The organism is Streptomyces sp. NPDC002870 (genome assembly GCF_042888505.1).
In the GTDB taxonomy this organism is placed as follows: domain Bacteria; phylum Actinomycetota; class Actinomycetes; order Streptomycetales; family Streptomycetaceae; genus Streptomyces.
In genome coordinates, this window is sequence record NZ_JBIAPW010000029.1 from 1 (window position 1) to 57,671 (window position 57,671).

Below are 57,671 nucleotides of genomic sequence, written 5' to 3' on the forward strand. Positions count from 1 at the left end.
CACGAACCACCACCGCCCTGATGCAGCGTCAGCCCACTAGACTCGAAACAGGCACGCTGACCAGGACAAATGGAGAAACGCAACTGGAGTACTAGTACGCCCGAGGAGCGGCCGTCAGCCGCAGTTGGGTGTCACCCCAGTCCGCGTGGTCGAAGTTGATGCCGTCGCCTCCGTCCGTCGCCCGCAGCGTGAGCCGCTGTACGCCCACGATGTCGACATCGATCGGGTGTGCCGCGTCCGCGCGCGTGAGCACCCCGGTCGTGGCCAGTACCCGCCCGTCGCCGATCACTTCGAAGACGACGCTGCCTTCGCCGGTCACCTCGTCGTCGATGCCCACCTTGGTGGTGAACCGGTCGTAGGCGCCTGCGATGTCGACGGAGACCTCGCCCGAGGCGTGCATGCCGAGGCCCTTGTCGTACACCATGCCGCGGATGCGCAGCGGACCGCCGTCACCGGCGCTGTTCTCGCCGTTGGACATGTCGCGCTCCACCGGTCCCCAGCCGTTGCGTTCGGCGGCGAACGGCAGGTCGCTGACAAAGTCGACCCCGGGGGGCGAGAGGAAGACCCGCACCGTCCTGTCTGAACGCAGGACAGCGCTCCTCCCTGGCACGCGGTAGCCGGCGGCGACTATCACATCGCTGTAGCCGTACGCGGCATCTGCCGGGACACGAACCGTCCAGCGGGCGTCGAGGGGCTTGCCCGTGGGCAGTTGGCCGGTCTCGGCACCTGGGCCCTCGACGGTCCAGCCCTTCGGGCCGGTCGCCGTGAGGGTGACGTCCGTGGCGGGCCCGAACTCCTCGACGAGGAACCGGCCGTCGACCTGGACACTTGCTCCCGGCTCGGCCTGGATGTTCTGCGGCCCGGCTGTCAGTGTCGTCAACGGCATCCGGTCCACGGGCCGGTCGCAGGTGGTGCGGCCGGGCTCGTCCCGGCAGATCAGCGCGGCGAAGCCGCCGTTCTGCACGGTCGCCACCGGCAGCGTGTCCCGGCGGTCGACCACGTGCGATTCGCGGACCAGCCCGCCCTGTCCGTCGCGTACGACGTCCACCCGCCAGCGTCCCCCGCCGAGGAAGTCCAGGGGCACCCGCTGTGTCGCCGCCGCCCCCGCCGTGACGCTGCCGAGGAACCAGCGGTTGCCGTGCCGCCGCGCGAAGGTCGCCCCGTCGCCCGGTTGGCCGGACAGCAGCCGTGACTCGTCCCAGACGGTCGGCACCTGATCGAGGAAGCGCTCCGCCTGCGGGCGGTCGCGGTAGGCCTTCACCGAACCGGCGAAGTTCTGGAAGCCCGACTCGTAGACGACGGAGAGCGCGAGCTCGGCGGCCTCCGACGTGTTGCGCGTGCCGAACTGGAAGCCCATCGGCGTGTAGTCCATGGACCCCACGACGTTCCGGGTGAACGGCAGGGTGGCGACGTCACGGATGGAGACATTGCCCTGCTCGGCGCCGTACACCGCCTCCATCGTCATCACGTGCGGCCAGGTGCGCTGGATGCCGTGCGGGAGGGTCGAGCCGTGGAAGTTGACGAGCAGCTTCTGCTGCGCCGTGGCCTGGAGTATGTCGTCGTACCAGCGCAAACGCGCCTGCGAGTCAGAATCCATGAAGTCGATCTTCAAGCCGGCCGCGCCCCATCCCTTCACCTTCGGCAGGATCTCCTCGCGTTCGGCCGCGGTGTCCAGATCGCTCCAGTGCATCCACAACAGCACCTTCACACCGCGCTGTTGGGCATAGGTGATCAGCTGGGGCATCCAGTCGGTGGTCTTCCATCCGTCGTCGACCAGCGTGTACTCCCAGCCGTGCGCGGCGCTGTAGTCGACGAACCGCTGCTGCGTCTCCAGACTGCGCTGCGCCGCTCCGAACCCGGCGAGCCAGGACCATGCGACCTTGCCGGGCCGTATCCAGGAGGTGTCCTTGATACGGGACGCGGGCGCCAGGTCGTCCACGAGGGTGGACCCGGTGACGGCGGCGAGGTCGCCGATGACGGCCGTACGCCAGGGGGTGGCCAGCGGTCCGGGCGAGGTGATCCGCTCGTCGGCGAGCTCCACCGTGTACCGGCCGGTTCCCGACTCATGGACCAGATGACTGCCGGCGTACCGCCCGTCGACGTCCGACTCGGTCAGCAGCACGTACTTGCCGCCGACCTGGAAGAGCGAGGGGTAGCCGAAGTCCCCGGCGGGCGCTGCCGCGGCGGTCGTCTCGGTGTGCGGACGCTCATAGTTGGGGGTGTACGGCATCAGCCAGGCGGGCGAGGCGGCCGGCAGCTGGAACGCGGACGCCTCCCTGAGCACTGTCACGTCGCCCGGCTCCGGCAGCACATAGCGGTAGGCGACGCCGTCGTCGGAGACCCGGACGAGCAGATCGAGCCGTGCGCCGTTCTCGCCCGTGAAGGAGAAGCGCGTCTGTGTCATCCGTGTGCTGCGCCGGCGCTCCTTGCCGGTCGTGGTCTCGTACCGCTCGGTGATCTCCTGGGTCTGCCGACCCTGCAGGCGCAGGCCGGAGGTGAGGTCTGCGGCCGTGGTGACGATGCCCAGGGGAGCGCTCTCCAACACGGTCGTCCCGCCGCTGCGCACGCTCAACGACAGCGCCCCCCGGGGATCGTCCAGCCGTATGTCCGCCGTCAGAGGGTCCTGCTTCGCTCCGGCCCGCTGGGTGACGGTCCAGGTTCCGTCCTTCCGTTCGGTGGCGTCGGCCGGGGCCGCTAGGGCGCCGATGCCGAGCGCGGCGCTCAGCACGACGGCGAGCCATGTCAGAAGTCTGCTGCGTGATCCGGGTGACCCTGTGAGCACCGAAAGCCTCCGCTCGCCTGCCTGGCAACGTTGTCAGTCCCGCTCCGCACGCCCAGTTCGATGGTGACGAACCCTCAACTGCGAACAAGCTCAAACGAAATCGGACGGCGCAACCTCAGTGACTACAGGTTTCTCCCCAAGCTGTAAACCCCCCGCGTCACAACGGGTGGCCCGCAGCCGCCCTGCCAGCCATCGCAGTTGAATCGCCCGCTGATGCGGACGGCCGCCTTCGTGGCCGTTGAAGTCGTAGACCTCGATCTCCTTGTGCGGGCCGGCATAGGCGTTGAAGGCCGCGAACACCGTCGACGGCGGGCACGCACGGCGGGCCGCAGACCCTCTTGCGCGATCTCTCTCGCCCCGCTTGGGTGACCCCAGTCACATCCTGGGACGAGCGGGAAGGCGGCCGAGCTCATGGCAGGCACCACAGAAAGCAATACCGACGAGTCCATCTCGCTTCCACGCAAGTCGAGTTGGAAATACATCGGTCCCGGAATCGTCGTCGCGGCGACCGGCGTCGGAGCGGGTGACCTCGTCGCCACGCTCATCGCCGGCAGCAACTTCGGCTACACGCTCCTTTGGGCCGCCGTGATCGGCTGTGTCGTCAAGATCTCCCTGGCCGAGGCGGCCGGCCGCTGGCATCTGTCCACCGGGCGCACGCTCTTCGACGGCTGGGCCAGCCTCGGCCGCTGGACCACCTGGTTCTTCGTCGTCTATGTCGTCGTCTGGGGCTTCGTGTACGGAGCGGCGGCCATGTCGTCCAGCGGCCTGCCCCTCCAGGCGCTGTTCCCCGACGTCATGGGCCTGAAGTGGTGGGCGATGCTGACCGGGGTCGTCGGCCTGGTCTTCGTCTGGTTCAACAAGTACGAAGTCTTCGAGAAAGTCATGACGGTGCTGGTCGGCGTGATGTTCGTGGTCACCGTCTATCTGGCGATCCGGGTCACGCCGAACCTCGGCGACGCCTTCGCCGGACTGCTCCCGGTCCTCCCCGACGAGAAGGACTCGATCCTCAACACCCTCGGCCTGATCGGCGGCGTCGGCGGCACCATCACCCTTGCCGCGTACGGATACTGGGTCAACGCCAAGGGCTGGACCAACGCCGGCTGGATGAAGGTGATGCGCTTCGACAACCGCGTCGCGTACCTCACCACCGGCGTCTTCGTCATCGCGATGCTGTTCGTCGGTGCAGAGCTGCTGCACTCCGCGGACGTCGCCATCGCAAGCGGCGACAAGGGCCTGATCCAGCTCGGCGACATCCTGGAGAAGGAGTACGGCGCCGGAACGGCCAAGCTGTTCCTCATCGGCTTCTTCGCCACGTCCTTCACCTCGCTGATCGGCGTATGGCACGGCGTGAGCCTGATGTTCGCGGACTTCGTCGAGCGCTACCGCAAGGACCGCCTGGGCGCGGGCGAGCAGGCCGTCACCGGCGAGGAGGTGGCCTCGGGCGCCCGTGAGAAGTCGGTGCCGTTCCGGGCGTATCTGCTGTGGCTGACGTTCCCGCCGATGATCCTGCTCTTCCAGGGCCAGCCGTTCCGACTGGTGATCATCTACGGAGTGCTGGGCGCCGCCTTCATGCCGTTCCTGGCGCTGACGCTGGTCTGGCTGCTCAACTCCGGGCGTACGCCCAGGGAATGGCGCAACGGCATGCTCAGCAACGCGATGCTGGTCATCGCGGGGCTGCTGTTCCTGGTTCTGTGTGTGAAGCAGATCGCCGACCAGCCGTGGGCCGATTTCTTCTGACCGTCCTCAGGGGCGTACGGCCCGGACACCCTCGGCGTCCGGGCCGTACGGCATTGCGTGGAGGAGTTACGGCAGAGCGTGCACGTGCGGTCCCACCGCGTTCGACCAGGCGTTGCCCGACTTCGCGTCCCAGTTCGTGGACCAGGTCATCGCACCGCGCAGCGACGGGTACGTCTTGGACGGCTTGAACGATCCGCAGTTCGTGCCCCGGGCCAGGCAGTCGAGGGCGTTGTTCACGATCGTGGGGGAGACGTAGCCGCTGCCCGCGCCGCTGGTCGAGGCCGGCAGGCCGAGCCCCACCTGGGACGGCGCGAGACCGCCCTCCAGCTGGATGCAGGCGAGCGCGGTGAGGAAGTCCACCGAGCCCTGCGAGTAGACCTTGCCGTCGCAGCCGAGCATCGAACCGCTGTTGTAGTACTGCATGTTGACGACGGTCAGGATGTCCTTGATGTTGAGCGCCGTCTTGAAGTACTCGTTCGACGTCGACTGCATGTCGATGGTCTGCGGCGCCATCGTGATGACGAGACCCGAGCCCGCCTTCTGGGAGAGCGAGCGCAGTGCCTGCGTCATGTAGGTGGAGTTGAGCCCGTTCTCCAGGTCGATGTCGACGCCGTTGAAGCCGTACTCCTGCATCAGTGCGTAAACGGAGTTGGCGAAGTTCGTGGCGGAGGTGGAGTCGTTGACCGTGATGGTGCCCTTCTCGCCGCCGATCGAGATGATGACGGACTTTCCGGCCGCCTTCTTGGCTGCCACGTCCGCCTTGAACTGGGCGACCGTGTAGCCGCCGAGCCCGGCCGAGTCGAGATTGAAGGTCACCGCACCAGGCGTCCCGGTGGCGTCCGCGAAGGAGACGGCGATGATGTCGTACTGCGCCTGCACGTCGCTGATCTTCTGGACGGTGGCGCCGTTGTTGAAGTTCTGCCAGTAGCCGGTCACCGCGTGCTTGGGCACGGTGCCGCCCCCGCCGCCGGAGCTCGAGGTGGTACCGGTCACCGCCGCGGACTTCGCGGACTCACCGGCCGCGTTCGTCGCGGTCACCTGGAACTGGTACGAGGTGGAGGCGCTCAGTCCGGTCGCGGTGGCCGAGGCCCCGGTCACCGACTGCACCTTGGCGCCGTTCTGGTAGAGGTTGTAGCCCGTCGCTCCCGACACCGGGTTCCAGGACAGGGCCACGGACGACGAGGTCACAGCCCCGGCGCTGAGCCCGGCGGGCGTGGAGGGCACCACCGGGTCGGGGTCACCGCCGCCGCCACCGTCCGGGCCGAAGACGCTCACATCGTCGGCGTAGTACGCGGCCTGGCCGTACCAGCCGTGCGTGTACACGGTGACGGAGGTGGTGCTCGCACCGGTGGTGAAGCTGGTGGTCAGCTGCTTCCAGCCGGAGGAGTCCGGCGTCCAGGTGGAGACGTCGGTGGTGCCGGTGCCGGTCGCGCCGAGGTAGGTGTAGCCGCCCTGCACCCAGGCGCTGAGCGTGTACCTCGAGTTGGGCTTGACGGCCACGGTCTGCGTGCACTTGGCGTTGTCCTGCCCGGCGGGGGTCGCCTTGAGGGCGGAGGCGCCGCCGTGCACGGGGGAGGAGGCGGTGGCGCCGCTGCCGCCGGAACAGGTCCAGTTGGCGAGACCGGACTCGAAGCCGGCGTTCTTGGCGACATTGACGTCGGCGGCCTGCGCGGTCCCGGTGGTGCCCAAGAGCGTGAGACCGGTCCCGACGGCGAGCGCCAGCGCTCCGCCGAGCCATCTCCGTGAGCGTGTGGTGCGGTCCACTTGCTGCCTCCAGTGGGGGAGTTGGGGGGTGTGGAGGGTATGGGAACGGTGGCCACCGCTGGGCGTACAAACTGGTCCAGACCAATAGGGTTGTCAAGACCTCTGGCGATGATTCGTATACGGAAGGCCGCGCCGGTCCGCGGACAGGGGCAGGGGGTCGAGGCCGAATCGAGTGCCGCCGGATTCACTGTGGAGTAACACGAGTTAACAAATGACCGCTTCAGCCGATTTTGCCTGTGCGCAGCGTGTGCACGTTGCAGCTCTCGGTTCTGAAAGGTGTTCTCTGCCTCCTTGTACGTGGCTAAAGTGCAGGAGCAGGAGCACGGAGCAGTAGGGATCTGCGGGCGTCGGGACTCCGGCGGCCGGGGCGAACGGGGAACCAGCGTGCCGACCGCGATAGCTGTCACCAGCGCAGATCTCGTGCTGCCGCCGACCGATCAGCAGACGCCCACCGCGGCGCTGCTGCAGTCGCCCGAAGCCCAGCCCCTGGACGCCGCCCTCGCCGACATGACCGTCCTGCTGGAGCAGCACGGGTATGTGATCGCCCTCTATCCCGCATCCATCCCCGCGGTCCACGAGCGCCGGCTGCATACGGTCCGTTCCGTGCTGGAGAGTGACCGCATCGCGCTCCTCAAGCTCGATCTGCCACCGCTGGGCGTCGCCGTGCTGGTCCGTCAGATGCGGCAGCTGTCGATCTGTGACTTCAGCGCGGGAGTCGTCGCCTCCGCGGCCCGGCTGCTCTCCCACTATGTCTACGCGGGTGCGCTGCTCAGCTCGGTCACGAAGCTCGACCGGGTCCCCGTGAGCCTCAAGTCCCATGCCAAGTCCTGGGTCCCGGGCTCACAGTTCGGCGTACTGGCCAATCCCCATCCACAGCTCGTGAAGATCGGCAGCGGCGATCTGGCGGGTCCTCAATTCGGTACGCAACTGATCGTGGCGAGAGGCCAGTTACAGTCGGACTGGGTGACGGGGACTCTCGCGCCCTCCTGGCGGGTTCAGCATGTGCAGGAATCCATGCTGCCCGCCGAATCTCCCCGCTGGTGGGGAACGGCCAGGTTGATCGAATTCGCCGCCTTTCTTCCGGACATCTCTGTTCTTTATCAATTGGTTTCGTCCGTACGGCGAGAGGTGTGCTCCTGGTGCGGCATTCAACTGATCGGTGATCGCTGCGGGTTCTGCCTGTCCCCCCTCTCGTCCATCGAGAACCAAACTCGCGCGCCCGGTGTCCTGAACCAAGGAACGCCTACGCCCCAAGGGTCGTGAGCCGTCGGCCAGGCGGCCCCGCACGGACCGCGGCGGCCGGTCGAAGGCGTGCACCAAACCGCTCCGCTCTCCCTGTCCGCTCCGTCAGTCCACGTCTGAGAACGAGGTTGTCCCGCCCATGAATTCACGGCAGCGCCGCGGCGTCATACTTCTGCTTCTCTCGGTTCTGTGCGCCTTCGGCGCGTTCGCCGGTGTGCTTTCGGTGATCAGCGATGTGAATTCAAAAGTCGGGCCCGAGGTTGCCGCCTACCGGGTCAGGACAGATATCGCGCCCTATACGCCCCTGGCGCCGGGCCAGTTCGAGAAGATCACCATGCCGCGGCGATGGCTCTCCGAGAGCGCGGTGACCGATCTCGACGTGATCAACGGAAAGATCGCCGTCACCCAGCTCCGCAGAGGATCCCTGCTCCAGGACGACATGATCGTGAAGCGTCCGAGCCTGGAGAGCGGCCAGCAGGAGATCGCGATCATGATCGATGCGGCGACCGGAGTCGCGGGCAAGATCAGGCCCGGCAAGCTGGTCAACATCTTCGCCACCTTCGCCGCGCAGAACGACTCCGAGGTGGACCAGTCGCGGATCATCGTCGCCAACGCCAAGGTGCTGGACGTCGGCGAACTCACCCCGCTCGACCCGAAGAAGGGCGACCGCGACAGCGGCCCCACCGAGGCCGTGCCGATCACCTTCGCCCTCAACACCACGGACGCCCAGCGCGTCGCCTACGCCGAGTCCTTCGCCGAGCACGTACGCCTCGCCCTGGTTCCCGACGGCAGCCCCACCACGCTGCGCCCGGGCGACGGCAGCTACGACCTCTCAGAAGACAGGAACAAGTGAGGGCCGGATGACGACACGCATTCTCCCGGCCGTCGGTGACGCCGACGCCTCCCGAGCCATCACCACCCTCCTCAGCCAGTTACCGGACGCCGAACCTGCCTCGCCGGTCGGTGACTCGACCTCACTGCTCGACCTGCTGGCCCGGCTGGCGGGCGAATCGCTCGATGAACTGCCCGAGGTCGTGCTGGTCCACGAGCGGATCGGGCCCGTCCCGGCCCTCGAACTGATCCGGGAGGTGGCGCTGCGCTTTCCGGCCGTCGGAGTCGTCCTGGTCACCGCCGACGCAAGCCCCGGCCTCTACTCGGCGGCGATGGATTCCGGTGCCCGCGGCCTGGTGGGACTGCCGCTGTCGTACGAGGAGTTGGCGCAGCGCGTCCAGGCGGCGGCCGGCTGGTCCGTCGGTGTACGCCGCCACCTGGGCCAGGGAGCCGATGTCTTCACGGGGCCCGGCGGCACCGTCGTCACCGTCAGCGGCGCGAAGGGCGGGGTCGGCACCACGGTGACCGCGATCCAGCTCGCGCTCGCAGCCCAGGCCTCCGGCCACACCGTCGCGCTCGTCGACCTGGACCTGCAGGGCGGCGATGTGGCCTCGTACCTGGATGTGCAGTTCCGCCGGTCCATCGTGGACCTGACCGCGATCCAGGACATCTCACCCCGCGTGCTGCAGGACGCGCTGTTCAGCCATGACACCGGCCTCGGGCTGCTGCTCGCGCCGGCCGAGGGCGAGCGGGGCGAGGAGGTCAGCGACCGGCTGGTCCGCCAGATCGTCAGCGCGCTGCGCCACCGCTACGAGATCGTCGTCATCGACTGCGGCACGCATATGAACACGGCCAACGCCGCCGCCATCGAGATGGCGGACACCACACTGCTGCTGACCACCCCGGACGTGGTGACCGTCCGGGCCACCAAGCGCATGGTCCGGCTCTGGGACCGGCTCCAGATCCGCAAGGCGGAGGAGACCGTCACCGTCGTCAACCGTCATACGCGCAATACGGAGATCCAGCCGGCGCTGGTCGAGAAGATCACTTCCACCCGGGTGGCCAGAGTGTCGGTCCCGGCCGGCTTCAAGGAACTTCAAGCGGTCGTCGATGCGGGCCGTATGCAGGATTTGGAGTCCAAGTCCACGGTGAAACAAGCACTGTGGGCACTGGCGGGGGAGTTGGGGCTGGTGAGGAACGCCACCGCCGAGAAGCAGAGCAGGTTCCGCCAGGACCGCGGTTCGCTCGGCGGCGGCCGCCGCCAGGGGCGTACGAAGTGACCAGGGCGTACGAAGTGAACAGATACAAGGCTGAGGGCTGAGGGGGAACGTTGAGCCATGACGGGACCAGGAGTACGCGCGCTGTACCGAGACCCGCGCCTGCGCGGTGACCGCGGCCAGTCCGTCATCGAATTCACGGGCATGGTCCCGATCATTCTGGTGACGATGGTCCTGCTGTGGCAGGCCGCGCTGGTCGGCTACACCTTCGTACTCGCGGGGAACGCGGCGGACAAGGCCGTGAGCGCGGGCACGGCGACCGAGGGGGACCGCGACGCGGCGTGCAAACGAGCCGGGCAGGAAGACCTGCCCGGCAGCTGGTCGTACCAGATCTCCTGCGGGCAGGACGGCGATCTCGTCAAGGCCAGGGCCGACCTCGAAGTGCCGCTGCTCTTCCCGGGGGCCTTCAACCTCCCGATCACTGTTCCCGGCCGCGCCGCCGCCGCGACGGAGAGGAACTGAGCCATGCGGAAGCAGGCAATCCGGCGGGACAGGGGCCAAGCGGTCATCGAGTACGGAGGCTGGCTCGTCCTGCTTCTCCTGGTGGCGCTGATCGCGGTCCAGGTCGGTCTTGCCGTGTACGCCGCGCAGCAGGCGGGCACGGCGGCGCGGGCCGCGGCCCGGGTGGCCTCGCAGGACCAGGCCCGGATCGGCTACGAGGAGGCGGGCCGGGCGTCGATGAGTGACTGGCTCGACGCCGACTTCGACAAGACCGAGGCGGGCGACGAGATCAAGGTCACCGCCACAGTCGGCATTCCCTTCCTCGTACCGGGCTTCGACTTCAGCACCACCAAGAGCGCCACCATGCCCCGTGACTGACCGACAGCACCAGGCAAGCCGTACGAGGGAGTTGAACCCATGAGCCTGCGGGCGCGCATCAACAACCCCGAGCCGACGACCGGGCACAGCGAGGAGAGCCGGCTCGTCGGGGTCTACCGCGCCAAGCTGCTCGAGGAGATCGACCTCGCCGAGATGTCGGCCCTCGCCGCGGCCGAGCGCCGCGCCCGCCTCGAGCGCGTCCTCAGCCACATCATCAGCCGCGAGGGCCCGGTGCTGTCCACCGTCGAGCGCTCCCAGCTCATCCGCAGGGTCGTCGACGAGGCGCTCGGCCTCGGCATCCTGGAACCGCTGCTCGAAGACGCCTCCATCAGCGAAATCATGGTGAACGGACCGGATCAGGTCTTCGTCGAGCGCAGCGGACGGCTGGAGCTGCTCCCGATGCGCTTCTCCTCCAACGAGCAGCTGATGCAGACCATCGAGCGCATCGTCTCCACCGTCAACCGGCGGGTGGACGAGGCGAATCCGATGGTCGACGCCCGTCTCCCCAGCGGCGAGCGTGTCAACGTCATCATTCCGCCGCTCTCGCTGAGCGGGCCGATCCTCACCATCCGGCGCTTCCCCAGAGCCTTCACCCTCCAGGAGATGATCGGCCTGGGCTCGCTCGACGAGCAGATTCTGATGCTGCTGGTCGGCCTGGTCCGCGCGAAGTTCAATGTCATCGTCTCCGGCGCCACCGGCACGGGAAAGACGACCCTGCTCAACGCCCTGTCGGGACTGATCCCGGGCGGCGAACGCATCGTCACCATCGAGGACTCGGCCGAGCTCCAGCTCCAGCAGTCGCATGTGATCACGCTGGAGAGCCGGCCGGCCAACGTCGAGGGCAAGGGCCAGATCACCATTCGTGACCTGGTGCGCAACTCCCTGCGTATGCGGCCGGACCGCATCATCGTCGGTGAGGTCCGCGGCGGCGAGACGCTCGACATGCTCCAGGCGATGTCGACCGGTCACGACGGCTCGCTCGCCACCGTCCACGCCAACAGCGCCGAGGACGCCCTGATGCGTCTGCAGACCCTCAGCTCCATGTCCGAGGTCGAGATCCCCTTCGTGGCGATCCACGACCAGATCAACAGCGCGGTCGACGTCATCGTGCAGCTCACAAGGCACGCCGACGGCGCCCGCAAGATCACCGAAATCGCCATCGTCGACTCCTACGGCCGCGAGGACTACCGGATCGTCACGGTCTGCCGTTTCGACGCCCGGCCGATGGCCGCGGACGGCCGCATCCACGGGAAGTTCGTGTACTTCCCGCTGCCCCGCCGGATCGCGGACCGCCTCTACATGGCGGGCGAGTCGCTACCCCCGGCCTTCGGCGTCGCCAGTACGGAGGAGCAGCTTGCCTCGCGCACGTCGACGGCCTGACCGGCTCGCCGTCCCCACCCGCCCCCGTCCGCCCGCTCACCGAGAAGGCCCCGCCCGACATGGATAACCTCCCGCTCCTGACGATGGGTGTCACCCTGCTCGGCTGTGTGCTCGCCGTCGTCGGGGTGCATGTCTACTCCTCGGGCCAGGCCCAGCGACAAGCCCTGCTGGAGCGGATGACGCAGACAGGACAGCTCGCGATCGAGGGCGGCCGGCGTCGTCGTTTCAGCGCTGTGGACCGTCGGCTGCGCAGAACGCGCCTCGGGAAGCGGATCGAGCGCCAGATCTCGGCGACCGGGCTCGATCTGACCCCGGGCGAGTACTTCGTCTACGTGGTCGGCGCGCTGCTCGCCCTGTACTTCATCGCCGGCTCGGTCTTCGCGCCCTTCTTCGGGATCATCGCTGCCGTCATCGGAGTCTGGGGAGCCAACGGCTTTCTCAACTGGCAGCGCCAAAAGCGCACCGAGGCGTTCATCAACCAGCTGCCCGAACTCACCCGCGTACTCGCCAACGCGACTCAGGCCGGTCTCGCGCTGCGGACCGCCATCAGCATGGCCGTGGACGAGCTGGACGATCCGGCCAGGGAGGAGCTGCGGCGGGTTGCGGATCAGCTGACCATGGGCCGCTCTCTGGACGACGCGCTGAACGATCTCGTCGAGCGGCTGCCCTCCCGTGAGCTGACCGTCCTGGTATCGACCCTCATCCTCTCCAACCGGGCGGGCGGCACCATCGTCTCCTCGCTGCGCAACCTCACCCAGACCCTGGAGGAGCGCAAGGAGACCCGCCGCGAGGTCACGACCCTGCTCTCCCAGGTCAAGGTGACCGCGGTGGCCGTTCCCGTGCTCGGTGTGGGCTTCTTGCTGCTCATCGACGGAATGCGGTCCGGCGCCCTCGACGACATGACAAGCGCGCTGGTCGGCAGGCTCGCCGTGATCGTCTCTGCGGCTCTCTACGCGCTCGGCTTCTTTTTCATCAACCGCCTCACCCGCGTCCGTATCTGATCCACACCTCTGACCCACACAGAAGGGAGGGAACACACCATGGGACTGCTGCTCGCGGCCGTCTTCGGGCTCGCCGTCTACGGAGCCTTCCAGGGCGTACGCATGTATCGCGCCGACGCCAAGCTTCCCGGCGACCTCGCCGTCGCCCTGGAGGTCGGCGCCAGCCGCACCAGCGCAACGGGCTCCGCCATCGACCGCATCGGCATGCGCTACGCGCCGTATGTGCTGCGGATGATGGGACCCAAGCGCGTCGACGCCGTCCGCCGGAAGCTGGACATGGCCGGCAACCCCGGTGGTCTGACCCTCGACCGCTACGCCGCCCGCCGCGCCGTATACGGGGTCCTCGGTTCCCTCGTGGCCCTGGGCATGCTGATGAACGGCCAGATCGTGTTCGCCGTGCTCTTCCTCCTCTACGGCCTCTTCTGGACCGACGTCCTCATCCGCGCTGCCATCAGCAGGCGCAGGGACGACATCGAGCGGACCCTTCCCGACTTCCTCGACGTCCTGGCCGTGGTCGTCTCCGCCGGACTCGGCTTCCGCCAGGCGCTGGAGCGCGTCGCCGAGAAGTACGAAGGTCCCTGGGCCGACGAACTGCGCATCACCCTGCGTCAGATGGACATGGGCGTGGGCAGGCGCGAAGCCTTCGAGCAGCTGCGCAAGCGCAACGAGTCCGACCAGGTGTCGATGTTCGTGTCCGCGCTGCAGCAGGGTGAGGAGCTCGGCGCCCCGATCGTCGACACCCTCATCCAGATCGCCAACGACATGCGCAGGACCGACGCCCAGAACGCGCGCCGCAAGGCCGCCAAGGCCGTCCCGAAGGCCACGCTCATCGTCACCAGCTTCATGCTCCCCGGGACGATGATCCTGATCGTGGTCGGCTTCTACTACGCCTCCAATGTCAACTTCAACGACATCTTCGGGGGCTGAGCCATGAGGGCTGCATTAGCCAGGGCCGGGCTGACCAGGGCGGGGCTGACCAGGGCCGGGCTGAGAAGGACCGCACTGACCGGTGGCTCAGAGGCGGGCGCTCCCGAGAGTGCCCCGGGACATGTGCCCTCGCTGCCCATCCAGGTCAACGCCCTGCAGGCGCTGTGCCGGCAGCTGTTCGGCTTCCGCCTCGCCATGACCGCGCTCGCCGCCCCGTTCGCACTCTCGGGTGTCGACCGGGGCCTCGGCGGCTGGCTCGTGGGCGCGGCCGTCCTCGTCACCGTCATGGTGTCCTATGTGCTGCTGCGCGACTGGGAGCGGTTCGGCCCTGTGCTGCTGCGCCATCCCTCGCTGCTCGCCGTGGACATGCTGTTCGGGGCGCTGCTGCTGTTCTCGGCCTCGCCCGGTTCCACGCTCACGTACGTCACCTTCTGCACCCCGCTGCTCGCCGGACTCGTGTACGGGTGGCGTGGCGCCGCGATCTTCGCACCGCTTCAGACGCTGCTCCTCGCCGCCTCCTACGCGATCAACGAGAAGATCGAGGCAGACGCCTCGGCGCTGCTGATGGTGGGCCTGTGCGTGATGGCGGGAGCCGTCGGCAGCGCGCTCCGCAGCCTCCTGCTCGGATTCGGCGCCGCATCCCAGGCGCTGACCGAGACCCGCGCACGCCTCGCGGTCAGCAGCGCGGTGGAGGAGGAACGCGCCCGGCTCGCCCGCGAGATGCACGACTCCGTCGCCAAGACGCTCCACGGACTGGCACTCGCAGCCGACGGCCTGGCCGGGACGGCCGACCGGATGGACCCGCTGACCGTCAAGCACCAGGCCGAGCTGGTGGCGCGCTCGGCCCGCCGCGCCGCGACCGAGTCCCGCGAGCTGCTCTCCGATCTGCGACGCGAGTCCGGCCTGGACGGCGGCGTCGACATCATGGCCGAACTCCGCGCCAGAACCGATGACTTCGCTCGGCGTTACGGCGTGCGGGCCACGTTCCGCGGGCTCGGCGACATTCCCGTACCGACGGCGCCGCACGCCGTCGCCCGCCAGGCGCTCACCATCGCCACCGAGGCCATGGAGAACGCCCACCGCCACGGTCACCCCAGCTACCTCGACGTCTCGGCGGGTGTCGTCGGCGACGTACTGAGGATCAGCGTGTACGACGACGGGCGGGGACTTCCGCCCGGCATCACCCTCGACGACCTCAGAAGGGCAGGCCACTTCGGCCTGGTCGGCATGGTCGAGCGGGCCGCTTCCATCGGGGCCCGCATCCGTATCGGCAGGGGCCGGGCGGCGAAAGGCACCGAGGTCCGCCTGGAACTGCCGGCCGCCGCACTCAGGCTCATCCCCGGCATCCCCCCTCAACCCACGCGGCACCGAACGCCGCTGCTCCACTGACCGGCTCACCGCTCACCAACCACAACCAACCAACCGTCCCCACCTTCCGAGAGGAGGCTGCAGCATGCCGGACGACGTCTCCCACGGCTCGGGGCAGAACTGGACCCAGCAGTCCCATGTCTCGCAGCACACGTCCTCGCACGCCACGCCGCTCAGCTCCGACCACACCACGGGTGTCCCCCTGGCCTCCGCGCCGCCCGTGACCACCGGCGAATACCCCGCTCTGCCCGGACCGGCCGCGATGCCGGCCGCCCCACCTCTGCGGGTGGTCGTCGCCGACGACAACCCGGTAGTACGCGCCGGGCTGACCGTTCTGCTGCAGGGCCGCGACGACCTGGAAGTCGTCGCGGAGGCGGCCGACGGCCGCCAGGCCTACGACGCGACAGTCCAGCACCGCCCGGACGTCGTTCTGCTGGACGTTCGCATGCCGGGCGTGGACGGCATCTCGGCGCTGCCGCACCTGGTGCGGCTGGCGCCGGTGCTGATGATGACGTACAGCAGGGAGAGCGAGATCGTGCACGAGGCGCTGCGCCTGGGCGCGGGCGGCTATCTCGTTCACGGCGAATTCACCGCCGACCAACTCGTCGCCGCGGTACGGGACATCAAGACGGGACGGGCCCACTTCACGCACTCCGCCTCCAGCGCGCTGCTGGCGAGGGTGCGGGGTGACGGCCCCGGCGACGGGGGCGGTCAGCCGCTTCCCGACGAGCTGGGCACGGCGTTCACGCGACACCAGCCGGCCTCTCCGCAGCAATTTGCTCAAGCGCCTTCGCTTACGCAAGCAAATGTGGCACATTCGTCTCGGAGCCCCGGTGTAGTCGACGGACTGCGCGGAGTGATCACCGAGCTGAGTCAGCGGGAGGTGGAGGTGATGGAGCTGATTGCGTCCGGCATGACCAACCAGCAGATCGCCGCGTCCTGCTTCATCAGTCAGAAGACCGTCAAGAACCACATCAACCGCATCTTCGCCAAGTTGAACGCGGGCAGCCGCGGTGAAGCCATCGCCGTCTGGCACAGCATGGCGACGCGAGGGGGGTCGGCGCGGCATGGATGAGCGTGTGCGGAGTTCCCGCTCGCACGTGGCCCGCAGGGCCCACCCCATGAATGGGGATTGGGCCCGGAGTTGGGCCCTGAGGCCCATGCCCGGGGATGTGGCCCCGCCGTACGTTTCTCCCGTCGGAAGCGAGACCGGCCAGGAGGAAGCCGGAAGCGTGGACGGCAACGAGGAGTCGTACGTGCCGGCCCGGCGACGGCCGGCCGGAACCGGAGGGGAGCGTCATGACGGACATCGGTCTGAAAGCGGCGACACGGGCCAGGGTTTATGTGACCGACTGGAGGGACTCGGTCCTCGAGGGCGTCAAGAGCCGCAAGGACAAGGGGCAGGGGGCGATCGAGTACGTCGGCATCACCATCCTGGTGGTGGCCATCGTCGCCCTGCTGCTGCAGACCAACCTCGGCGGCGAGATCGCAGGCAAGTTCTCGGAGAAGATCCGTTCGGTCCTCAATGGCGGGGGCGGCGGCGGTGGCGGCCAGTAAGTCCACCGGTTGAGTCAGACGCAGGGCAGGCCACACCGCTGTACATCACAGCGGTGGTTGGCCTGCTCTTCTTTGCGCTCGTGTACTTTGCGTTCGGTCAGGCCGACATCACCCGGAACGGTACGCAGACAGCCGCGGACGCGGCAGCCCTGGCAGCCGCACAGGATTCCCGGGACCAGCTGAAGCTGGAGGACTTCCTGGACGACCTCGGGGGCCTCTTCGACGGGAAGCCGGCCAAGACTGCCGACGGCTGTGCGGAGGCCGCCCGCTTCGCCGCCAGGAACGACGCCGACAACCTCCACTGTGACGCGCTGACGGACGGACGGTGGGGCTTCAGGGTGGAGTCCCGGTCCCGCAGGCCGATGGGCGACAGCATCATCGACGGTACGGAGAATCAGCACGCGCAAGCGACAGCCACAGCTGTGGTGGAGCCTCGCTGCACCTTCGCGCCCGATGAGTCGGCTGCTCCCCCGGAGGGCGGGGACGACCGGGATCCCGGCAAGGGCAATGACAAGAAGCCGTCTCCGGGCAAGCTCGTCTGCGACACCAAGGACTGGATCATCGATCCGGAAAAGCCGGATCTGCTTCCCGATATGACGGACCTCTTCACCGTCCGACTGGCCGAGGACTGACCTCGAACGAGCGTTAAGGAACAGGATTGATGACGATGCGACACGTGAGGACCGTGCGCCGGGCCGGGGCGGCAGCCTTGCTGTCGGCGGCCCTGACCTTCTCGCTGGCCGCCTGCGGTGGCGACGGCGGCGGTTCGGAATCCAAGGAGCCGGCTTCGACGGCGCCCCAGCCGACCAAGGGAGGCGACAAGGGGACCACTGCCCCTGACTCCGTGGCCAGTGAGCCGATCGCGACAGTCAAGGGCGACGGCGGGCTGGAGCTGTCCGTATTCGCGGCGAAGCGTGACGACGGCGGCTTCCTCACCGTGGACGGTGAGTTCAAGAACACCGGCTCCGCGGGATTCTCCGTTCCCGTCAGCTGGTACGGGCTGGAGCAGGACGTGGCTGCCACAGGCCATTCATTCGCGGGAATGACGCTGGTGGACTCCCAGGGCAGGAAGCGCTACTACGTGCTGCGCGACACCGACAATCGCCCGCTGACGACATACGCGTACGACGGGTACATCAAGCCCGGCCAGAGCCTCACCTTCTTCGCCCAGTTCCCGGCGCCCCCGCAGACGACCACCAAGGTCGCCCTCCAGTTCCCGGGGTTCCCCAGCACGTCGATCGAGCTCTCCTGATGAGCGCCACCATCACCCGCACCGGACGTGTCCGCGCGCGCACGGCCGCGACCGTCCTCGCCGGAGCCCTGTCGTTCGGTCTCATGAGTGCGGCCGGCGCCCTGGCCGATGAAGATCCTTATCCCACCCCTTCGGCGGCGGCCCCCGTCAAGATCGACCCAGGCGACTCCGATCTCAAGCTCCCAGAAGGGGCGACCCTCGCCCAGCCCAAGGTCATCGACATCAAGTCGGTCGTCGAGGAGATCGGCGGCGAGGAACGCCGTGAGGAGACCAACTCCGACATCAAGTTCGCGCTTCAGGCCGAGGTGCTCTTCGGCAAGGACAGCGCGAAGCTCTCCAGCGCGGCCAATGCCCGTATCGCCGCCATCGCCGCGGAGATCAAGAACCAGGACGCGAAGAAGGTCCGCGTCTTCGGCTTCACCGACGACCTGGGTACCTCCGAGCACGGCGACGTGCTGTCCCGGCAGCGCGCGGACGCGGTGCACAGGGTGCTGTCGCAGCAGCTGAGCGCCCTGGGCATCACATACGAGATCCGTGGGTACGGCGAGCAGTACCCCATCGCCAACAACGCGACAGAAGAAGGACGCAAGAAGAACCGCCGCGTCGAGGTCTCCTTCCCCAGGGGAGCGGGCAACTGACCGCGGACGTGATGGGCTGAATCGCGGGGGAGCCGGCCTGCAGCGTGCTGCGGGCCGGCTCTCGCCTGTGTCGAGGGACTGGTGCGGTGCGGAGGAGCGGAGCAATGACGACAGGCAGAGCCGGAACGGTCAGCACGCTGGCCCTGTGCCTGCTGATGCTGGGTGTGCATCCGGTGGCGGCACTGAACACCGCGGGTTCCGACGGGGGCGCCCCCTACCGGACTGCCCCGGACGCCGAAGCCGTGCGCGGCTCCGCGACCAGTGCCGGCGGCCCTTCGCTGAAGCCGGGGACGTACACCGACACCATCTCCGCGGGCGAGAAGAAGCACTACCAAATCGTGCTGGACGACACGTCCAATGCCTTCGTCTCGACGGTTCTGGCCCCGCCGCCGGGGACCGAGGTCGGCGTGCTCAGCGGAATCCGCGTCTCTCTGGCGAGCCCGAAGGGCGAGCGGTGCAGCAACGGCAGCGACGTCACATTCAAGGGCACGACCGCCCGCCCGATCGCCGGTTACGCCACTCGTCGCATCGAGCCCAACCGTGCGTGTCAGGACGCGGGCAGCTATCTCTACACCGTGGAATGGATCGGCTCCGACACCGGTCCGGGCTCCGCCGGCTGGCCCATCGAGCTGAAGTTCATGTCGGAGCCGGGGCTGGGGGCGGATGCGCAGGCACCCCCGGCCCCTGTCACCTGGAGCTCGCAGGCTCCGCCCGCGCAGACGGGGACGGAGAAGAGCCTGACGGGCGGCACCGGATTCAATGACGCACCGGCGGTCGGCGAAGGCGTCTGGCGGGACGAACTGAGCCCGGGCGAAAGCCGCTTCTACAAGGTGCCGGTCGACTGGGGCCAGCAGCTCTTCCTCGACGCCGCGGTCGCGAACTCCCCGACGGGCCAGGCGCCCGCTGTCGTCGACGGCCTGCAGATGGCCCTGTACAACACCGCGCGCGGGCTCGTCGACGGAGGCGGCGCCAGCTACCTCGGCAAGCAGGCGGCGGTGTCACTCGGCACGGCACCGGTCGCCTTCTCGCACCGGTACCGGCCCCAGGTGGACGCCATCAGCGCGATGCGCTTCTCCGGCTGGTACTACGTGCGGGTCACCCTGGACCAACGGATCGGCAGCACCCTCCCCATGGTCCTGCGTGTGGGCGTCGAGGGCGAACCACAGCCGGGCCCGGCATACGACGGGGACGCGACGGCGGCGGGCTTCGGGATCACGGACGAGGACCGGGCGACGGCTCAGGGAGGCCGCCTCGGGGACGGCAGCCCTCAGAGCCCTGTGCTGAAAGCCGTCGGCATCACCGGAATCAGCCTGGGGACGGTGCTGCTGCTCGGGCTCGCCGCGTGGACGGCGATCGAGCGTGGCCGCGGAACCGGGCGCCACGCCAAGGTGGCGGATACGGCCACTCTGCCCCGGGAGCCCTGATCCGGCCGCCGTGCAGTCCGTCCGGCAACAGGTCTGGTCCCACGCGGAGTTGAGCCCTTCTTTGGGCCCGAGGGCCCACGACCTCCTGCCCATGGCGCATTAGCGTCGCGTTCATGTCGCCACAGGGGGTTGTGCGTCGGATTCGCCGTCAGGTGCGTAGGACTCTGCCACGCACACACGCACGGCTGCTGGGCCTGCGTAAGAGGCGACCGGGCCAGTCGGGCCAGTCGGCGATCGAGTACGTGGGTCTGGTCGCGGTGGTCGTGGCGATCGTCGGGGCGCTGCTGGCGACGGGTCTCGGACCTGCCATCGCACAGGAGTTCAGCACGCAGGTGTGCAAGATCACCGGCGGCGAGAACTGCGGTGGCGGCGGTGACTCCGAGGCCCAGGACGACCGCGGCCGAGGCGATCCGGGCGACGGTCGCCCCGCCTCCGACGACGACGGTCCCGGCGACGGCAACAAGACGCAGACGCAGCTCGACTACGAGAAGGCCCTGAAAGAGCTTCAGGACGCCCAGGCCGCCGAGAAGTCCGATCGCGACAAGGCCATCGAGGCCGCAAAGGAACTCGCGAAGATCCTCGCCGAGGAGCTCGGGATCACCGACGCCCTCGACTGCATCACCAAGGGCGACATGGGCGCCTGCACCGAGACGCTCGTCAATGTGCTCCTCAGCCTCGTCGGAGGCGCGGTGGGGAAGCTCGCCGCGAAATACGGCGCGCCGTGGAAGTGGAAGAAAGCCGTCGAGCTCGTCAGAAAGCTCAAGAAGCACGGCGGGGATCTGTACGACGGGCTGACCGGGCTCATCAAGAACCGCAAGCGGGTCGCGGACGCGGAGAAGAAGCTCGCCGACGCGAAAAGGAAACTCGACGCGGACAAGAAGAAACCCAAGGACGGCGAGAAGAAGCCGGACGACAAACCGGCGGCCTGCCCCCGGCACAGCTTCCCTCCGGGAACGCCGGTGCTGCTCGCCGACGGGCGTCGGATTCCCATCGAGAAGGTGCGGATCGGCGACCGGGTCAAAGCCACGGACCCGTACAGCGGGAAAACCTGGACGCGGCCGGTCACGAACACCATCACCACGCACGACGACAAGGACTTCACCCGGCTCACGGTGCGTACGAGATCCGGTACGGCCATGGTCGACGCGACCGACACCCACCCCTTCTGGCTCACCGGCCAGGGACGCTGGGCCGACGCCGGCGAGATCGAGGCCGGAGACCGGCTGCGTGCGCTCGACGGGACCGGGCTGAAAGTGCTCACCGCGCGGCACTACACGGGGCGGCAGACGACCCATGACCTCACCGTCGCGCAGACGCACACCTATTACGTGCTGGCCGGGCGGACTCCCGTACTCGTACACAACGAGGACCCGACCGGCTGCGGTCCGCTCGACGGTGAGCGTGAGTACGATGTGTACGATCCGAAGACCGGAAACAGGATTACCGATATCGACCACATCGACGGCGGAGTCCTGTGGGAAGAGAAGAGCGCGCTGTTCGGCGACGAGACATGGCTGACCAAGCAGGTGGACGGAAAGCTTGCGAAGTATCTTGAAGCCCGTAAGCAGATGAAGGGCTACGAACAGGCCCCCATCGGATTCCGCTTCACCAACGCCAATGTCGATCCGCGTTTCCGTACCGCACTCGAGCAGCGTATTCAGAAGCTCAGGGACGAGAATCCCGGGCTGGACATCAGGCTGGAGTTCACGGGATGAGTTGCTACAGGCGATGAGCTACTACTTCGAGGTCTCCGGTGAAACCGTCTGGGATCCGGCCCTGCGCATCGCGAAGTGGTACATCGCGCTCGCCGAGAGCACGGCGGAGCTGATGCGGCTGCCGACCGGTCTCACACCGTCCGAGCAGGACACCTGCGAGATCGACCCCAAGCTCTTCCGGGGGTTCGTCGAGGGTCTGTACGAGGTCTACTTCTCGACCCGCCACCCGGTGCAACACGGCCTGATCAAGGGGTTGTTGCTCAGCTCTCTGGTGGTTCTGGAGCGTACGGGAACGGTCATCCACCCGAAGTCCGAGAAAGAGAAACCGCTGTGGGAGGAGAAGCAGGTGCTTGCGCGGTCGATGTAGGCGGCGTACCGCACCGGTGGTGCCGGCCGCGGGCCGTAGGCGTCGTGATTGGGTCCCTGGGCCCATGCGCGGGCGCGAACACGGTTGTTAGCGTGCGGCGACGGGACGGCTTCTCAGCAGCAAGGCGTGGGACGGGGCAGGGATGAGGCAGCGTACGGCAGCGGTGGCAGCGGTGGCAGCGGCCCTGGCCCTCGCGATCGGGCTCACCGCCGGCTGCGGCGGGGAGGGCGGCGACGGCGGCACCGCCGACAAGCCCCGGCAGAAGAAGCCCGCTACCGCGACGACCGCCACCGAGACGCCCGCTACCGCGACGCCCGCCCCTGCGACGCCCACGCCCGCCGATCCCGCGCGGCCTGCCGCCACGCCCCCGAAGTCCCTCCCTCAAGCGCAGTTGGACAAGGCCATCCTGGCCAAGGGCGATGTCCCCGGCTTCAATGTCGCGCCCATGGACGCCCCACCGCCCCAGGGCGAGAGTGCCGACAGGGCCGAGTGCGCCCCGCTCACCGCCGTCATCAACGGCAAGCCCGAGCCCGTCGCCCAGGCTTCCGCGTACCGCCAGCTCACCGGTGCCAAGAACAACCGTCCAGCGGTCTCGGAATTCCTCACCACCCACGGCGTGCGGGGCGCCACGACCGCGCTCAGCCGACTGCGCGCCGCCGTCCAGGCGTGCGAGCGGGGCTTCAAGGCGAGCGGCGGCGAAGGGCCGTCGACGTACCGGGGCACCAAGGCGCTGCCGGTCGCCGCGCAGGTGGGGGACGACGCGTTCGCCTACCAGGTCACCGGCGACTACGAGGGCGAGCCGGTGCCTCTCGTCTTCCACGTCGTACGCTCCGGCGGCACGCTGGCCACCTTCTACACCGCCAACCTCGAAGGGCCGCGGACGCCACAGATCCCGCCCGCCCTGCTCACCGCCCAGGCGGACAAGCTCACCAGGCTCGAGTAGCGGTCGCAATACTCAGCTGTACGCCCGGGCGCACGCCCCAGCCCGCCATCGCCCCGGCCTCCGCCTCCAGCACATGCCGTGCCCGCAGCCGCGGCCTGCCGAGCCGGCCCGGCTTCATCGTCTGGACGTCGACGACCCTCAACTCCCGGTCCAGATACGCCACATCGATGGTGAAGCGCATCCGGAAGGTGTGCACGCTGTTGCACGGGGTGAGCAGGATCGCGCCCTCGATCCCGTCCCGCCCCAGCAGCCCGCGGCGCCGAGGCCCGTACGTAGCCGCGATCTCCACCTGCAATGACCCTTCAGCCAACGAGGCGTCAGCCAACGTCATGTCAGTCGGCGTCGCGTCAGTCAGCGCCGCGTCGGCGATCCGCAACGTCCCTGTGCCGTTGTGCCATTGACGCCGTCGACCCATGGCCGTAGACGGTAGCGTCCGGCCCACGCCCGTGGGCCCCGGATCACCAGGATTGGGCCCCAGGGCCCATGACCGCCCCCGCGGTCCCCCTTACGCTCGCTGCCGTGTACGCCACGCTGATCGCCGTCGCCGCCCTCTGGGGTTCCGCCACGGGGCTGCTCGTCCCGCGCGCCGCGTACCGCCTCTCCGTCGAGCCGGAGGAGGCGTGGCGCGAGAGCTGCCGCGCCGGGCACGCGTTCACGGGGCCCGCGCAGGGCTGGCTCGGCGGCGCGTGTGCGGACTGCGCCACGGCCGTTCCGGCCCGGAAGGCAGCAGGGCCCGCGGCGACCCGGGACACCGAAGCACCCGCACCGCGTCTCGTCCCCCTCGTCACCGCCATCGGCTGCGCCGCCCTCGCCGCCGCCACCGGGCCGCGCCCCGAGCTCGCCGTCTGGCTGCTGCTCACGCCCTTCGCCGTACTGCTCGCCCTCGTGGACCGCAACGTTCACCGCCTGCCGGACCAGCTGACCCTGCCCCTCGCCGCCGCGGCCGCCGCACTCCTCGGGCTCGCCGCGCTGCTCCCCGGCACCGCGGGCTCCTGGCCCGCGGCGCTGCTCGGCGGACTCGCCCTCGGCGCCGCCTACTTCGTGCTCTTCCTCATCCACCCGAACGGCATGGGCTTCGGCGACGTCAAACTCGCCCTCTCGCTGGGCGTCGTCCTCGGTTGGTACGGCTGGGCGGTGCTCTTCGCCGGTGCCTTCGCCGGCTTTCTGCTCGGCTCGGTGTACGGACTCGGGCTCATCGTCCTGCGTCGTGCCGGCCGCAAGACCGCGATCCCGTTCGGGCCTTTCATGATCGCGGGGGCGCTTGCGGGACTGCTGCTCGGCGGCCTTGTAGCGTCTCGCTTCTGATACCCCTTCCATGCGTTGTGGCCGCTGTCTGGCCCAGGGGACAGGGAAGTTGGACGTGCGGGTGTGCTGGGCGTTCCCCTGTTCTCCAACCACCCGCCGCGTCAACCTTCGCAGCATGTGGGGACAAGGCCGCGGCTCACGCTTCTGCCCGGGCTGCGTCGCCAACACCCAGTGACGATGGCAGATCCGGGGGTGACTGGCCGTCAGCTTCAGCGTTCGGGGGCGTCGGCCCTGGCTGTCACCTTGATCACGAGCTTCTTCGCCCTATGCGGAACTGTAATGTGCCGCGCCACAACCCCTCCCGCCCCCCGCGTGTCAGTTCTGTGCGCGGATAACGGAATCCGCGCCTCAGGTCTCGTGGGGGGACCCTTTGGAAACGCAGGACACACAGGCGCTGGAGCCCGCGCAGGAGCTCGCGGCGTTGCCGGTGCCGACAGCGGTCCCGGTCCCGGTCCCGGCCCCGGAGCCGGAAGCGGAGGGCGAGCCCGTGAGCCGACCCGCCCGTCGCCGTGGCCGCACCGCGCTGATCGTCGCCGCTGCCGCCGTCATCGGCCTCGTCGGCGGTACGGCCGTCGGCTACGGAGTGCAGGCCGACCGCGAGCCCACGCCGTTGCCCGCGCTGAGCCAGTCGGATCTGGCGTACCCGGCGAAGCCGCTCCCGGAGAACAAGCGCCCGGCGCCGCTGTCCGCCGGCGAGGACCGCAAGGTCAAGACGGACGGCGATCTGCGCAGGCTGTTGCTCGCCAAGCCGTCGGATGCCCGCAAGACCGACATGTGGTCGGGAGACGCCGGCTGGGTGGACACGGCGAGCTACGTCCTCCACTTCGAGAGCGAGGCCTACATGTTCGAGACTCTCGTGGAGTCGGACATCCGCCGGGTCGCTGCGGTCGCCTGGCAGCAGGGAGAGTTCAAGAAGACGAACATCAGGTTCGTCCAGTTCCGCTCGCGCGAGGGCGCCAGGGACCACTCGGAGGGCCAGCACGACTACATGCCGGAGGTCGAGGACGGCGCGGGCAACGAGGGCGACGCGCTGAAGGGCAGCGGGAACGGGCGGTACTACCTCTACAAGGTCCAGGAGAAGGCGGGTTATCTGCCGCTTTACCGGGCCCGTGCCATCTTCCAGCGCGGCGACATCATGGTCGACATCAACATCTTCGACACCAAGCGCATCAGCAAAAGCGACATCCGCACCCTGGCCGAGCGACAGCTGGAGCGCCTGTGAACGAGGACCGGACACCCCAAGACCAGCTCGCCGAGCCGGTCGCTGAGCCCGAGGCCCAGTCCGTGCCGGAGCCCCAGGCCCAGCCGGTCGCGGCAGCTGACGCCCGGCCGGTCGCGGAAGCCGACGTCCCGCAGCCCGTGCCGGAGCCGGAGGCCCAGCCCGTCGCGGAGCCCGAGGTCGCGCCCGTACGCAAGGCCGCCCGCGTGCGCCGCCTCCTCGCCACCGTGCTTCCCTCCGTGCTCGTCCTCGGCGCCGTCGCCGGCGGACTCACCTACACCGGGCTCACCGTCGACCGTGCCGACCGCACCGCCCCGACCACCACATGGGGCCCGTCCGATGACGACCCGGCCGAGGACCCGGCGAGCAACGCCGGGCGCGGCCGGGCAGCGACGCCGCTCAGCAAGCTGCTGCTGCCGGTACCGCTCGGCTACCGCCTCGGCCCGGACATCGCGTCGTACGGAAACGACGGCGAGATCGGGGACAAGGAGGCCGTCGCCCTCATCAAGGAGGGAGGCCGTGGTCTGTCCGGCAAGAAGCGCCGCGACTTGGAGAAGCGGATCGACAAGCTGGGCGTCAAGGGCATCGCCCTGCGTTCGTTCGCCTCGGACGCGAACGACCTCGTCGTCGAGGTGCAGATCACGCAGATGAAGGACAAGAAGCGGATCCACGATCTGTTCGAGCTCAGGACGGAGCTGGCCGAGCTGCTCGAGTTCCGCAAGGGCCCGAAAATCAAGGATCACAAGAAGTCCGCCTGCTTCCTCTTGCCTCAGGGCAACGCGGACGGGGAGGACAAGGGCAAGCCCGACCTGGAGTCGATGGCCTGCTCGGCATTCGACTCCGAGCTGTTCGTGAGCGTCACCGCGTACGGCAGCAAGCCGTTCGACAAGTCCACCGTCGCCGAGCTGGTGAAGAAGCAGCTCGACCACATCGCGTCACCTGGGGAGTACGTATGACCGAGCCGACCACGGAAACGGCACCCGTGCTCCCGATGTCGGAGGCGCCACCCGCCGTTCCCGCCGTTCCCGCCGAGCCCGCCGAGCCCGCCGGCCCGGAAGCCCCCGCTGCCCTCGTCCCCGCCCCCGTACGCGATCGCCCGGTCCTGCGGGCCGTGGCCCGCTGGACCGTCGCGGTGCTCGTCTGCGGCGGCCTCGGCGCAGGGACCGCCATGGGCATCACGTCGATGGAGCGCACGGACGTCCCGGGACTCACCACCGAGAGCGACGGCCGCTGGGACTATCCGAAGCTGTCGCTGCTCGCGCTCCCGAAGGACACCCCGCGCCCCTTCACCGAAGGGAACAGGGAAGAGATCCATTACGCCGACGAGCGGAAACTCCTGCTGCCCGCGCCGGCGACGGCGACCGTCGACAAGAAGCTCAACGGCGGTTGGGTGACGTCGAAGCAGTTCACCGCCGAGTACGAGGAGGGGAAGCGGGCCGAGCTTGAGCTCGCGCTCAAGGACTACGCGGTGCGGCACATCGCGGCCCGCGGCTGGACCATGCCCGACGGCACGGCTTCCCGGGTGTATCTACTCCAGTTCGACTCGGCCGCCTCCGCGGACTCGTTCAATGACGACGAGATCCGTACCGGCGCGAAGCCCGGAGCCGCGCTGGCCGGCACGGCCGGGTTCAAGCTCGACCCCGCCTGGGACACCTCGGGCAACGTCCTGCCGACCGCGACGTACGTCTACCTGGAGAACGCGCCCGCAGGCGCGGAAGAGACCCGCCAGGCCTATGTCGTCGCGGGCGACACCCTCGCCCTGATCGTCCAGTCCCGAAAGGGCAAGGCCCACGCGGTCCCCTTCCACCAGACCGTCGTGCTGCAGAACCAACTGCTGAGCTGACCTCGCAGAGAGGGCCGGGCCACCGCCCACCAAGCTCAGGTCCGGCCCGTTCTGCCACCACTGCGCGTCTTGATCTTCAGCCCTGCCCGCCTTCAACACCGCGGGCGGCTACGCACATGGCGGTCTCCTCGCCGAGGGGGCGCACAGCTCCCTGCTCAGCACCATTGCCTTCGCCCCGCTCGACGCACTGCGCCCCGACATCAAAGCCATGACCGTGATCCTGGTCTTCGCCCCGTCCGCGCTGTTCGCCCTGCGCTCGCCGCTCGCGCTCCTCGCCCTGCCCACGCTCGCCTGGCGCATGGTGTCGCAGAACGGTTTCCACTGGGGCACCTCCTTCCACTACAGCGCCGTACTACCTGTCCTCATTGTCACTCCCGTAAGATGGTGTACTGGCGAAAAGGTAAGTGTTGGACGCGCACACCTGAGGAGTTGTCTGGTGGACAAGGTCAAGCCTTCCTACACCTGCGGTCTCGACGCCGCCGTGGACGTCGTCGGCGGGAAGTGGAAGGCGCTCATTCTCTGGGCGCTGCACGACGGGACGTACCGCTTCGGGGAACTGAAGCGCCACGTGAGCGGCGTCAGCGAGAAGATGCTCATCCAGCAGCTGCGAGAGCTGGAGGCGGACGGCATCGTGCACCGCGAGGTGTACCGGGAGGTCCCGCCGCGCGTCGAGTACTCCCTCACCGAGCTCGGGCAGGCGCTCAATGCCGCCCTGCTGCCGCTCGGCGAGTGGGGCGACACCTTCATGGAGCGGATCGTCGCCAACAAGACGAAGGAACCGGTGGCCTGACGAGGTGCCGGAAGGGCCCTGGACGTCAATCCGGCGCACGCCCCCGGGGGTCACCCTTGGGGGGTACGGCTCCGGGCAGCCGCGAGGCCGGTACCAGGCGTTTTCCGCTCCGGGCCACCGGCCACCCCGCCGTCTGCCGCATTCGGAGCGTAGTTACGGCATGGCGTGGCACTCCGCACCACTTACGAAGGGTTATGGTGGAAACCCCCCCTCGGGCCGGTCCGTATCCCCCCCACGGACCGGCCCGTTTTCTCTTCACCGGCCTTGCATCAGCTCCGCCCGGCCCAGATGTTGGTGCCCTCGGTGTCCACGGCGAAGGCGTCGATCTCGTTCAACTCGTCCGCGCTCAGCGGCTGTCCGGCCAGCGTCGCGACGTTCTCCTCGAGCTGCTGCACGCTTGAGGCGCCGATCAGCGCGGAGGTCATCCGCGGGTCCCGCAGCACCCAGGCGATCGCCAGCTGGGCGAGCGACTGGCCGCGCCGGGCGGCGATGTCGTTCAGCCCGTTCAGCCGCCGTACGACCTCCTCGGAGAGCAGGCCCGGGTCCAGGGACTTGCCCTGTGTGGCCCGCGAGCCCTCCGGGATGCCCTTGAGGTACTTGCCGGTGAGCAGGCCCTGTGCGAGCGGCACGAAGGAGATGCAGCCCATGCCGGCGCTCTCCAGCGTGTCGAGCAGTCCGTCGTCCTCGATCCAGCGGTTGATCATCGAGTACGAGGGCTGGTGGATGAGGGCCGGGACGCCCATCTCCTTCAGCAGCCGGGCCGCCTCTGCGGTCTGCTCCGCGTTGTACGACGACACGCCCACGTACAGCGCCTTGCCCTGCCGCACGGCGGAGGCCAGCGCGCCCATCGTCTCCTCGAGCGGAGTGTCCGGGTCGAAGCGGTGGGAGTAGAAGATGTCGACGTAGTCGAGCCCCATCCGCTTCAGGGACGCGTCGAGCGAGGACAGCAGGTACTTCCGCGAGCTCCACTCGCCGTAGGGGCCGGGGTGCATGAGATAGCCCGCTTTGGTCGAAATGACCAGTTCATCGCGGTACGGGGTGAAGTCCTGTGCGAAGATCTTGCCGAAATTGAGCTCGGCCGAACCGGGCGGCGGTCCGTAGTTGTTCGCCAGGTCGAAGTGCGTCACGCCCAGATCGAAGGCGCGGCGCAGGATCGCGCGCTGGGAGTCGAGCGTGCGGTCGTCGCCGAAGTTGTGCCAGAGGCCGAGCGAGAGTGCGGGGAGCTTGAGCCCGGAGTGGCCGGTACGCCGGTACTCCATCGACTCGTAGCGGCCCTCTGCGGCTCGGTAGGAGGAGGAATCAGTCACGCATCCCTCCCTATCACGGACTTGTGACAGGCCGGGTTGGGCCGCCGTGGCCCGTGCGCAGTACTGTGGCGGCTTCGGGGACTGCCGCACGGAGGGTATGGAGAACAGTGAACGTGCGCGACCTGGTGTACGGGCTCTACGCACGCCGGGTGGAAGGCCGACTCGACCACGCCCAGGTGCCCAAGCACATCGGCGTGATCCTCGACGGCAACCGGCGCTGGGCCAAGGCGTCGGGCGGCACGACCGAGCAGGGCCACAAGGCCGGCGCGAGCAAGATCCAGGAGCTCCTCGGCTGGTGCGCCGAGACCGATGTCGAGGTCGTCACCCTCTGGCTGCTGTCCACGGACAATCTGGACCGCCCCGAGGAGGAGCTCATCCCGCTCCTCGGCATCATCGAGAACGCGGTCCGCGACCTCGCCGCCGACGGCCGCTGGCGTGTGCACCACGTCGGCACGCTGGACCTGCTGCCCGCCCGCACCCAGTCCGTACTGAAGGAAGCCGAGCAGGCGACCGTGGGACGGGACGGCATACTCGTGAACGTCGCCGTGGGCTACGGGGGCCGCCAGGAGATCGCGGCAGCCGTGCGCTCCCTTCTCCTGGAGCACGCCGACAAGGGCACGAGCTTCGAGGAGCTCGCCGAGATCGTCGACGTCGAGCACATCTCCGAGCACCTCTACACCCGCGGCCAGCCCGACCCGGACCTGGTCATCCGCACCAGCGGCGAGCAGCGTCTGTCCGGATTCATGCTCTGGCAGAGCGCCCACTCGGAGTACTACTTCTGCGAAGTTTTCTGGCCGGCCTTCCGCAAGGTCGACTTCCTCCGCGCGCTGCGCGACTACGCCGCTCGCCACCGCCGCTACGGCAATTGAGGCACCCCGGCCCCACCCTTCCGTAGCCCTCAGCAGAGGCAATCACCCTCTGTTCATCTACGCGTCGTCATATGCCATGGCATGGCTGCGCATGTTCGAGGGAATATCCCTTGCAGGTCGACGTCCGATCCACGAACGTCGTATCTCAGTGAGCGGCCCAGTCCGTTCACCCGGGAGGCCCTTTGCACACGAAGGACCGCACCCCTTGTGCGGACTACGGGGAGGGCCGGAGCTCGGCCCCTGCATCGTGGCCAGAGCCCGGTCCCATCGCCCGCGACGCCGTCGCACCCCGACCTCATTCGAGGGGGTACGTCCTTCCGTGGTGAACAGCACAAAGCGCCGCATGCCCGACAGGCGCACCTACGTTCTCGACACCAGCGTCCTGCTGGCCGATCCGAATGCCCTGACCCGCTTCGACGAGCACGAAGTCGTGCTCCCGATCGTGGTGATCACGGAGCTGGAGGCCAAGAGGCACCACCCGGAGCTCGGTTACTTCGCCCGGCAGGCGCTGCGCCTGCTGGACGACTTCCGGATCCGCTACGGACGCCTCGACGCCCCCATCCCCATGGGCGACCTCGGCGGCACGCTCCGTGTCGAGCTCAACCACTCCGATCCCGGCGTCCTTCCGGCCGGCTTCCGATTGGGGGACAACGACTCACGGATTTTGGCGGTAGCGCGCAATCTGCAGGCCGAGGGGTACGACGTCACGGTCGTCTCCAAGGATCTGCCCCTTCGTATCAAGGCCTCGTCCGTCGGCCTGCTGGCCGAGGAGTACCGGGCCGAGCTGGCCATCACCGACTCCGGCTGGACCGGTATGGCCGAACTGCCCCTCTCCGCCGAACAGGTGGATCTGCTGTACGGAGAGGAGACGCTCTACGTCCCCGAGGCGACCGACCTTCCCGTCCATACGGGTCTCGTCCTGCAGTCCGAGCGGGGCAAGGCGCTGGGCAGGATCACGGCCGAGGGCAATGTCCAGCTGGTGCGCGGCGACCGGGAGGCCTTCGGCATCCACGGCCGCAGCGCCGAGCAGCGCATCGCCCTCGATCTGCTCCTCGACCCGGACGTCGGCATCGTCTCGCTGGGCGGCCGGGCCGGCACCGGAAAGTCGGCGCTGGCACTGTGCGCCGGCCTCGAGGCGGTCCTGGAGCGCAGGCAGCATCAGAAGGTGATGGTCTTCCGGCCGCTGTACGCGGTGGGCGGGCAGGAGCTCGGCTATCTGCCCGGCACCGAGGCCGAGAAGATGAGCCCCTGGGCACAGGCGGTCTTCGACACCCTCTCGGCCGTGGCGGGCCGTGAAGTCATCGAGGAGGTGCTGGGGCGCGGCATGCTCGAGGTCCTGCCGCTCACCCACATCCGTGGACGCTCGCTGCACGACGCGTTCGTCATCGTCGACGAGGCCCAGTCCCTGGAGCGGAACGTCCTGTTGACCGTTCTGTCCCGAATCGGGGCGAATTCCCGGGTCGTTCTGACTCATGACGTGGCACAGCGGGACAATCTGCGCGTAGGTCGATATGACGGAGTCGTCGCCGTTGTCGAGAAGTTGAAGGGGCATCCGCTTTTCGCGCACGTCACCCTCACCCGCTCCGAGCGCTCGCAGATCGCCGCGCTCGTGACCGAAATGCTGGAGGAAGGCCACATCTAGTACGGAATAAGGCAGTTGACGCCGCCCGGCGGGGGCGCAAGAGCGTAGCCGGGCGGCGTCTTGCTGTCCGCCAGTTTCCGTAAAACTCCTGGCCCAAACGGGGTGTGAGCTTTCACACGCAACGAAGAATTGCCTTGCGGCGTCGGCTTCCGGCAGAGTCTTGCTTCCGTCAGGCCCCGCATACGGCACACCAGCACCACCCGGTGCACAGCACCACACAACTCAAGAACTGCCGTCGTATGCCGCCCGCGAGCATCATGGGCTGCTCCCGCAAGGGAGTTGCCCACCGGGCCCGCGCCTCCCGTGACCCAGACAATGGAGGCCAGCGCCAGGGGCAAGATTGCGCTCGCGAGGTCACCTATGCGGGCGATGCTGGAAGGACACCGTGTGAGCCGGATCTCGGTCCGGGGATTCGCAGTGGCATCTGCCACCGCGGTCACCACCGTCGGCGCCGTAGTGGGCGTTGCGTCGGGCAATGCCCAGCCCTCGGGGGACAACCTCGAGGCAACGGCAGCCGATGCGACACTCCTCGCAGACATACCCGTGGGCCAGCAGGCCCAGGTTCAGGTCTCGTCCCTGACGCAGCAGGCCGACGCACAGGCCGCCGCGGCCGACGCGGCCGCGAAGAAGTCTGCCGAGGAAGCCGCCCGCATCCAGGCCGCCAAGACCGCCAAGGCGAAGAAGGAAGCCGCCGAGGACGAGGCCGAGCGCGAGCGGGAGGCCGCGGAGGCACGCGCCAACCGCGACTCCGCGCGCGACGCGACGAGCTTCGCCACGCAGAGCTCCTACACCGTCGCCGAGGTCAAGGCGATCGCACGACAGATGGTCCCCGCCGACCAGTTCCAGTGCTTCAGCAACATCGTGGACCACGAGTCCACCTGGAACTACCGTGCGCAGAACCCGTCTTCCGGCGCCTACGGTCTCGTCCAGGCACTGCCGGGCTCGAAGATGGCCTCGGCCGGCGACGACTGGCAGACCAACCCGGCCACCCAGATCAAGTGGGGCCTCAACTACATGAACAGCCGCTACGACAGCCCCTGTGGCGCGTGGTCGTTCTGGCAGGCCAACCACTGGTACTAGGATCTGCCGGCACTCAACTTCACGGAGCCCCCCACCGTCCTACGGTGGGGGGCTCCGTGCGTGTACGGTCGGTCCCGGACAACTCCCGGGGGAGCGGTAGGGGGAAGAGGAAACACCATGTCGACACTGCCAGGATGGCTCGCCGGGCTGGGCGCCGGTCTGACCCGGATCTCGGAGCGCCTGGACGAGCGCCGTGAGGCCGCGGCGGACGACGTGTCCGATGTGCCCGACGCCGCCGTGCCCTCCCCGGACACCGTCCCGCCGCCGCCCGCGTACGCGCCCTCGATCGCGGCCAGGCCCGACCCGGTCGCCGCGATCCCCTGGGGCATCCGGGTGGCTGCCGAGGCCGGCTGGCGGCTGCTCGTACTGGCAGGCACGCTCTGGGTGTTGATGCGCGTCATCAGCGCCGTGCAGCTGGTGGTCCTCGCCTTCGTCGCCGCGCTGCTCGTCACCGCGATGCTCCAGCCCACCGTGGCCAGGCTGAAGAGGCTCGGCCTGCCGCGCGGGCTCGCCACCGCGGTCACCGCGATCGCCGGCTTCGTCATCATGGGCCTGGTCGGCTGGTTCGTGGTCTGGCAGGTCATGGACAACCTCGACAATCTCTCCGACCGGGTCAGGGACGGTATCGAGGAGCTCAAGCGCTGGCTGCTTGACAGCCCCTTCCATGTCACCGAGTCCCAGATCAACGACATAGCGAAGAACCTCAGCGACACCATCGGGACCAACACCGAGGAGATCACCTCGGCCGGTCTGCAGGGTGTGACGGTGATGGTCGAGATACTCACCGGCATTCTGCTGGCGATGTTCTCCACGCTCTTCCTGCTGTACGACGGGAAGCGCATCTGGCACTGGGTGCTCAAGCTGGTTCCCGAGCAGGCGCGTGAGGGAGTCGCCGGAGCCGGGCCGCGTGCCTGGCGCACGCTGACGGCCTATGTGCGCGGCACGGTGATAGTGGCCCTCATCGACGCCATCTTCATCGGCCTCGGCATCTACTTCCTCGACGTCCCGATGGCTGTGCCGCTCGCCGTCTTCATCTTCCTGTTCGCCTTCATCCCGCTGGTCGGCGCGGTCGTCTCTGGCGCGCTCGCGGTCGTCGTCGCGCTGGTCACCCAGGGCGTGTTCACCGCGCTGATGGTGCTGATCGTCGTCCTCGCCGTACAGCAGCTCGAGGGCCATGTGCTGCAGCCCTTCATCCTGGGCCGCGCGGTGCGGGTGCATCCGCTCGCCGTCGTCCTCGCCGTCGCGGCGGGCGGGCTGACCGCCGGGATCGGCGGCGCGGTGGTGGCGGTGCCGCTGGTGGCGGTGACCAACACGGTCGTCGGCTATCTGCGGGCGTACGGCAAGGAACAGGCCGCCCTGCGGAGCACCCCGCCGCCCGCCGCGCCCGCGGTCGAGGCGGCGCCTGCTCCGACGTCCGTCCCGGCGCCCGCGACCGCCCCGGTCGCGGAGGACGGCGTGTGATCTCCGAACCGGAGCTGGTCGGCGAAGAACGGCCGTTCGGCGACGCGGAGCTTCCCGGGCCGCGGGAGGGTGAGCCGGCCGCGGCCGAGACGGTCTCGGACGGTGACGGTGTCCCCGCCCGGCGTCCGCGCCCGGCGTGGCAGTGGGCGCTCGGCAGCGCGCTGGTCGCCTCCGTGGTGTGGGCGGGCGGACTGTACGCGTACGAGACGCGGGACCCGGACCTCGGCGGGTACCGGACAAGCCGCAACCTGTGCACGGAGACCGGGCTCAAGGCGCTGTCCACCGCGATCGGCAAGGTGGAGTCCCGGACGCCTGCGGGGCGGGAGCACAAGGCCCTCTCCATGGCGAGCTGCTATGTCAGCCTGCAGCCTGCGAAGGCGCCGGAGCCGGCCAAGGACGGTGGCTACGAGGTCTCGCCCCCGGGTGTCTCCCTCAGCTACATGCTGCACAAGAGGACCGACCCGGGGCCGGAGTTCGAGGCGGTCCTCGGGGTGTGGACGGTGTACGGCGACGATGAGATCAAGCTGGAGCCGGTCGACGGACTCGGTGAGCGTGCCTACTTCGTCGTGGGCGAGGCGAACGACGATGTGCCGTCCCTCCATGTGCTGGACGGCCAAGCCGTGTTCACCCTCGAAGTCTCGCCCGGCGGGCCGAGCGGTCCTGACGACGAGACCCCTCCGCCGGATCTGTCGGGGATCAGGCCTTTCATGATCGAGGACATGAAGGCGCTGATGGCCAAGGTGCAGAGCTGAACTCTCGCGGACGGCTCGATGAAAGTCGTCCGATCCGGTTCGAAAAAGAGCGGATGCTGGCTAGCGTCCGCTCTTATGAAACACATACGCACAGCGGCCGGGCTCTGTCTCGCGCTGCTGTTCCTTGTGCTGGGCATCGGCGCCCAGCCCGCTCTGGCGCATGTCTCGCCGGAACACGCCGAACTCGTCGTGGCCACCGGTGACAACGTCACCAGTGGCCGTCTCATCGTGCACCGCGACGTGGTGTCCCCCGAGACAGCCGGCGCCTGGGCGTCCGGGCTGCTGTCGGCGGGCTGCCCGGCCACCGGTTCGGGCGTGCCCGGCGACGCCGGCGGTGTCCCCGGCGGTGTCGTGATCGAACTGGCGTGGAGCTGCCACATCGACGCGCTCGACCTGAGCACGCTCCTCGAGAAGGGCGGACTGACCCAGGTCGTCGTCGAGTTCGACGGCACCACGGTCGACGCCTCCGCGGCCACGCCCCTCGTCGACGCCGAGGGCGCGCACGCCCGGCCGGCGTTCCCCTGGCTCACCGTCGCGCTCGTAGCGGCGGCCGCAGTCGTGCTCGTGCTCGCCGCCCGGCGACTGCCGTCCCTGGTACGAGGGCTGCGCACAAGCCGTCGCTTCCAGCTTGCCACCGCAGGAGCCGTAGCCCTGTCCTGCCTCGCGCCCCAGGCCGCGTTCGCCGACGACGCGGCACCGGCCACCGTCACCGTCGAGGGCACCGTCTTCAAGGACCGCAACGGCAACGGCAAGCGGGACAAGGGCGAGCGGGCCATGCCCGGCGTCGACGTCACCGACGGCGCCGCGTGGACGACGACCCGCGCGGACGGCACGTACACCTTGGACATCGACCCCGCCCGGCGCGAGACCGACCTCGTCAGCATCGTCTCGCCCGACGGATACACCCCCGCCCTGCGCAAGGACTACATCCCCGAGTTCTTCCACAAGGTCCCAGAGACCGGTGGCAGCGGGATCGACTTCGCGCTCGTGCCGGACCGCAACGCCTCGGATCCCACCGAGAAGTGGGTCATGAACTCCGACTCCGAGGTCGGCAACCGCACGGACGCCGAAGCCCGTACGGCCCTGCCGCAGTGGACCGGCCAGGTCGAGGCGATGTCCGAGGTCGACGGCGCGACGATGCAGATCGCGACCGGGGACCTTACCGTCACGGACTACGCGGAAGAGCCGCGCCGCCAGGGCGGGTACGACCTCTTCAGCAAGGGCCTGGAGCAGGGGCGGCTCGGCCACCCCTTCTACCCCGTGATGGGCAACCACGACTTCGGCGGCACGGCCACCTCCAAGGGCTACGCAGGCAGCCTGGAGTACTACCGCCGCAACCTCGCACCCGAGTGGTACAGCTTCGACCGCAACGGCCGCCACATCGTCGTACTCGAGGACAACTACGACGCGAGCGGGCTCAAGCCGCAGCTGGAGTGGCTGCGCAGGGACCTGGCCCAGCACGCGGTCGGCAAGCAGGTGTTCGTCTTCGCGCACCGCTCGCTGTTCACCCAGTGGGGCCCGGGCGCGGGCATGCAGCCGACCATCGACGAGCTGGCCAAGTACGACGTACGGATGGTCGCCGCAGGCCACAACCAGCAGGCCGAGTTCCGGCGCGGTGCCTTCAAGCGTTCCGTGGAGATCAACAACCAGGGCACGTACGGCATCGACGGCGCCCGCCCCGACTACAAGGTCCTCGACTTCAGCAACATCACCGACGATCCCCGCACGAGCCGTGACGAGGACACCGGCCATGTGACCGGCATCCACCGGCAGTTCGACATCGACGACGATTCCGCGCTGGTCAGCCCCGCGCAGGGCAGCGTGCACGGCGCCAGGGCCGGAGTCCCGGTCGAGGTGTACGCCGAGGACGACGGCCGTACGCCCGCGAAGGCCACGCTGACCGTACGGGACGGCCGAGGCCATGTCGTGAAGCGCGACAGCGTGCGATTCGGCAAGGGCGCCGCCAGGACCGGCATCGAGAACTGCTACACCCCGTCAGGCGGCACGCCCGAACCCTGTCCCGACGCGCGCGGCGCCTGGACCCGGGCGAGCGGGGCGCTGCAGGGGCTGCGGCCCGGCACGTACACCGCCGAGACGACCGCGTACGACACCCGGGGCAAGAAGTTCCCGGTGGTCAGGAACTCCTTCGAGGTCGTACGCGACGCCGAGCTCGCCCAGCCGGAGACCGGACAGGACTGGCTGCGGCAGGGCGGTGACGAGGCCGGACGGTCCGCGAGCGGCGACGAGCCGGGTGCTCGGCTGGATCTCGCATGGGCACGGCACACCGGCGAACAGTTCAATCTGAACGGCTCGGTGGTCGCGGACGGGAAACTGATCGTCTCGTCCCGGGCCTTCGACTCGCCGTACAGCATGATGCTCGCGTATGACATCGCATCCGGCCGCGAGGTCTGGCGCACCTACCTGGACGGCGACGCCGAATCGGCGCCGACGCTCCATGGCGGCAAGGTCTATCTGACGACCGGCGTCGGACGGATCTACGCGCTCGACGCGGCCAGTGGCCGTATCGCCTGGCAGTCGATCGACCGCGAGGAGGCCCACGGGGACACCGTGCGCCGTTACGGTCGCGCGGGCGGACCGGTCAGCGTCTTCGGCCTCTCCGGCCAGGACCGCACGGTCGCCGTCTACCAGGACGCGAACACGATCCGCTGCCGGGACGCCGCGACCGGCGGGCTGCTCCCCGGCGGATTCGGGGCCGCGTTCTCCTGGGGGCAGGCCCACAGCACGGCCATCCGCGAGCCCGGCTCCAACACCGCTTATCTGCACTCCATGTCGAGCAACACCGTCATCGCGATGGACCTCGCGAGCTGCAAGCAGCTGTGGGTCAAGGACACCGCCGGCGGCATCGACAGCCACTCGTCCCCGGTGCTGACACAGCCGGCCGCGGGGCCGGCGAAGCTGGTCACTTTCACGGCGTACGGCACCCGCGGTCACGACCCGAAAACGGGCGCTGTGACCTGGGAGTCCAAGCTGGGCGGCGGCAGCACCTGCGAGCCGGGGCGCGCGCCGCTCACCAGCCCGGCGGTGAGGGGAGACATCGCGTATGTCGCGGGCCGCGACGGTGTCGTACGCGCCTACGACACCAGCGCGGCCGATCCGTCGAAGCCGGTGTGGGAGACCAAGGCCGGACATCTGCCGGGCGAGAGCCCGCTGGACGACCCGTGGCGGGTCGCAATGGGCTGCACGGCGGGCGACGGTTCGCCGACGATGCATCCGCTGGTCACAAAGTCTCTTGTGTACGTGGGCACTTGGGACGGGCGCGTGCTGGTCCTGGACCGGGCGAACGGCCGGCAACTCGCCTCGTACAACCTCGGCGCGGGCGTCGCTTCGGCGCTCTCGGTCAGCGGTGACTATGTCTTCGCCCTGACGGACGACGGCACGGTCCACGCGCTGGCCGCGCGCCGGGACTGAGGCGCACGCTGTGCGATCACTCCGTACCGGGGTGCTGTTCTTCCTGGTGGCCGTCCCCGCGCTGCTCTTCGGCGGCGCGGGGACGGCCGAGGCGCACCCCTTCGGCACACCGCCGGTCGTCAAGGTCGAGGCCGCGGGTGCGGCGGTCGACGCGACCTGGTCCGCGCAGGACGACGATGTCGCCGTCCTGACGAAGGAGTCCGGCGGTGACGTCGCCGGCTATCTGCGCACGCACATCGCCGTACGTCAGGGCGGGGCCGCGTGCCGGGTCGACCGGGCGGACGGCATGAAGCTCCGCTTCGTCTGCCCGCGGCCGGTGGACCGGATCAGCCTGACGGTCACGGCGCTGACCGACATCGACGCCGCGTACCGCACGCTTTCTGTGACGGACACGGGCAGCGGCGGCCTTCACACGGCGAAGTCCCCTACGCGTACGGTGGCGTTGCTCTCGGGCGGAACGGCTGACGCGCCCTCACCGGGCGCCGCCTGGACCACCGACCTCCCCTCCCTCCTGGGCGACGGCCCGGCGCTCCCGCTGGCGCTCCTGGTCTCGGCGGCCGTGGGCGCGCTGCACGCGTGCGCCCCCGGCCACGGCAAGTCGCTGGCCGCCGGGTATCTCGTGGGCGGCCGTGGCAGACCTCGGGACGCGGTCTGGCTCGGCGGCATCGTGGCCGTGATGCACACGCTCTCGGTCGCGGTCCTGGCCGTCGGCTGGTGGCTGGCGGCGAAGAGCACGCCGGACATGGCGGCGCTGACGGGGTGGCTGCAGCTTGTCGCGGCGCTGGTGGTGGCGGGCGTGGGCGTGAGCCTGTTGCGGAGGCATCTGCGCCACCGCAAGCACGCATCGGCACATGACCACGGGCACAGCCACGACCACGATCACGCGCATGACCACGGACACGCGCATGACCACGGACACGCGCATGACCACGGGCACAGCCATCACATTCCGGACGCCCCGTCCCTGCTCACCTGGCGAGGCCTGGTGCTCCTCGGCGCGTCGGGCGGACTGCTGCCCTCGCCGTCCGCATTCCTGGTGCTGCTGACCGGGCTGCTCACCGGCGAGGTCGGCATCGCCCTTGCGATGGTGGCCTCCTTCGGCGCCGGTATGGCCCTGACGCTCGCCGGCGTCGGCCTGATCGTGCTGCGCGGCCGTGACGCGCTGCTGGACCGCGTCTCCCGCTCCCCGGCCCTGCGCATGTGGACCCTGAGGGTCCCGCTGTTCGCGGCCTCGGCGGTGGTGGCCGGAGGCGCGGTGGCCTCGGCGCTGGCGGCGGGCCAACTCCTTGCACCGTAGAGCCCGTCCACGACAAGGCGCCCCGTCCGGCTCGCAGCCGGGCGGGGCGCCCTTGTCATACCGCGGGACTCAGTCCGCGAGCACCGCTTCCGCGTCCAGCGTCGTGCCCACGGCCTGGATCACCGCGGCGATCTTGAAGGCCTCCTGGATCGTCTCGCGGTCCACGCCGGCCTTCCGGAGCACCTGCTCGTGCGAGTCGAGGCACTGGCCACAGCCGTTGATGGCGGAGACGGCGAGCGACCACAGCTCGAAGTCGACCTTCTCCACGCCCGGGTTGCCGATGACGTTCATCCGCAGACCGGCGCGCAGCGTCCCGTACTCCGGGTCCGACAGCAGATGCCGGGTCCGGTAGAAGACGTTGTTCATCGCCATGACCGCGGCGGCGGACTTGGCGGCGGTGTACGCCTCCGGGGAGAGGGCGGCCTTGGCCTCGGGCTCCAGCTCGCGCAGCACCTTCGGCGAGCGCGAGGCGATCGCGCAGGCCAGGACGGTGCCCCAGAGCTGCTGCTGCGGCAGCTCGCTGTTGCCGATCACCGAACCGAGGTTCAGCTTCAGGTCCTTGGCGTAGTCCGGTACCGAAGCCTTGAGTTCATCGAGAGACATATCGGATCACTCGCCCGACAGCAGCGCGACCGGGTCAAGGGTGTTCTCGCCCTTGGTCCAGTTGCACGGGCACAGCTCGTCGGTCTGCAGGGCGTCGAGCACCCGCAGGACCTCCTTGGGGTTACGGCCGACGGAGCCGGCGGTCACCATGGTGAACTGGATCTCGTTGTTCGGGTCGACGATGAAGACGGCGCGCTGCGCGAAGCCGTCCTCGCCCTCGATTCCGAGGTCGCGCATCAGCTCGTGCTTGGAGTCGGCCATCATCGGGAAGGGCAGGTCGCGCAGGTCGGCGTGGGCCTTGCGCCAAGCGTGGTGGACGAACTCGGAGTCGCCCGAGAAGCCGAGGATCTGGGCGTCACGGTCGGCGAACTCGTCGTTCAGCTTGCCGAAGGCCGCTATCTCGGTGGGGCAGACGAAGGTGAAGTCCTTGGGCCACGCGAAGACGACCTTCCACTTGCCCTCGTAGGACTTGTGGGTGATCTCCGCGAACTCCTTGCCACTCTCCATCGAGACGCAGGCAGTCAGTTCGAACGTGGGGAACTGGTCACCGACAGTGAGCACGCGCTCTCCTTGCATTTAGGAAGTCCTTTTTGAGGTCTTCCAGGGGTTGGACGGATCTTGATACTGGCACAGAGTGCATTGATCACGGAAATAGCTAGACTCGGTCATCGTGATCGGAGGTACCTATCAGTGTCACAGGCAAACAGGGGTAAACAGCCCAGCCTCGCCCAGTTGCGCGCCTTCACCGCCGTCGCCGAGCATCTGCACTTCCGGGACGCGGCAACAGCAATCGGGATGAGTCAGCCGGCGCTCTCCGGTGCCGTATCGGCGCTGGAGGAGGCACTCGGTGTCCAGCTCCTGGAGCGTACGACCCGCAAGGTGCTGCTCTCCCCGGCCGGAGAGCGGCTCGCGCTGCGGGCCAAGGCGGTGCTGGACGCGGTCGGAGAGCTGCTGGAGGAGGCCGACGCGGTACGGGCCCCCTTCACCGGGGTCCTGCGGCTCGGCGTGATTCCCACTGTCGCGCCCTATCTGCTGCCGACGGTGCTGCGGCTGGTGCACGACGCTTACCCCGACCTCGACCTCCAGGTCCACGAGGAGCAGACGTCGTCGCTGCTGGACGGGCTGGCAGGCGGGCGGCTCGATCTGCTGCTGCTCGCCGTGCCGCTCGGAGTGCCGGGCGTCACCGAGCTGCCGCTCTTCGACGAGGACTTCGTCCTGGTCACGCCCGACGACCACTGGCTGGGCGGCCGCCAGGACATCCCGCGCGAGGCGCTGCGCGAGCTGCGTCTGCTGCTGCTCGACGAGGGCCACTGCCTGCGTGACCAGGCACTGGACATCTGCCGGGAGGCGGGCCGTACCGAAGGCGCCCCGGTGACCACCACCGCCGCCGGTCTGTCGACCCTGGTGCAGCTGGTGGCGGGCGGGCTCGGCGTGACGCTGCTGCCGCGCACCGCGGTCGAGGTGGAGACCGGCCGGGGCGGGCGGCTGCAGACCGGGTACTTCGCCGATCCGGCCCCCGCTCGCCGGATCGCCCTGGCGATGCGCGCGGGTGCGGCACGCCAGGGCGAGTTCGAGGAGTTCGCACAGGCACTGCGGGACGCGATGCGCGCACTGCCCGTACGAGTCCTCGGCTGAGACCTTCCGTACTACTCCGTACGCAGGCCCTCCGGGCGCATCATCCGCCACAGCGGCGGCAGGCTGAGCAGCGTCACGACCAGGATCACCGCCGCGCCCGCGCCGGCCAGCGGCAGGAAGAGCCACCAGTCGGTCACCCGCTTGGCGATCAGTTCGAGCATCACGGCGCCGAGGCCGAGGCCGCCCGCGACGGCGACGGCGGTGCCGAGGAGGACCGGTAGGGCGGTCTGCCACAGGACCGACCAGGCGAGGGTTGTCCGGCGGGTGCCGAAGGCGACCAGCACCGACAGCAGGCGCCTGCGCTCCCGTAGCTGCTCGATCTGGGAGATCAGCATGGAGGCGGCGATGAGCGTCAGCGTCGCGGTCGCGCCGATCAGCAGACCCGTCTGCACGCTCGCGTACTGCTGGTCCCGCTCGGTCCTCTGGATCGTCCGGACGTTCATGGTGGGTTCGATGCGGGCCGCTGTGTTGCGTACGTGCTCGCGGGCCTCCGGCACGCTCTCGTCGATCTGGACCATTGCGTGGGTGTCGGCCGACGGGAGCCTGGCGGCGTCGATCGCCCCGGGGGTCGCGAAGATGCCGTAGTGCTCGTCGCCGACCGGGTCGGGCCGGGACACGACCGTGCGGGAGTCCTTGGGCAGGGTCCACAGCACAGGCTTCGAATCGTCGTACGGCGAGTCCGAGTTGATGTCCACGGGCTTGCCCTTGCGGGCGGTCTTGTCGATCCAGTCGTTCTGCGGCTGATCGCTCTTCGTGTGGACGACGAAGGTGTCGCCGTCCTTGCAGGACGGGATCTCGGCCAGCTCGCGCAGGGTGGCGCAGTCGCCGACCGTCAGCGTGGTGGTGGGCGGAATATCGCCCTCGGCCACCGGCTCGGGACTGTGCACATAGCTCTCGACCGTGCCGGTGACACTCCGTACGCCCTTGGTGTCGCGGAATTCCTTGATCATCCGGTTGGCCAGCTCGCCGCTCGGGAACTCCGCCGAGACATTGAGCTGGGCCCGCGCCGGGTCCTGGGCCGTCGTCTTGTTGAAGTCGTCGTGGACGCCGGCGAAGAGCATCTGCAGGGCGATCGCCCCGGCCACGGCGACGCTGATGCCGCCGACCGCGCGGGTCGCCGAGCCGCTGCTCAACTGGAGTCGGCGGGAGGCCAGCTGCCACGGCACCGGGCCGCCGCGCAGCCGGGCCACGACTGACTCGACCAGCCAGGGCAGCAGCGCGGTGAGGCCGACGAGGACCAGGACCGCGCCGCCCGCGATCGGCCACGGGTTGACCGACTGGGTCTTGTCGTCGACGGTGCCGGTCGCAAGGAGAACGGCGAGTCCCGCCGCCGGCATCAGCAGCCGCCACCACAGGCGGCGGGGGCGGGGTGCGGTGTTGCGTACGACACCGAGGGGCTCGATCGCGACGGAGCGCAGCGCGAGGAGCGTGACCACGACCGCTGACGCGGGCACGGCGAGCAGGATCAGCAGGCCGAGCGCGGGCACGGGGGTGACGTCGGAGGGGAAGGCGCTCAGGCCCCAGAGCCGTACCGACCCGGCGAACAGGCGCGCGCCGGCGAAGACGCCGATGCCGACGAGCAGGCCGAGTACCGAGCCGAACAGCGCCTCGCCGGCCGCTATGCGCCGGGTCATCCGGGCGTCGGCGCCGACCAGCCGCAGCGCGGCGAGCCGGCGGTCGCGGCGGTCGCCGCCGAAGCGGACGGCGGTGGCGATGAAGATGGCGACCGGCACCAGCAGGACGACGCAGACCAGGATGACCAGGACGACGAGGACGGGGTCCATCGGCTCGGAGGCCGCGGAGCCGTCGTAACCGGCGGTCCTGGTACCGCCGTTGTCGGTGGTCAGGGTCGAACTGCCCGCGTAGTAGCGGAGCTCGCCCGGGTCGACGAGGCCGAGGTCCCCGATGGTGCCGACCGTGCGGTAGTCGAGGCGGCCCTTGAGGAGCCTGCCCTCGGGGGAGTCGAGGAGCCCGCGCAGGGCGGGGGAGACGAGCATCTCGCCGGGCCCGGGCAGGCGGGTCACGCCGGGCGGCAGTGACGGGTGCGCGCCGTCCGGGCGCACGATCTCGCCGCTGATGGAGTCGCCGCGGTACTCGGTGCCGACCTTCGCGTAGACCAGGGTCCGGTCGGAGCGCTTGACCGGCTCCTTGGACATCTGACCCATCGGGATGCGGTCGGAGCCGCGCTGCCCGCGGTTGTCGAGGAGTTGCGGCACGGAGGAGGCGGTGAGGAGCAGGGCGACGCCGAGACCGACGCCGACGGCGGTCAGCGCGGTGCGAACCCAGCCCTCGCGCCCGCCGGACACTCCGAAGCGCAGGCCGAGCCCGAGGTCGCGCAGCCAGACGGCGAGCCCGCGGGGCGGGGCGGGCGCGGGCGGCTCTGCTGTGTCCCGCTGTTCGAGGAGCGTCATACGGCGTGCTCCAGGTCGCGGGACTTTCCGTCGCGTACGACGACCTCGCGGTCGGAGTAGGCGGCGACGCGGGCCTCGTGGGTGACGAGCACGACGGCGGCGTTCGCGGACCGGGCCGCCTCGGTGAGCAGCTCCATCACTCGCTCGCCGTTGAGGGAGTCCAGTGCGCCGGTCGGCTCGTCCGCGAAGATCACCCGCGGCGAGGTGACCAGCGCCCGGGCGACGGCGACCCGTTGGCCCTGCCCGCCGGAGACCTCGCCGGGCCGCTGGCGGCCGGTGTCGGCGACCTCGAGCCGCTCCATCCACTCCAGCGCGGTGCGCTCGGCGGCCTTGCGCTTGACGCCGGTGAGCCGGAGCGGCAGCGCCACGTTCTCCGTACAGGTCAACTCCGGTACGAGCTGACCGAACTGGAACACGAACCCGAACTCGGTACGGCGCAGGGTGCTGCGCTCGGCGTCCGACAGCTCGGTGAGCTCGCGCCCGCCGTACCGGATGGATCCCGAGTCGGGCCGGACGATCCCGGCAAGGCAGTGGAGGAGGGTCGACTTGCCGGAGCCGGACGGCCCCATGACGGCGACGACCTCGCCGGGGTGGATGGAGAACGATGCGCCGTCGAGTGCCGGGGTCGGGCCGTACGCCTTGTGCAGATCGCCCGCGACGAGGAGAGAGCCTGCGGGGGTCATCCGCGCACCGCCTTGGCGAGCTGGTCGAGGCGGGCGGCGGTCAGTTCCAGCCAGCGCAGATCCGCTTCGAGATGGAAGAGGGCGTGGTCGCAGATGAGCTGATCGGCGAGATCGCCGCGGCGCTTGCGGTCGGTGAGGATGCGCATGAGCCGCAGATGCTCGGCCCGTTGCGCATCGAGCAGATCGGCGGCACCGCGGCCGGTGAGCAGCGCGAGGACGACCTTGGTGTAGAGGGTCGACTGAAGATACGGCTCGGGCTTCTCGGGCTGTGCGAGCCACTGCGACACGTCGGTGATACCGGCGTCGGTGATGGCGTACCGCTTGCGTTCCGGCCCGCCGCCGGCCTCGATGCCGTCGACCTCGACGAGGCCGTTCTTGAGGAGGCGGGACATGGTCGAGTAGACCTGTCCGTAGTGGAGGGGCCGGTCGTGGCCGAACTTTTCGTCGAAGGCGCGCTTCAGGTCGTAGCCGTGGCGTGGGCCGGATTCGAGGAGCCCGAGGAGGGTGTGACCGATGGACATGGGTCGCACTATACACATGGTGTATACCCCGCGTGTATATCTGGTGCGGGCTCCGCTGTGCGGGGCTGCCCCACCCCGCCCTTCCCGTAACCGGGGCTTGAGAGTCAAGCCTGTCCGGCGATTGAGGACTGGGGGTCTGGGGGCGAAGCCCCCAGTTACGGGGGGCGTCGCCCTACTCCGCGTCCCCGTCCCGCGTCGGCTGCCCCGGAGGGCGGCCCCGTCGCGGGATCGGGGCGACGCCGCCCGGCAGGCGCCCCGCGTCCGACAGGGCGCGGCGGAGGATGAATTCGATCTGCGCGTTCGCACTGCGCAGCTCGTCCGACGCCCAGCGCGCCAGCGACTCGTACACCGCCGGGTCCAGCCGCAGCAGAACCTGCTTCCGCTCGGGGCGCGTCACTGGTAGAGCGTGCCTGTGTTGAGGACCGGCTGCGCCGCGCGGTCACCGCACAGCACCACCATCAGGTTCGACACCATCGCCGCCTTCCGCTCCGCGTCCAGCTCGACGATGTCCTGCTCCTGGATCCGGACCAGCGCCGCCTCGACCATTCCCACCGCGCCGTCCACGATCTGCCGCCGTGCCGCGACCACCGCGCCCGCCTGCTGGCGCTGCAGCATCGCGGAGGCGATCTCCGGCGCGTACGCGAGATGCGTGAAGCGGGACTCGATGATGTGGACGCCCGCCGCCTCGACCCGCGCGTGCAGCTCCACCGCCAGCTTCTCGGTGATCTCCTCGGCGTTGCCGCGCAGCGACAGACCGTCCTCGTGCGCGTCGTACGGGTACTCGATGGCGATGTGCCGTACGGCCGCCTCCGTCTGCGTGGAGACGAACTCCAGGAAGTCGTCCACCTCGAACATCGCCTGTGCGGTGTCCTCCACCTTCCACACCACGACCGCCGCCAGTTCGATCGGGTTCCCGTACGCGTCGTTCACCTTGAGCACCGCGGTCTCGTGGTTCCGCACCCGCGTCGAGATCTTGACCCGCGAGGTGAGCGGGTTGACCCAACGCAGGCCGTCCGTACGGATCGTGCCCCGGTAGCGGCCGAAGAGCTGGACCACTCGCGCCTCGCCCGGCGCGACCATGTTCAGCCCGCACATCGCGAAGAACGCCGCGATCGCGGCCAGGATGCCGATCACTATGAGCGCGACCTGCGCGCCGGTGGAGCCGGTCGCGGCCCCGGCGACGACGAGCACCACTCCCGCGGCGAGGCCGAGCAGGCCCAGCAGCAGCGCGAGGCCCCCGCCGATGCTGTGTGCCGGAAATTCGCGGACCTGTGGGGCGGGCATGTCCGGCAGGTCGTCCTTGGTCGTCGCACTGGTGGCAGGCATGTTCGCTCCCCGTTTTCGCAGTCCGGCAGCAGCCGGCGACCTTCGCCGGTGCTGGGATCATTCTGATATCACTTTAACTTCCGTCGCAACCCTGTGCGCCTCTCGTGAGTCGGTTCCTTGAGACGGGGTGCTCATTGTCACGTCCGGAAAAGGCCGGATGAGTGGCCCTTTGTCTGCAAGAGCGGTGTTAGCTTTCTGAGCTGATCTCAGACCGAGCAGGCCGAACAGACCGAGCAGCGAGAGCGGAGCAACGTAGCGATGGGCCGAGCGGAAGCGCGACGGGCCCGGCAGAGTGGGGCGCGCCGGGCGAAGAAAGCCAAGCCCACGGGCATACGGCGGTTCTTCACCTGGAGGAAGCTGCTGGGCACCTTCTTCGGCTTCTGCCTGCTGGCGATGGGCGCGTTCTTCGTGATCTATCTCATCGTGCCGGTTCCCACGGCCAACGCCCGGGCCGAGATGCAGAGCAACGTCTACAAGTACAGCGACGGCAAGATCCTCGCCCGCACGGGCACGGTCAACCGCGAGAAGGTCGGGCTCGAGAAGATCCCGAAGGACGTCCAGTACGCCTTCGTCGCCGCGGAGAACAAGACCTTCTTCAAGGACTCCGGAGTCGACTTCAAGGGCACCGCCCGCGGCCTGATGAACACCCTTACCGGCAAGGGCAAGCAGGGCGGTTCGACGATCACGCAGCAGTACGTCAAGAACTACTACCTCGACCAGGACCAGACGGTCACCCGCAAGCTCAAAGAGCTGGTGATCTCGCTCAAGGTGGACCAGAAGAAGGAAAAGAGCGAGATTCTCGCCGGGTACATCAACACCAGTTACTACGGGCGCGGTGCGTACGGAATCCAGGCCGCGGCCCAGGCGTACTACCGCGTCGACGCGTCCGAACTGACGGTCGATCAGGGCGCTTACCTCGCCGCCCTCCTCCAGGCTCCCAGTCAGTACGACTGGGCGGTCGCCTCCGACACCGGCAAGAAGCTGGTCACGCAGCGCTGGAACTACGTACTCGACAACATGGTCGAGGAGAACTGGCTCGACTCCGGCAAGCGCAGCGGCCTGAAGTTCCCCGTCCCCAAGGCCCCGAAGGCGGCCCCCGGCATGGGCGGCCAGACCGGCTACCTGGTCCACGCGGCCAACGCCGAGCTGCAGCGCCAGGGCATCAGCGAGGACGAGATCGAGGCCGGCGGCTGGACGATCACCCTCAACATCGACGAGAAGCGGCAGAAGCAGCTGGTCAAGGCGGTCGACAAGCAGCTCGAGGAGAAGCTCGAGCGCAAGAGCGACAAGGCCGACGCGACCGTTCAGGCGGGGGCGACCTCCGTCAACCCGAAGACCGGCCATGTCGTCGCGCTCTACGGCGGCATCGGCGCCACCGAGCACTGGCTGTCCAACGCCACCCGCCGCGACTACCAGCCCGCCTCGACCTTCAAGCCCGTCGTCCTCGCCTCCGCCCTGGAGAACGGGTCCAAGACCCAGGACGGCGAACCGATCGGCCTCAAGACCACCTACGACGGCACCAGCAAGCGGCCCGTCGAGGGCAGCGACACCCCCTTCGCGCCGGAGAACGAGGACGACCGGGACTACGGACCTGTCACCGTCCAGAAGGCCACGAACAGCTCGATCAACTCCGTCTACGCGCAGATGATCGTGGACGTCGGCCCGGACGAGGCGAAGAAGACCGCACTCGACCTCGGTATGAAGGACGGACAGGGCTGGCCGGAGAGGCCCGCGATGTCGCTCGGCACGATGGGCGCCTCCACCTGGGACATGGCCGCGGTGTACGCGACTCTCGACAACCACGGCAAGAAGGTCACGCCCACGATCGTGAAGTCCGCCGAGCACCAGGTCCGCGAGGCCGGCCCGGCGGACCCGATCGGCGACCAGGTCATCAGCCGCGAGGCGGCGGACACCACCACCGCGGCCTTGACGGGCGTCGTGCGGAGCGGCTCGGGCCAGAACGCGGCCGGCGAGTACGAGGCGGCGGGCAAGACCGGTACCTCGGAGAACAACCGCTCGGCCTGGTTCGTGGGCTACACCCCCGAACTCGTCACCGCCGTCGCCCTGTTCGGCGAGGACCCCAAGGGCGGCCAGGTCACGCTGACCGACACCGTCAATGAGGGCCGCGCCAACGGCGGTGGTGTACCGGCCAAGATCTGGAAGCAGTACACGACGGGCGCGCTGGGCGGCGGCTCGGACGCCGAGTTCGATCTCGAGGTCGACGAGACCGCGACCGCGGACCCGGATCCGTCGCCGTCGGACACCCCGACTCAGACACCAACGCCCACGCCGACCCCGAAGCCGACGAAGACTCCGACGCAGACGCCGACGAAGTCGCCCACCGGGAGGCCGACGGACGTTCCGACGGCTACCCCGACCAGGACGCCGACGGGTGAGCCGACGTTCACGCCGCCGACCGATCCGACCGACGGTGATCCGGGCGGGCCGGACGGTGACCAGGGCGTCCTCAAGCCGTAGCGCAAGCCGTGGGTCCGGATTGGGTTATGTGCGGGTGGGCAGCTCGAACCAGACCACCTTGCCGGTCGAGAGCCGGGTCGCGCCCCACCGCCTGGCCAGCCGGTTCACCAGGAACAGACCGCGTCCGCCCTCGTCCGTGTCCCGGGCCCGCCGCTGTCTCGGCAGCTGCGGAGAGTCGTCGCCGACCTCGCAGCGCAGTACGTCCGTGCGCAGCAGCCGCAGGGTCACCGGACGCTCGGCATACCGCACGGCATTGGTCACGACCTCGCTGACCAGCAGCTCCACCGAGTCGCTCAGCTCCTCCAGTCCCCAGCGGGTGAGCGCCCGGCGGGCCAGTCTGCGGGCCCGGCCGGGGGCCGCGTCCTCCGGGTCCAGGAACCAGTACGCGACGTCACTCGGCGCGATCCCGTCGAAGCGGGCCGCGAGCAGCGCGATGTCGTCGTCCCGGTCGCCCGGTCCGAGCATGTCCAGCACGTCGTCGCAGAGCGCCTCCAGCGGCGGCGAGTGGTCGGGACCGGTCAGCTGGGCGGTGGCGGCCAGGCGCTCCCGCAGCTGCTCGATGCCGGTCCACACGTCCCGCAGCCGGGACTCGACCAGGCCGTCGGTGTACAGCAGCAAGGTGGCGCCGGCCGGGGCGTCCAGCTCGACGGCCTCGAAGTCCACGCCGCCGACCCCGATGGGCGCGCCGGGCGGCACGCGCAGCACCTCGGCCCGGCCGCCCAGGTGGAGCAGGATGGGCGGCGGGTGGCCCGCATTCGCGATGGTGATCCGGTGCGCGACGGGGTCGTACACCGCGTACAAGCAGGTCGCCATCCGGTCGGTGCCGAGCCGCTGCGCCTGCTCGTCCAGATGGTGCAGGACTTCCTGCGGCGGCAGGTCGAGACCGGCGAGGGTCTGCGCGGTCGTCCGCAGCTGGCCCATGATCGCGGCGGACGTCATGGAGTGCCCCATGACGTCGCCGACGACGAGCGCCACCCGGCTGCCCGGCAGCGGGATCGCGTCGTACCAGTCGCCGCCGACACGTGCGGTCTCGGCGGCCGGGAGGTACCGGCTGGCGAGCCGTACGCCGGTCGGCTGGGGCAGCGAGTCCGGCAGCATGGTGCGCTGCAGCTCGTCGGCGATGTACGCCTCGCGGCCGTACAGCACGGCCTTGTCGATGCCGAGCGCCGTGTGCGTCGCCAGTTGGGCCGCCACCAGCAGGTCGTTGGGCTCGAACGCGGGCCGGTCGGGCCGGCGCAGGAACACCGCGGCGCCGATCACCCGCCGCCTGCCGCGGAGCGGGGCCAGTATCGCGCGATGGCCGCCCGGCACGGTCCGGCCGTCACCGAGCAGCTCGGGCAGCGCGGCCCGGGCCGCCGCGGAGTCGCCGAAGACGGGCCGCACGCCGCGCAGCACCTCGGAGAGCGCACCGCCGGAACGCACCTCGCACAGCTCGGCGGCCGGCGTGAGGTCGTTGTGCGGGTCGATGACCGGGATCGGGACGTTGGCGCCGAGTTCGGCGTCCTCACCGGCTAAACGCAGCCGGTCGGTGCGGCGCAGCCGCAGCACGAACGGCGACACCGGCCGCTCGTCGCCCACCGGCAGCGGGTCACGCAGATAGACGAGGATCGCGTCGGAGAAGGTCGGCACGGTGGCCCGGCACAGCCCCAGCACGATCTCGTCCAGATCTATCCCGCGCGCGATCCGCCGCGTCGCGGCGCCCACGAACCGCAGCCGGTCCCCTTCCCGCCGTGCGGTCCCCGCCAGCTCCTGTGCGGGCCCGTGCGGCGCGGGCACGGCCGAGGGCCCGGTCGCCTCCGCCCGCGGCCGGGTGCGTTCCTGCGGCCGGGCAGCCAGGGGCTGCCGGCCTTCGTGGGAGGTGGGCTGCTCCGTCACGCGTGGGATTCCGTCCGTCCGGGCCGGTTGTGCGATGCAATCGCCTCGTGAGGCGGTATACCCGCTCTGCGGGCGGCGTCGACAGGGTGGCAGGCATCCGGCACAGCTCCACCCCCTAGTGGTGACTTCGAGATGACTTACGGTCAGGTCGTGCGCTGCGCTCAATGGTTGCTGAAACGGCGCAGCCTTCCGGACGACGATCCTACGTTTGCCCCCAGGGGGCGCATCAAGAGTCTCACGAGGTCGTATGCGCCGGAGCGGGTTCCCGGGCCGGAATCAGTCACTTCGCTCACCGCCCGCGCGGGGCGCTCAAGAGGCCAGCTCCGCGTCCGTCCGTCCCCAGTCGGCAGGCAGCTCGGGAACCCGCCACGCGGGATCCGGCCGCCAGCGCTCCCAGCCGTCGCAGAACGGGGCGCCCCAGGCCAGGATCGCCTCGACTGCCGCCTCGCCCGCCTCACGCACCCGGCGGGCCTTCTCCGCGTCCATCAGACCGACCCGCTGGGCCTGGTCGAACTCGTCCTCGTCCAGCCAGTTCCAGCTGCGGTCGGGCCGGACCGCGATGTCCAGGAAGTGGTCCTCGGAGTCCACGCCGCGCGCCCAGCGGGTGTGCGGCTCTTCGAGGTTCACGTACCAGTTCTTGAACCGCCAGCCGCGCTCCCAGAACAGCCAGACCGACCAAGGCTCGCCCGGCCGTGCCAGCTTGAGGACGCCCGTGCCGAACCAGCGGGAGAGGGCGGTGGTGCGCGGGGCCGTGTAGCGGGTCGCCAGCGGCTCCTGGTGGACCGGCGTGCCGTCCGCGAGCACCGGCCTCACGCACTCGGTGCCCGGCGCCATCCACACCGCGAGCAGCTCTTCTGTGTCCTGTACGACGGTCACGGGGCGGCAGATGTGGACGGCGCCGCCCGACAGGTCCGGGGCATGGCCGCGATAGCGCCAGAGGATGTGGTCCCCGCGCGTCCAGCGTGCGATGCGTTCTGTGCCTGTCATGAGCAGATCTTAGGAGTACGGCCTGGGCCCTGCTGCGACGCAGATCACGGGCGTCGTGTCACGGACGGGTCATACGCAGCACGTCGAGCGCCTCGTCGAGCTGCTCCAGTGTCAGCGCGCCACGCTCCACATAGCCGGAATCGAGGACGACCTCGCGGATCGTCTTCCGTTCGGCCATGGACTTCTTGGCGACCTTGGCCGCCTCCTCATAGCCGATGTACTTGTTCAGCGGCGTGACCACGGACGGCGAGGACTCGGCGTACTCCCGGGCGCGCTCGGCGTTCGCCGTGATGCCGTCGACGGTACGGTCCGCCAGCAGACGCGAGACGTTGGCCAGGAGCCTGACCGACTCCAGTAGGTTCTTCGCGATGACCGGAAGCATGACGTTCAGCTCGAAGTTCCCGGCGGCGCCCGCGGTCGCGACCGTCGCGTCGTTGCCGGTCACCTGGGCCGCGACCATCAGCACGGCCTCCGGGATCACCGGGTTGACCTTGCCGGGCATGATCGAGGAGCCGGGCTGGAGGTCGGGGAGGTTGATCTCCGCGAGGCCGGTGCGCGGGCCCGACGCCATCCAGCGCAGGTCGTTGGAGATCTTGGTGAGCGAGACGGCGATGGTGCGGAGCTGACCGCTCGTCTCCACCAGACCGTCCCGCGCGCCCTGCGCCTCGAAGTGGTCGCGGGCCTCGGTCAGCGGCAGCCCGGTCGTGCGTGCGACCTCGGCGATGACCGCGGCCGAGAAGCCGGGCGGGGTGTTGATGCCGGTGCCCACCGCCGTACCCCCCAGGGGGAGTTCGGCGAGCCGGGGCAGCGAGGCCGTCAGCCGCTCCACGCCGTACCGGATCTGCGCGGCGTAGCCGCCGAACTCCTGGCCCAGCGTGACGGGAGTCGCGTCCATCAGATGCGTACGACCTGACTTGACGACGTCCGCGAACTCGGCCGATTTGCGCTCCAGCGAGGCCGCCAGATGCTCCAGAGCCGGGATCAGTTCGCCCGTCACGGCCGCCGTCGCCGCGATGTGGATGGAGGAGGGGAAGACGTCGTTGGACGACTGAGAGGCGTTCACATGGTCGTTGGGGTGCACCTCGCGGCCGAGGCGCTCGGTCGCCAGCGTCGCGATGACCTCGTTGGTGTTCATGTTCGACGAGGTGCCGGAGCCCGTCTGGAAAACGTCCACCGGGAAGTGCTCGTCCCAGCGGCCCTCCGCGACCTCCGCGGCGGCGTCGGCGATCGCGCCCGCGATGTCCTTGTCGAGCACGCCCAGTTCGGCGTTGACCTGGGCGGCGGCCGCCTTGATCCGGGCCAGGGCCTCGATGTGGGACCGCTCCAGACGCTGCCCGGAGACGGGGAAGTTCTCCACGGCCCGCTGCGTCTGGGCCCGCCACTTGGCGTGTGCGGGCACCCGCACCTCGCCCATGGAGTCGTGCTCGATCCGGTACTCGCTCGCGTCGGTCATCGTCCTCGTACCTCCCAGAAAAGGTGAGCACTTGTCTTGTTCTGTCTATTCCCAAGTGCGCTACCCGCCAGTAAATACCGGTGACAACCACAAACCGGGGAGGCGCAATGAGGCGCACCAGACGCAGACTTCGCAGTACGGTCGCGGCCGCCGCCGCACTGGCGGCAGGACTTGGCGGGGTGGCGGCCACGGCCACGACCGCCGAGGCCGGCGAGACCCGCACCGTCGCATCCTTACCCCTCCCTCCCGAACTGGAGTCCATCCGTGCCGCCGAGGCCGTCAAGCTCTACGGCAGCCCCGCCGAGCGCCCGCTCGCGGACCGCAAGTCCGGCCTGATCTCGCTCGGCGACAGCGAGATCTCGGGCGAGGGCGTCGGCACGTACGAGCCCGGCACCGACGGCCCCGACAACTGGTGCCACCGCTCGCCCGACGCCGCCATCCACCGCACGGGCATCGCGGTGGACGTCACGTACAACGTCTCCTGCTCCGGCGCGGACTCCGGAAACATCCGGATCGGTGGCTCGAAGCAGTACGCCGACGAGCTCGTCCAGAGCGACAATCTGGCCATCAAGGCGCGCAACACCCGCATCAAAATGGTGCTGTTGGTGGCCGGCGCCAATGACGATCTGCGGTTCGGCCCGGTGATGACCGACTGCGTCACGCGCTATCTGCTGTTCCAGGGACCGTGCGAGCCCAAGTACGCGCCGGGCTGGCAGGCCCGCATCGACGGCCTCGTCCCCAAGGTCGAGCAGACCGTACGGGACCTGCGCACCGTGATGCGCGACGCCGGATACACCGACGGTGACTACAAACTGGTCGTGATGGGCTACCCGAGCCCCATCGGCCCGGACTTCCGCGACAACCCCGGCTTCCCAGGCAAGCTGATCTGCGGCGGCATGGGCTACGACTCCGACACCGTCTGGGGCCGCAACACCGCCGTCCCCGCCTTCCAGCGCGGTATGCGCAAGGCCGCGCAGTCCACCGGAGCCGTCTACCTCGACAACTCGCGCCTCTTCCACGGCCATGAGGTCTGCATGGAGAACACCTGGGCGCGCGGGCTGTACGTGGACCTCTCCAACCCCTTCCCGCCGGACTCCAATTCGGTCCGCCAGTCCTTCCACCCCAATGTGCGCGGACACGCGGCGTTCGCCTCGTGCCTCACTCAGCTCTACAACTCAGGCCTCCGCGAGGCGAGTTGCGCGGATGTGGCGTCGAGCGGGAAACCCGAGCTTTTCGCGGGGGCGTGGGACGACGCGTACAAGCCCCTGAGGAACGAGGGGACGGGGTCCTGCGCGGACGTCTCTGGCGCGGTCAGCCGCAACGGCACGGCGGTCGTCGGCGGGGACTGCCACGGCGGACGCAACCAGGGGTGGTGGTACGACGCGGCGCGCAAGTCGCTGCACACGGAGCTGACGCAGGACCGGTGCGTCGACGTGCCGGGCGGCCGCTATACGGCGGGCGCGGCGCTGACCGTGTGGAACTGCCACGGCGGCGCGAACCAGCAGTTCGTGCGCACCGGCGGCACGATCCGCCCGGCGGCGGCGCAGGGGCTGTGCGTGACGCTCGCGTCGGCGAGGGACGCGGTGCGGCTGCAGGGGTGCACGGGCGCGGCGAACCAGCGCTTCGCCTGACCGAACCGGGGGGCTCCGCCCCCGGACCCTGTACCGCCCTTCGGGCGGTGTCCTCAATCTCCCCCAGACTTCGTCCGGGGGGACCCCCAACGGGCTCCAATGGAGCCCCGCCGGCGATTGAGGCGTGGGGGTCCCCCCACGCCCGCAGGCGTAGGGGGAGGGTCTGGGGCGGAGCCCCAGTTCGGTTACGCCGGCCCAGGACCCCGCACCGGGATCGCCGTGAACGTCGGCGCCGGCGCGGGCTCCGTGAAGAAGTCGTTGCCCTTGTCGTCCACGACGATGAACGCGGGGAAGTCCTCGACCTCAATCCTCCACACCGCCTCCATCCCGAGCTCCTCGTACTCGACGACCTCGACCTTCTTGATGCAGTCCTGCGCAAGCCGCGCCGCCGGGCCGCCGATCGAGCCCAGGTAGAAGCCGCCGTGCGAGCCGCACGCGTCGGTGACCTGCTTGCTCCGGTTGCCCTTGGCGAGCATGACCTTGGAGCCGCCCGCCGCCTGGAACTGCTCGACGTACGAGTCCATCCGGCCGGCCGTGGTCGGGCCGAACGAGCCCGACGCGTAACCCTCCGGCGTCTTCGCCGGGCCCGCGTAGTAGACCGGGTGGTCCTTCAGGTACTGCGGCATCTCCTCGCCCGCGTCGAGCCGCTCCTTGATCTTGGCGTGCGCGATGTCGCGGGCGACGACGAGCGGGCCGGTGAGCGAGAGCCGCGTCTTGACGGGGTACTTGGTCAGCTCGGCGAGCACGTCGTCCATCGGCCGGTTGAGGTCGACGCGTACGACGTCGCCCGCCTCGTCCAGATGCTCGTCCGTCGTGTCCGGCAGGAAGCGCGCCGGGTCGGTCTCCAGCTGCTCCAGGAACACGCCCTCCGCGGTGATCTTCGCGGTCGCCTGGCGGTCGGCCGAGCAGGAGACGGCGATCGCGACGGGCAGCGAGGCGCCGTGCCGCGGCAGCCGGACCACGCGGACGTCGTGGCAGAAGTACTTGCCGCCGAACTGCGCGCCGATGCCGATCTTCTGGGTGAGCTCGAAGACCTTCTCCTCCAGCTCCTTGTCGCGGAAGCCGTGGCCGGTCGGGGAGCCCTCGGCGGGCAGCTCGTCGAGGTAGTGCGCGGAGGCGTACTTCGCGGTCTTCAGCGCGAACTCGGCGGAGGTGCCGCCGACGACGATCGCGAGGTGGTAGGGCGGGCACGCCGCCGTGCCGAGCGAGCGGATCTTCTCCTCCAGGAACTTCATCATGGAGGCCTCGTTCAGGACCGCCTTGGTCTCCTGGTAGAGGAAGGACTTGTTGGCCGAGCCACCGCCCTTGGCCATGAACAGGAACTTGTACGCGCCGCCGTCGGTGGCGTACAGCTCGATCTGGGCGGGGAGGTTGGAGCCGGTGTTCTTCTCCTCCCACATGGTGAGCGGAGCCATCTGCGAGTAGCGCAGGTTGAGCTTCGTGTACGCGTCGAAGATGCCGTGCGAGAGGGCTTCCTCGTCGCCGCCTGCCGTCAGCACGTTCTGGCCGCGCTTGCCCATCACGATCGCGGTGCCGGTGTCCTGGCACATGGGCAGGACGCCGGCGGCGGCGATGTTCGCGTTCTTGAGCAGGTCGAGCGCGACGAACTTGTCGTTGGAGGATGCCTCGGGGTCGTCGACGATACGGCGCAACTGCGCGAGGTGGGCGGGCCGCAGGTAGTGCGAGATGTCGTGCATGGCCTCGGCGGCGAGCGTGCGCAGCGCCTCCGGCTCGACCTTGAGGAACGTACGCCCGTCGGCCTCGAAGGTGGCGACTCCCTCGGTGGTCACCAGCCGATAGGGCGTTGTGTCCTCTCCCAGCGGGAGCAGCTCGGAGTACGCATACGCAGGGCTGGTTGGGCGGGAGACAGGGGGCATTACGGCCATTCCTCACTGGACAGACGGCGGCGCGGCCTCCATTGGCAACGCGCACCCCAGCGTAGAACGCCGCGCGGGAGCCGGGCTTGTGAGGTAGGGCTCACTGAGACCAAGCCCTTGAGGGTCCCTCCCGGACGAAGTCGGCAGGAGTTTGGGGACAAGCGGCGTGGGCC

Annotated in this window: 48 protein-coding genes and 2 pseudogenes; 34 read left to right on the forward strand and 16 right to left on the reverse strand. The window is 69.3% G+C overall.

What is annotated here, in order from left to right; translation table 11 throughout:
- Window positions 1–91: 91 nt before the first annotated feature.
- Together ACFYWY_RS28295 and ACFYWY_RS28300 are read right to left on the reverse strand one after the other, a co-directional pair.
- Window positions 92–2,782 (reverse strand): glycoside hydrolase family 97 catalytic domain-containing protein, encoded by a 2,691-nt coding sequence (locus tag ACFYWY_RS28295; RefSeq protein ID WP_389190913.1) that lies wholly within the window; start codon window positions 2,780–2,782, stop codon window positions 92–94.
- A 174-nt stretch (window positions 2,783–2,956) separates the two neighbouring features.
- Window positions 2,957–3,103: pseudogene (locus ACFYWY_RS28300) on the reverse strand (acetylxylan esterase); the annotation flags it as partial.
- A 90-nt stretch (window positions 3,104–3,193) separates the two neighbouring features.
- Between ACFYWY_RS28300 and ACFYWY_RS28305 the strand changes: the two are divergent.
- Complete coding sequence (locus ACFYWY_RS28305) at window positions 3,194–4,519, forward strand: Nramp family divalent metal transporter (protein WP_389190915.1); 1,326 nt, start codon at window positions 3,194–3,196, stop codon at window positions 4,517–4,519.
- 66 nt (window positions 4,520–4,585) lie between these two features.
- Here ACFYWY_RS28305 and ACFYWY_RS28310 read toward each other — a convergent pair whose 3' ends face one another.
- A complete protein-coding gene (locus tag ACFYWY_RS28310; RefSeq protein WP_389190917.1) occupies window positions 4,586–6,283 on the reverse strand; it encodes a chitinase in 1,698 nt (565 codons plus the stop codon).
- Window positions 6,284–6,667: 384 nt separating this feature from the next.
- On the opposite strand from ACFYWY_RS28310, the gene ACFYWY_RS28315 reads away from it, so the two are divergent.
- From ACFYWY_RS28315 to ACFYWY_RS28400, 18 genes and pseudogenes are all read left to right on the forward strand, one after another.
- A complete protein-coding gene (locus ACFYWY_RS28315) occupies window positions 6,668–7,546 on the forward strand; it encodes a hypothetical protein (RefSeq protein ID WP_389190919.1) in 879 nt (292 codons plus the stop codon).
- A 118-nt stretch (window positions 7,547–7,664) separates the two neighbouring features.
- Window positions 7,665–8,378 (forward strand): Flp pilus assembly protein CpaB, encoded by a 714-nt coding sequence (gene cpaB, locus ACFYWY_RS28320; protein WP_389190921.1) that lies wholly within the window; start codon window positions 7,665–7,667, stop codon window positions 8,376–8,378.
- A gap of 7 nt (window positions 8,379–8,385) precedes the next feature.
- On the forward strand, window positions 8,386–9,636 hold the full coding sequence (locus tag ACFYWY_RS28325; protein WP_389190923.1) for a CpaE family protein: 1,251 nt from the start codon (window positions 8,386–8,388) through the stop codon (window positions 9,634–9,636).
- 57 nt (window positions 9,637–9,693) lie between these two features.
- On the forward strand, window positions 9,694–10,095 hold the full coding sequence (locus ACFYWY_RS28330; RefSeq protein WP_389190925.1) for a pilus assembly protein: 402 nt from the start codon (window positions 9,694–9,696) through the stop codon (window positions 10,093–10,095).
- A 3-nt stretch (window positions 10,096–10,098) separates the two neighbouring features.
- Window positions 10,099–10,452: a TadE/TadG family type IV pilus assembly protein gene (locus tag ACFYWY_RS28335; protein WP_389190927.1), complete on the forward strand. Its 354-nt coding sequence runs from the start codon at window positions 10,099–10,101 to the stop codon at window positions 10,450–10,452.
- Between the two features lie 39 nt (window positions 10,453–10,491).
- The gene (locus ACFYWY_RS28340; protein ID WP_389190929.1) at window positions 10,492–11,832 is read left to right on the forward strand and encodes a CpaF family protein; all 1,341 of its coding nucleotides are present in this window, start codon (window positions 10,492–10,494) and stop codon (window positions 11,830–11,832) included.
- 59 nt (window positions 11,833–11,891) lie between these two features.
- Window positions 11,892–12,833 carry a type II secretion system F family protein gene (locus ACFYWY_RS28345; protein ID WP_389190931.1) on the forward strand — a complete coding sequence of 314 codons (942 nt, stop codon included), beginning with the start codon at window positions 11,892–11,894 and terminating at the stop codon, window positions 12,831–12,833.
- 39 nt (window positions 12,834–12,872) lie between these two features.
- Window positions 12,873–13,760, forward strand: coding sequence for a DUF5936 domain-containing protein (locus ACFYWY_RS28350; RefSeq protein ID WP_389190933.1), 888 nt, complete (start codon window positions 12,873–12,875; stop codon window positions 13,758–13,760).
- 3 nt (window positions 13,761–13,763) lie between these two features.
- The gene (locus ACFYWY_RS28355) at window positions 13,764–15,149 is read left to right on the forward strand and encodes a sensor histidine kinase (protein ID WP_389190935.1); all 1,386 of its coding nucleotides are present in this window, start codon (window positions 13,764–13,766) and stop codon (window positions 15,147–15,149) included.
- 64 nt (window positions 15,150–15,213) lie between these two features.
- Entirely contained in the window at window positions 15,214–16,203 is a 990-nt protein-coding gene (locus ACFYWY_RS28360) for a response regulator (RefSeq protein WP_389190937.1), read from the forward strand.
- A gap of 224 nt (window positions 16,204–16,427) precedes the next feature.
- Window positions 16,428–16,685, forward strand: coding sequence for a hypothetical protein (locus ACFYWY_RS28365; protein WP_389190939.1), 258 nt, complete (start codon window positions 16,428–16,430; stop codon window positions 16,683–16,685).
- Window positions 16,686–16,720: 35 nt separating this feature from the next.
- Window positions 16,721–17,317: pseudogene (locus ACFYWY_RS28370) on the forward strand (pilus assembly protein TadG-related protein); the annotation flags it as partial.
- A 29-nt stretch (window positions 17,318–17,346) separates the two neighbouring features.
- Window positions 17,347–17,937 carry a hypothetical protein gene (locus ACFYWY_RS28375; protein ID WP_389190941.1) on the forward strand — a complete coding sequence of 197 codons (591 nt, stop codon included), beginning with the start codon at window positions 17,347–17,349 and terminating at the stop codon, window positions 17,935–17,937.
- Entirely contained in the window at window positions 17,937–18,575 is a 639-nt protein-coding gene (locus tag ACFYWY_RS28380; RefSeq protein WP_389190943.1) for an OmpA family protein, read from the forward strand. Before ACFYWY_RS28375 ends, ACFYWY_RS28380 begins: the two co-directional genes overlap by 1 nt.
- Window positions 18,576–18,679: 104 nt before the next feature.
- Window positions 18,680–19,999, forward strand: a complete 1,320-nt coding sequence (locus ACFYWY_RS28385; protein ID WP_389190945.1) for a hypothetical protein — start codon at window positions 18,680–18,682, stop codon at window positions 19,997–19,999.
- Window positions 20,000–20,151: 152 nt separating this feature from the next.
- Window positions 20,152–21,714 (forward strand): Hint domain-containing protein, encoded by a 1,563-nt coding sequence (locus ACFYWY_RS28390; RefSeq protein ID WP_389190947.1) that lies wholly within the window; start codon window positions 20,152–20,154, stop codon window positions 21,712–21,714.
- A gap of 13 nt (window positions 21,715–21,727) precedes the next feature.
- The gene (locus tag ACFYWY_RS28395) at window positions 21,728–22,081 is read left to right on the forward strand and encodes a DUF6086 family protein (RefSeq protein ID WP_389190950.1); all 354 of its coding nucleotides are present in this window, start codon (window positions 21,728–21,730) and stop codon (window positions 22,079–22,081) included.
- A 142-nt stretch (window positions 22,082–22,223) separates the two neighbouring features.
- Window positions 22,224–23,024, forward strand: coding sequence for a hypothetical protein (locus ACFYWY_RS28400; RefSeq protein ID WP_389190952.1), 801 nt, complete (start codon window positions 22,224–22,226; stop codon window positions 23,022–23,024).
- Here ACFYWY_RS28400 and ACFYWY_RS28405 read toward each other — a convergent pair.
- Window positions 23,008–23,355 carry a DUF192 domain-containing protein gene (locus ACFYWY_RS28405; protein ID WP_389191124.1) on the reverse strand — a complete coding sequence of 116 codons (348 nt, stop codon included), beginning with the start codon at window positions 23,353–23,355 and terminating at the stop codon, window positions 23,008–23,010. The genes ACFYWY_RS28400 and ACFYWY_RS28405 overlap by 17 nt on opposite strands.
- A 152-nt stretch (window positions 23,356–23,507) precedes the next feature.
- Here ACFYWY_RS28405 and ACFYWY_RS28410 point away from each other — a divergent pair, with 152 nt between their 5' ends.
- The 5 genes from ACFYWY_RS28410 (at window position 23,508) to ACFYWY_RS28430 (ending at window position 28,181) form a co-directional block, all read left to right on the forward strand.
- Window positions 23,508–24,329 (forward strand): prepilin peptidase, encoded by an 822-nt coding sequence (locus tag ACFYWY_RS28410; RefSeq protein WP_389190954.1) that lies wholly within the window; start codon window positions 23,508–23,510, stop codon window positions 24,327–24,329.
- A gap of 370 nt (window positions 24,330–24,699) precedes the next feature.
- Window positions 24,700–25,551, forward strand: a complete 852-nt coding sequence (locus ACFYWY_RS28415) for a hypothetical protein (protein ID WP_389190956.1) — start codon at window positions 24,700–24,702, stop codon at window positions 25,549–25,551.
- Window positions 25,548–26,504 (forward strand): hypothetical protein, encoded by a 957-nt coding sequence (locus tag ACFYWY_RS28420; RefSeq protein WP_389190958.1) that lies wholly within the window; start codon window positions 25,548–25,550, stop codon window positions 26,502–26,504. Before ACFYWY_RS28415 ends, ACFYWY_RS28420 begins: the two co-directional genes overlap by 4 nt.
- Window positions 26,501–27,391 (forward strand): hypothetical protein, encoded by an 891-nt coding sequence (locus ACFYWY_RS28425; protein ID WP_389190960.1) that lies wholly within the window; start codon window positions 26,501–26,503, stop codon window positions 27,389–27,391. Before ACFYWY_RS28420 ends, ACFYWY_RS28425 begins: the two co-directional genes overlap by 4 nt.
- Window positions 27,392–27,599: 208 nt before the next feature.
- Window positions 27,600–28,181 (forward strand): winged helix-turn-helix transcriptional regulator, encoded by a 582-nt coding sequence (locus tag ACFYWY_RS28430; RefSeq protein WP_389190962.1) that lies wholly within the window; start codon window positions 27,600–27,602, stop codon window positions 28,179–28,181.
- A 269-nt stretch (window positions 28,182–28,450) separates the two neighbouring features.
- Here ACFYWY_RS28430 and mgrA read toward each other — a convergent pair whose 3' ends face one another.
- On the reverse strand, window positions 28,451–29,488 hold the full coding sequence (gene mgrA, locus ACFYWY_RS28435) for an L-glyceraldehyde 3-phosphate reductase (RefSeq protein WP_389190964.1): 1,038 nt from the start codon (window positions 29,486–29,488) through the stop codon (window positions 28,451–28,453).
- Between the two features lie 107 nt (window positions 29,489–29,595).
- Between mgrA and ACFYWY_RS28440 the strand changes: the two genes are divergently transcribed.
- The 7 genes from ACFYWY_RS28440 to ACFYWY_RS28470 all read left to right on the forward strand — a co-directional run bounded on the left by ACFYWY_RS28440 (window position 29,596) and on the right by ACFYWY_RS28470 (window position 40,018).
- Window positions 29,596–30,357 carry an isoprenyl transferase gene (locus ACFYWY_RS28440; RefSeq protein ID WP_389190966.1) on the forward strand — a complete coding sequence of 254 codons (762 nt, stop codon included), beginning with the start codon at window positions 29,596–29,598 and terminating at the stop codon, window positions 30,355–30,357.
- 319 nt (window positions 30,358–30,676) lie between these two features.
- Window positions 30,677–31,999: a PhoH family protein gene (locus ACFYWY_RS28445; protein WP_307661384.1), complete on the forward strand. Its 1,323-nt coding sequence runs from the start codon at window positions 30,677–30,679 to the stop codon at window positions 31,997–31,999.
- A gap of 369 nt (window positions 32,000–32,368) precedes the next feature.
- Window positions 32,369–33,079 (forward strand): transglycosylase SLT domain-containing protein, encoded by a 711-nt coding sequence (locus tag ACFYWY_RS28450; RefSeq protein ID WP_389190968.1) that lies wholly within the window; start codon window positions 32,369–32,371, stop codon window positions 33,077–33,079.
- Window positions 33,080–33,196: 117 nt separating this feature from the next.
- Window positions 33,197–34,540, forward strand: a complete 1,344-nt coding sequence (locus ACFYWY_RS28455; RefSeq protein ID WP_389190970.1) for an AI-2E family transporter — start codon at window positions 33,197–33,199, stop codon at window positions 34,538–34,540.
- A complete protein-coding gene (locus tag ACFYWY_RS28460) occupies window positions 34,537–35,292 on the forward strand; it encodes a hypothetical protein (protein WP_389190972.1) in 756 nt (251 codons plus the stop codon). The genes ACFYWY_RS28455 and ACFYWY_RS28460 overlap by 4 nt, the downstream gene beginning before the upstream one ends.
- 75 nt (window positions 35,293–35,367) lie before the next feature.
- Window positions 35,368–38,721, forward strand: a complete 3,354-nt coding sequence (locus tag ACFYWY_RS28465; protein ID WP_389190974.1) for a PQQ-binding-like beta-propeller repeat protein — start codon at window positions 35,368–35,370, stop codon at window positions 38,719–38,721.
- A gap of 10 nt (window positions 38,722–38,731) precedes the next feature.
- Window positions 38,732–40,018 (forward strand): hypothetical protein, encoded by a 1,287-nt coding sequence (locus tag ACFYWY_RS28470; RefSeq protein ID WP_389190975.1) that lies wholly within the window; start codon window positions 38,732–38,734, stop codon window positions 40,016–40,018.
- 69 nt (window positions 40,019–40,087) lie between these two features.
- On the opposite strand, the gene ACFYWY_RS28475 is transcribed toward ACFYWY_RS28470, so the two are convergent.
- Entirely contained in the window at window positions 40,088–40,621 is a 534-nt protein-coding gene (locus tag ACFYWY_RS28475) for an alkyl hydroperoxide reductase (RefSeq protein ID WP_389190977.1), read from the reverse strand.
- A 6-nt stretch (window positions 40,622–40,627) separates the two neighbouring features.
- Window positions 40,628–41,182 (reverse strand): peroxiredoxin, encoded by a 555-nt coding sequence (locus ACFYWY_RS28480; protein WP_389190979.1) that lies wholly within the window; start codon window positions 41,180–41,182, stop codon window positions 40,628–40,630.
- Between the two features lie 129 nt (window positions 41,183–41,311).
- Between ACFYWY_RS28480 and ACFYWY_RS28485 the strand changes: the two genes are divergently transcribed.
- Window positions 41,312–42,256 (forward strand): LysR substrate-binding domain-containing protein, encoded by a 945-nt coding sequence (locus ACFYWY_RS28485; protein ID WP_389190981.1) that lies wholly within the window; start codon window positions 41,312–41,314, stop codon window positions 42,254–42,256.
- Between the two features lie 11 nt (window positions 42,257–42,267).
- Here ACFYWY_RS28485 and ACFYWY_RS28490 read toward each other — a convergent pair whose 3' ends face one another.
- From ACFYWY_RS28490 to ACFYWY_RS28510, 5 genes are all read right to left on the reverse strand, one after another.
- Window positions 42,268–44,667, reverse strand: a complete 2,400-nt coding sequence (locus ACFYWY_RS28490; RefSeq protein WP_389190983.1) for an FtsX-like permease family protein — start codon at window positions 44,665–44,667, stop codon at window positions 42,268–42,270.
- A complete protein-coding gene (locus tag ACFYWY_RS28495; RefSeq protein WP_389190985.1) occupies window positions 44,664–45,350 on the reverse strand; it encodes an ABC transporter ATP-binding protein in 687 nt (228 codons plus the stop codon). Before ACFYWY_RS28495 ends, ACFYWY_RS28490 begins: the two co-directional genes overlap by 4 nt.
- Complete coding sequence (locus ACFYWY_RS28500; protein ID WP_389190987.1) at window positions 45,347–45,871, reverse strand: PadR family transcriptional regulator; 525 nt, start codon at window positions 45,869–45,871, stop codon at window positions 45,347–45,349. The genes ACFYWY_RS28495 and ACFYWY_RS28500 overlap by 4 nt, the downstream gene beginning before the upstream one ends.
- A 172-nt stretch (window positions 45,872–46,043) precedes the next feature.
- Window positions 46,044–46,268 (reverse strand): hypothetical protein, encoded by a 225-nt coding sequence (locus ACFYWY_RS28505; RefSeq protein ID WP_389190990.1) that lies wholly within the window; start codon window positions 46,266–46,268, stop codon window positions 46,044–46,046.
- Window positions 46,265–47,197: an SPFH domain-containing protein gene (locus ACFYWY_RS28510; RefSeq protein ID WP_389190993.1), complete on the reverse strand. Its 933-nt coding sequence runs from the start codon at window positions 47,195–47,197 to the stop codon at window positions 46,265–46,267. Before ACFYWY_RS28510 ends, ACFYWY_RS28505 begins: the two co-directional genes overlap by 4 nt.
- A gap of 258 nt (window positions 47,198–47,455) precedes the next feature.
- Here ACFYWY_RS28510 and ACFYWY_RS28515 point away from each other — a divergent pair, with 258 nt between their 5' ends.
- Entirely contained in the window at window positions 47,456–49,675 is a 2,220-nt protein-coding gene (locus ACFYWY_RS28515; RefSeq protein ID WP_389190996.1) for a transglycosylase domain-containing protein, read from the forward strand.
- 24 nt (window positions 49,676–49,699) lie between these two features.
- Here ACFYWY_RS28515 and ACFYWY_RS28520 read toward each other — a convergent pair whose 3' ends face one another.
- The 3 genes from ACFYWY_RS28520 to ACFYWY_RS28530 form a co-directional block, all read right to left on the reverse strand.
- The gene (locus ACFYWY_RS28520; RefSeq protein WP_389190999.1) at window positions 49,700–51,550 is read right to left on the reverse strand and encodes a SpoIIE family protein phosphatase; all 1,851 of its coding nucleotides are present in this window, start codon (window positions 51,548–51,550) and stop codon (window positions 49,700–49,702) included.
- A 309-nt stretch (window positions 51,551–51,859) separates the two neighbouring features.
- Entirely contained in the window at window positions 51,860–52,537 is a 678-nt protein-coding gene (locus tag ACFYWY_RS28525) for a DUF402 domain-containing protein (RefSeq protein ID WP_389191002.1), read from the reverse strand.
- 58 nt (window positions 52,538–52,595) lie between these two features.
- Window positions 52,596–53,990 carry a class II fumarate hydratase gene (locus ACFYWY_RS28530; protein ID WP_389191005.1) on the reverse strand — a complete coding sequence of 465 codons (1,395 nt, stop codon included), beginning with the start codon at window positions 53,988–53,990 and terminating at the stop codon, window positions 52,596–52,598.
- A gap of 107 nt (window positions 53,991–54,097) precedes the next feature.
- Between ACFYWY_RS28530 and ACFYWY_RS28535 the strand changes: the two genes are divergently transcribed.
- Window positions 54,098–55,621: a ricin-type beta-trefoil lectin domain protein gene (locus ACFYWY_RS28535; RefSeq protein ID WP_389191008.1), complete on the forward strand. Its 1,524-nt coding sequence runs from the start codon at window positions 54,098–54,100 to the stop codon at window positions 55,619–55,621.
- Window positions 55,622–55,806: 185 nt separating this feature from the next.
- Here the strand turns inward: ACFYWY_RS28535 and ACFYWY_RS28540 are convergent, their stop codons facing one another.
- The gene (locus ACFYWY_RS28540; RefSeq protein WP_389191011.1) at window positions 55,807–57,498 is read right to left on the reverse strand and encodes a fumarate hydratase; all 1,692 of its coding nucleotides are present in this window, start codon (window positions 57,496–57,498) and stop codon (window positions 55,807–55,809) included.
- Window positions 57,499–57,671 lie beyond the last annotated feature (173 nt).

What these genes read in the sequence shown, in the direction of transcription:
- ACFYWY_RS28305 (WP_389190915.1), top strand. Translation starts at nt 3,194, where the DNA reads ATGGCAGGCACCACAGAAAGCAATACCGACGAGTCCATCTCGCTTCCA.
- cpaB (WP_389190921.1), top strand. Translation starts at nt 7,665, where the DNA reads ATGAATTCACGGCAGCGCCGCGGCGTCATACTTCTGCTTCTCTCGGTT.
- ACFYWY_RS28325 (WP_389190923.1), top strand. Translation starts at nt 8,386, where the DNA reads ATGACGACACGCATTCTCCCGGCCGTCGGTGACGCCGACGCCTCCCGA.
- ACFYWY_RS28330 (WP_389190925.1), top strand. Translation starts at nt 9,694, where the DNA reads ATGACGGGACCAGGAGTACGCGCGCTGTACCGAGACCCGCGCCTGCGC.
- ACFYWY_RS28335 (WP_389190927.1), top strand. Translation starts at nt 10,099, where the DNA reads ATGCGGAAGCAGGCAATCCGGCGGGACAGGGGCCAAGCGGTCATCGAG.
- ACFYWY_RS28340 (WP_389190929.1), top strand. Translation starts at nt 10,492, where the DNA reads ATGAGCCTGCGGGCGCGCATCAACAACCCCGAGCCGACGACCGGGCAC.
- ACFYWY_RS28345 (WP_389190931.1), top strand. Translation starts at nt 11,892, where the DNA reads ATGGATAACCTCCCGCTCCTGACGATGGGTGTCACCCTGCTCGGCTGT.
- ACFYWY_RS28350 (WP_389190933.1), top strand. Translation starts at nt 12,873, where the DNA reads ATGGGACTGCTGCTCGCGGCCGTCTTCGGGCTCGCCGTCTACGGAGCC.
- ACFYWY_RS28355 (WP_389190935.1), top strand. Translation starts at nt 13,764, where the DNA reads ATGAGGGCTGCATTAGCCAGGGCCGGGCTGACCAGGGCGGGGCTGACC.
- ACFYWY_RS28360 (WP_389190937.1), top strand. Translation starts at nt 15,214, where the DNA reads ATGCCGGACGACGTCTCCCACGGCTCGGGGCAGAACTGGACCCAGCAG.
- ACFYWY_RS28365 (WP_389190939.1), top strand. Translation starts at nt 16,428, where the DNA reads ATGACGGACATCGGTCTGAAAGCGGCGACACGGGCCAGGGTTTATGTG.
- ACFYWY_RS28375 (WP_389190941.1), top strand. Translation starts at nt 17,347, where the DNA reads ATGACGATGCGACACGTGAGGACCGTGCGCCGGGCCGGGGCGGCAGCC.
- ACFYWY_RS28380 (WP_389190943.1), top strand. Translation starts at nt 17,937, where the DNA reads ATGAGCGCCACCATCACCCGCACCGGACGTGTCCGCGCGCGCACGGCC.
- ACFYWY_RS28385 (WP_389190945.1), top strand. Translation starts at nt 18,680, where the DNA reads ATGACGACAGGCAGAGCCGGAACGGTCAGCACGCTGGCCCTGTGCCTG.
- ACFYWY_RS28395 (WP_389190950.1), top strand. Translation starts at nt 21,728, where the DNA reads ATGAGCTACTACTTCGAGGTCTCCGGTGAAACCGTCTGGGATCCGGCC.
- ACFYWY_RS28400 (WP_389190952.1), top strand. Translation starts at nt 22,224, where the DNA reads ATGAGGCAGCGTACGGCAGCGGTGGCAGCGGTGGCAGCGGCCCTGGCC.
- ACFYWY_RS28405 (WP_389191124.1), bottom strand. Translation starts at nt 23,355, where the DNA reads ATGACGTTGGCTGACGCCTCGTTGGCTGAAGGGTCATTGCAGGTGGAG.
- ACFYWY_RS28410 (WP_389190954.1), top strand. Translation starts at nt 23,508, where the DNA reads ATGACCGCCCCCGCGGTCCCCCTTACGCTCGCTGCCGTGTACGCCACG.
- ACFYWY_RS28425 (WP_389190960.1), top strand. Translation starts at nt 26,501, where the DNA reads ATGACCGAGCCGACCACGGAAACGGCACCCGTGCTCCCGATGTCGGAG.
- ACFYWY_RS28430 (WP_389190962.1), top strand. Translation starts at nt 27,600, where the DNA reads ATGACCGTGATCCTGGTCTTCGCCCCGTCCGCGCTGTTCGCCCTGCGC.
- ACFYWY_RS28450 (WP_389190968.1), top strand. Translation starts at nt 32,369, where the DNA reads ATGCTGGAAGGACACCGTGTGAGCCGGATCTCGGTCCGGGGATTCGCA.
- ACFYWY_RS28455 (WP_389190970.1), top strand. Translation starts at nt 33,197, where the DNA reads ATGTCGACACTGCCAGGATGGCTCGCCGGGCTGGGCGCCGGTCTGACC.
- ACFYWY_RS28465 (WP_389190974.1), top strand. Translation starts at nt 35,368, where the DNA reads ATGAAACACATACGCACAGCGGCCGGGCTCTGTCTCGCGCTGCTGTTC.
- ACFYWY_RS28475 (WP_389190977.1), bottom strand. Translation starts at nt 40,621, where the DNA reads ATGTCTCTCGATGAACTCAAGGCTTCGGTACCGGACTACGCCAAGGAC.
- ACFYWY_RS28490 (WP_389190983.1), bottom strand. Translation starts at nt 44,667, where the DNA reads ATGACGCTCCTCGAACAGCGGGACACAGCAGAGCCGCCCGCGCCCGCC.
- ACFYWY_RS28495 (WP_389190985.1), bottom strand. Translation starts at nt 45,350, where the DNA reads ATGACCCCCGCAGGCTCTCTCCTCGTCGCGGGCGATCTGCACAAGGCG.
- ACFYWY_RS28500 (WP_389190987.1), bottom strand. Translation starts at nt 45,871, where the DNA reads ATGTCCATCGGTCACACCCTCCTCGGGCTCCTCGAATCCGGCCCACGC.
- ACFYWY_RS28510 (WP_389190993.1), bottom strand. Translation starts at nt 47,197, where the DNA reads ATGCCTGCCACCAGTGCGACGACCAAGGACGACCTGCCGGACATGCCC.
- ACFYWY_RS28515 (WP_389190996.1), top strand. Translation starts at nt 47,456, where the DNA reads ATGGGCCGAGCGGAAGCGCGACGGGCCCGGCAGAGTGGGGCGCGCCGG.
- ACFYWY_RS28525 (WP_389191002.1), bottom strand. Translation starts at nt 52,537, where the DNA reads ATGACAGGCACAGAACGCATCGCACGCTGGACGCGCGGGGACCACATC.
- ACFYWY_RS28530 (WP_389191005.1), bottom strand. Translation starts at nt 53,990, where the DNA reads ATGACCGACGCGAGCGAGTACCGGATCGAGCACGACTCCATGGGCGAG.
- ACFYWY_RS28535 (WP_389191008.1), top strand. Translation starts at nt 54,098, where the DNA reads ATGAGGCGCACCAGACGCAGACTTCGCAGTACGGTCGCGGCCGCCGCC.
- ACFYWY_RS28540 (WP_389191011.1), bottom strand. Translation starts at nt 57,498, where the DNA reads ATGCCCCCTGTCTCCCGCCCAACCAGCCCTGCGTATGCGTACTCCGAG.